The organism is Nocardia sp. NPDC004711, assembly GCF_053601595.1.
In genome coordinates this window covers 1-53,404 of sequence record NZ_JBSGCB010000062.1, presented here as the reverse complement: position 1 = coordinate 53,404, position 53,404 = coordinate 1, and the positions used below count along the sequence as shown (strand labels likewise).

The following is a 53,404-nucleotide window of genomic DNA, read 5'->3' as shown; positions in this document are numbered from 1 at the left end:
CCTTCGAGGATCACGCGGTGACCACCCTCATGTCCGGGATTCGATACTCACCGGACTACTCGGCGAGCTCCTACACCACGCTATTGGACGCAACCCAACATCCATCGATCTCGATCGTGCCCCACTGACATTTGGGGTGGGACACCGAGGAATCGGGATAGGCATGCCAGGACCAGCTCACCACCTCCAGCAAATTATGCTTGATCGTTTGCGCATACGGGCGGTCGCTGGCATGTGGGCGCAGTGCCTCGCGGATCATCTGGAGGAAACGCCAACGATCGACACCGAAGGTGATCATCAGTTCATCAGAGGGGGCGCCACCGAACGGGGCCCATCGGATGGCAAACTCGATCACCGACCTGGCGTGGGCATCCACCGACTTCACGGACTCCAGGAAGTCGCATTGGTTCAGCGAGGACCTGACCCACTCTGGGCTACGGGGACCGTCCACCATCACAGGAGTCCGCGATGCGATCTACTCCGATGAGGCGCACTCATACGCCCAGGCAGCAGGTTGTCCGGGACTCGCCTGCTGGTCGCCGTGGTTGCGAATACGGGGAACCCGCCACTGGAGGGTCCAGGTTCGAACCGCACTCGTACCGGCTTGTCAGATGATGACGGGATCTCCCCTTCGATCGTGGTGTAGACCCAAGGCCCCTCATCGAGCGCGACGATAGCGATCTGCGACGGCACCCATTCCTCGAGACTCCCGTCGGGCAGCACCCGATACACCACCCGCCAGGACACGATTGCCCCCTCACCGCAGGAGGGCACCCATTCCAGCGTCGTCGACCTACACGACGTGCATGTGCCAGCCAGCGGCGACAGGAACGCCGCACAGTTGCTGCACCGCCTGACCATGAAAGTCGTCTCGCCGACCTTCTCGGCAGCGGTGTCGGCGACCCGGTGCGAATTCGGTGAACTCATGAGATCTCCTGCGGATAGCGGCTGCTGTGGTGCCAACAGCCTCTTTTGCGCTCGCGGTACCCGCGACGGCCAAGTGACCCAGGACATACCTGTTTTTGCGCCGCAGCACGTTGGAAGAGGCCAGAGCGGCAGTCGTCCGCCACACGCTCCGCAACGTATGCGTCGGTAGTAGTAGGGCATCGACGGCGCCGGCAGTTCGCGAGAGTTGCCCCTGCCGACACCGAGGCGCCGCTCACCTTCGACGCCTACCGCACATGTCTCATGCGACATGCGGATTCTGGGGAACCGCGGGCCGTCACGATGAACGTCGGCTCCCCCCGTGGGGGGAAGTCTCGTAGCTCACCGGCGTAGTCGGGATCGCCGTGTATCGGCAGCACATCGGTGACGTCGGCGGTCTACATGCCGCGTCGGCGCAATCGCGCGAGCAAGGTGTTGTCGGGTGTGAGGTCCGGGCGAAAGATCTAGGTCCACAGGCGGCCCATCGACGTCCCGTCAGCCTGCGAACTCACACAATTTGTGGTGCCCTCAGGGACTGGGGACCAGTGGAATTGAGGCCGTGATGATCGAAGATTCGGCCGACGTCGCGGAGTGTCGCCCAGACCCGCAAGCTGAAGGGATGGTCGCAGCCCAGGCTGGCGATGGAGGCCCAGGTCCTCAAATGCCCCATCTCGGTCGCCCTGATCAGGCCGTGGAGCAGGGACGACGCGCACAGGGTGCCCATGTGGCAGTTGCTTGCCGACCGAGTCAACGACGGCCAAGCGGTCATGGACAGTTCGCACCGCGGGTAGAGATCGCTGGCACCCAGTCGACTTCGACGGCCTCATCCTTTCCGCGAGACGACGACTACGGTAGATAGTTCGACCACGGCGTACGTGGTGGAACGGTCCAGTGCATTGCCGCGGCGCTGATGCGTGGCCGAATTGAAGTCAATGAAAACGTTGCTCCACGCCAGAAAACCAGCAGGTCAACAAGTATCGGCCCCGCACCCGCGGGGATGGTCCCGGGATGGGGACGCATGGGACTGTACCGATGAGATCGGCCCCGCACCCGCGGGGATGGTCCTTACTTGCGCCGCGAAAAGGGTTGGCGCTGCGAATCGGCCCCGCACCCGCGGGGATGGTCCTCCGGCCTGGTGGGTCAGGCCCATCCAGCCCACATCGGCCCCGCACCCGCGGGGATGGTCCGACGCGCCACTGACCGATCAAGAGATCCGCGACATCGGCCCCGCACCCGCAGGGATGGTCCGCTGCTGACCGACATCACCGAGGACTCCGAGGCGATCGGCCCCGCACCCGCGGGGATGGTCCATGCCCCGGATACAGCTCCTCCAGCTCGGCGAGATCGGCCCCGTACCCGCGGGGATGGTCCTTGCCTCCGGCGTAACTGTTGTCGTCCGGACCGATCGGCCCCGCACCCGCGGGGTCGCCGCACTCGCGGGGATGGTCCGTTTGGCGACGACGGGCCCAAGTCATTACCCTCCGCACCGACACTGACCCCGACCCCGACCAGCGCGCTGCGACCCTACACGCGTGCGCGCTCCGCGACGAACCCGCTTCAATCCCGGCCCTGACCATCGTCCCGGAATCGATGTGGGAACCACGAAGGATCTGCTGTATCGGCAGCTGATAACCACTGACACCGAACTGGTGTCGCGTCTGGGGATCGGTGACGTGTTGGCGGCGGCACCAACGATGTATTGGCGGCGGCGGGCCGTTGAGGGGTCCTTACCGACCCAGGAACTGTTGCAGCCACGTGCGGTGTTCCGGTTCTCTCGTACATCCGTAGTCTGTGGTAGTCTGGGTCGTGGCGATTACGTGGTATTGGGGGTTGGCGCATCTGCTGGCCCAGTCCGGTATCGACATCGACGACGTGTATGACCTGCTCAGCGCGTGGCTTGCTGGAGAACGCCGCGTGTGGTTCATGCCAGCCGTCGATGACGCGGCGGGACTCGAGGCGTCGGTGTTGATGGGGCGGGCGGACGATGGTCAGCCGTTGCTGCTCCTGGCACGCATCGACGGTAAGGACATCTACATCATCAATGCGTTCCGTCCAACCCCGGAACTGGTCGCCGAATTCGAGCAATGGGAGGCCCGCAATGGCTGATTTCGAGAACATGACCCCCGACCAGATCGCTGCCCTCACCAAGCGCCTGGTCCTCGATCCCGCTCAGGCTGAAGAGTTGGTGGTGATTCCTGGTGTTGACACGGGGGAGACGATCGTTCCCCGGTCGGTGAAACTGCCCGCCTCTCTGGATCGCCGATGCAAGGCGCGCGCCACCGAATTGGGGATGAATCAGTCCGCCTACATTCGGTCACTGATCGAGAAGGACCTCGCCGAACCGCAGGGCCGCCCACTGACGACCGCGGATCTGCCGTTAATTCTCGAGTTCATCCGGCACGCCGCGTAGGCAGCTACCGTCGCACATACGACCATCTTTACGACGGCGTGTACGACGTTAGCGACAAAACGGCCGTCCAAGCGGGTAATGGTGTGTCTCAGATTCGCCTCGAGTGAATCTGGGGCTGATCGGGGCGTTAACTCACCTTCTGCAGTCAGCTCACTCGTTGGGGAGAACCCACAGTGATACTCGCGTGGCAGCGACGAGTACAGGATTCGGTCGGCGGATTGCCTGGAACCAACTCGGCGGTGCTGCTGAGCAAAGTCGGTGCGATGGAGTTGCTTTCGGAGAATCCACCGTTCAAGCCGAACGTGGTGATTCGAGGACTGGAGGCGTTGCAGGTGGGTTTCCAGCCCGCCTGATCCGATGACGCGTACCGGCGCGGCGTTCACGGGTGGATGCGTGTGAGCGCCGCGCCGGGCAGCGCAGCGCGGCCTGGAAGCCGATCCATCCGATGCTGCCGCGCAAGAGGATTCGCAGTGTAACCGGCGGGTACCGGGTGTATCGGTGCCCGTCGGGGATTATCGGGCTTTCGGCTCTGGCGCACGTACGGTGGTGTGGTCGGGTCTGGTTGACGGCATGATGCCTCGGTGGTTGAGGTGGATGACGGTGTTGGGCTTACCGCCTCCAGACACGGCTGCGGCTCGTCCGATAGCCAGGCGGTCCGCCGCCCGAGATGCCGCGCCGCGCATGGACGTAAGCCAGATCGGTTTGGACTTGCAGGTATTCGACGAGCACCCCCACTGCACGCGCTGGCGGGCGTACCCCTCCGGGCCGCCGATCGGCTCGAGGGCGCGCGGTAGCCTCCAGCCGCGGATGTCCCGGCTTGCCGACGTCGTGCGTCTCCGCACGACGTCGGAGTCGGCGACCGGTATTAGGTCAAGGCCGAGGTGGATTTGAGTACCCATTCCCGATAGCCCGGGTGGGCCTCGACGACGGGGAAGGCCAGCACTTGCGGGACCTCATAGGGGTGATACTGGTCCGCGGCCTCGACAATTCGGCCGACCAGGCTGCGCCGGGTGTGAATCCACACCAGCGCCTCGCCCTCGTCCTCCACCGCGCCTTCCCATCGGTAGATGCTGCGAGCTTCGGGCACGATGTTCCCGCAGGCGGCCAACTGGTTCTCGACCAGGTGGCGGACGAACTGCGCCAGTGTGTCTTCGTCTGGCCCGGCAATGGATACGGTTACGAGCTCTTCATCTTGTCCCACGACAGCAAGTCTGGCTCATTGTCGGCGGTCCGCGACATCAGAGCGTGGACCTGTTCCTCGGTCCGGGCGATCGCGCCCCAGCCGCGAACCACGGGGGCCGCGTACGACAGGCCGACCCATCCGCCGATCATGATCTGCCCGTGAGGGTGCAGGGCGAAGTAGAGCACGCCCTTGCTTCGGATAGCTCCCTCACTGGCGTTGTACCAGCCCATCAGGGACGAGTTGTCGTAGAGCCGAAGCTCTCCGGTCCACTCGTACGCCCCGGACTCGATGGCGTCCACGCGCTCTCCGAACAGCTCCAGAATGTTCCCATCCTGAACGATCCGGAGCGGATGCACATCCACCCGGTGAACACCGTCCTTCTGGGTCTGCCACCCGGCCCACCACACCCCGGTGAAGTCCAGGCCGCGAGCAGTCTTGCCGGCCAGTTCGGTCAGCGTGATGCCCATGTAGTCGGCGATCCGGGATGCGACCTGAAGCGGCGGATCAGCCTCGCCGGATATGTATCGGCCTATCTGCCGCTGGTCCACATCCACCTCACGCGCGAAGGCACGCTCATGTCGTGCCGTTTGAGGTACGCGCCGATTACCTCTCCGGTGGTGGTCATGGTCGGTCCCTACAGCTCGCAATTCGATTCTCTAGGCACAGGGTAGCCACCCGGCGTACGGTGAGGCGAGTATGTCACATTGAGTCAATTACGAATCATCGTAGATGACGGGGGAGTCATGGCTCACACGTCAGAAGATTCGGCTTCCGAGCCCGGTACTGTCCGCCCCGCGCGGCTCTTCGAATTCAGTGGGGGCGTGTTGGAGCTCCAGAGCTACCGAGACGAGACCGGCGACTACTCGGGGTTCCATCTGGAATGCCACAGACGTATCGAGATCGATGGACACGCAGATAGCGGGGCAGTGATGAAGTACAAGCCGGTAGCCGTGGGGTATCTCCGCACCGATGTGTCCGGCGCGGGCCTGCTCTGGGACCAAACCCAAATCCGCAGGCTCGCCGAGCGTCTTGGGTACGACTTCGCCGACATGGTCATCTACGACCCGAAATTCGGACGGCCACCACTGGCCAGGCTCAAAGCGCAGGCAACCCGACTCGACGCCGAGGCGGTCATCGTGGCGGGCCCGAAACACTTCGAGGCCGCGGAGATACCGGCCGCACTGGTCCACCAACTCGACGTCATCACAGCGAATCCCGAACAGACCTACGCCCGCCGGGCAATGTCACCACTTCGGGACCTGCCACCCGCGAACGCGGATGGCGCATAACCAGGGAAGGCCCTCGGGCGGGTGCTTCGGTTTCGCCGTAAACCTACTGGAGTCCCACGTCGGCACCGGGAGCCTTTCCGCGTCCAACCAGCGTGACCACGGTCAGTGACGATTCGTGCCCATTCTCTGACGGTTTGCTGACATGGAGCGGCGCGCCGGGAAGGATCGGTGCGACGCTCCCATTGCCGCGAGGGGGTGTCAATCGGAATCATGCGACACGAAAGACACTGGCGGGGCCACCTGACGTGCCGTTCGAGAACATGGCGGAGTTCGGGAAGCCGCAACCGTGGCCGGGACTGCCGGTGCACGCGTGCCCGTACCGCATCGGCGACAAGACCGGCTATGCAGTAGAAGTACTGCAGTCCGCGGTGCAGACCGCGGCGGAGATCGTTCAACATCAGAGCTGAATGAAAGGACGAGGCTTCATGCCCATCGGACCGATGACACCCTCGAGGCTGGACCCGGCCACGGCGCGCGAGCTGTGCGACCGAATCCAGTCCATCGGCGAAGTACTCGACGCGATCGCCGGGCAGCCAGAACACCCTGCGATTGTCGCGTTGGCGCAGGCGGCGAACGAGATCACCGCCAGCGCGATGATCGACTCTCCGCGCCGCTACGCCGACTACGCCGCGGCGCGGGAGTGACCTCGACGCGACGCGCAAATGACGAAACCACCCCAGCCAGGAAAACAGCTGGGGTGGTTTCGTTTTGGCGCTATGCCCGTTCGTGCCGTGCGCTGGCGTGTCGCCGAGTTGATCGTGAAGCATGACGGGACATCGATGTGGACCTGGGCGACCGTCACCGCCATCACATGAGGGGAATCCATGAAGACTGCGAAGACTGCCGCTCTGCTCACCGCCACTGTGCTCGCTGTCACTCTGCTCTCCGTGGCGCTGCTGCCCGCCTGCGGATCGAATTCATCCGGGCCTTCGACCTACGAGATCACGACCACCGCGAAGGTTGCGCCAGCAGCGGCGCAGACATCTGCGGCCACTTCAGTCGATAACCGGTACTTCGCAGATCTCGACAAGGCTGGGGTCCCGTATGCGCAGGCCCGGAAGGATCTTGTGATCGAGAAGGGCCAATACGTCTGCAACTTGCTCAAGGACGGCACTTCTTGGCGTGACGTTATTACCAAATGGGGCCCAGAGAACGACTTGAGCTGGATCGACCAGGCCGCGGCGGCGGTCGACGCCTATTGCCCCGAGTTCAAGGCGCAGTTGAAGTGACGTCGTTGATCACGTCCACGAGCCGCTGGCAGTATCCGCCGGTGATGTAGTCGCGGATGTGGATTTGTCCGGAGAGGCAGCCGAACATCTGCATGGCCGCGGTGCTGTAGAGCTGCCAGGTGGTGATGGAGTGGCGCCACCATCAGAAATTGGCCGACAAAGTCCGCCGACGCAGCGGCTTCCGCGACCAAGAGCGCGGCGCCCTCGTCGGCCTGTCCTGCAGCCCGGGCGGCCAAGGGATCCGACACGGATCAGGCGCACGTCGATGCCCTCCGTGCCGTGGGAATCAGTAGCTCGAAGGCCACCGACGACCAGCTGAAAACCGATGGGCTCGCGACCTGCATGGAACTGCGGACGACCAGCGATTCGGTCATCACGATCGCCGTGGGGATGACGCGCAGTCCCTTCAACCTCACTCAGCACGAGACCGACATGGTCGTGATCAATGCAGTGAAGGACATCTGTCCGGAATTCCAGTCGCGCGTCGACAACCCGTAGCGGTCAGACGGGCCCGGTCCAGACCGGCAGCCGCGGTATGGCCTTGATCAGCCGCGCGGGCACGCCTTCGCCGGAGTGCCGGCTGTGATTGTTCTCGATGGTGGTGGCGGTTCCGACTGCCTTCGTGGTGAGCGTGGCCGACTCGACCGCGGTGGCCCTGCCGGATGACGTGATGGTAACAAGCACGACCTCACCACCTCAGCCGCGTAAATGGCTGGGGCGGTTTCGCTTCGGCGCTATGACCGCTCGTGCCAGTTATCCAGCCGATAGCTGACATAGACCGCCGCACCGAGAAGGATCGGCGCGAGACTCGCAGCTGGAAATATCGCAGCGTGGCGATGCCACGGGGGACCGTCAATCAGAGTCACGCGACACAAAAGACGCTGGGTACGAAGCATTTTGTACGGGCTGGCCTGTTGGGCCGGCGTCGCTGTGGTGGCCATGGATGTGGGCGTGGGGCCGGCGAATGATGGTGAGACGCCGACGATCATCGGCCGGAAGACGTGCGAGTGACCGGACCCCGTGATTCGGTCCAGCTGATCGAACTCATGGGGTCAGGTCGCGAGGACACGGCGAAGATGTATCGCGACATGGATATACGGCGCGCTGCAACCACATTCAGGGCGACCGGTATTACTTCAACAAGCCGTCTGGTGGTCTACTCGCGAAAGATGGAGCCGGGCAAATGGATCGGCAAGTCGCTGCTGCGCCCGTCCTACACGCACTGGCTACTGAAGGACGAGTTCCTGCGCATCGAGGCCGTCGCCGCCCGTCGCAACGGCGTCGGCGTGCCGGTCGCGACCGCCGCCGAGGGCGCGACACAGGGGTAGGCGGGCGACCGCATCACGATTCGCGGCGACGACGAGCCCGCGGTGGCCCTGGTGTATGTCGACGAGGGCGGCCAGGGTCGGGCTCAGCGTGGACCGTAGCTGAGTACGGCGAGGATGTCCGCCCACCACATGAGAGGCGAGACGAGGATCGGGTACTTCAGCAGCATTGGCCGGGCCCTTGTCAGCTCGGAGGATGTGCGCGAGCAATCGGCGTTGCCATGGCACGAGTCTGGTTGCGGAGGTACGGGTTTCGTAGGTCACGGTCAGAAAATGGCACCGACAACGTTGATGGTGGCGCGGGCGACGCGGTCCCAGTCTATGGCGTGGGCGGCGGCGGACAGGGTTTCGGGCATGGCGTGTCCTTTGGGGGTGAGGCCGGAGTACCGCGCGGCCTCGTCGCGGTGCCAGCCTCGCGCACCCGCAGCACTATCGCATGAACACAATTGGCCCCGACACCGCCGACCAGCTTGCCGCTCGCGCCAAGGCTGCTGGCGTCAACACTGCCGCCCTGGCCACAATCCTCGAGATGCCCGAAGTCTCGCAGCTCGACCCGGGTCCGGGCCGCCGCAAGATGGCCGAGGCCAGTCCCGAAGCAGCCGCCCGACTCGGAGCGATCTTGACAGAGCGCGAGCAGCTGTTCGACCGCCTTGTCGCTGCCTATCGCCGCCTTCTGGTCTCCAACCCCGAGGGTTACCTTCGCGTCCACCGCCGCGAATCGATCGAGTAACTGCGTGCGACGGCCGAGCAGCTCGAGGCCAAAGCCGCTCCGCAGCGCGGGCAGTGAGGCCGCGATGACAGACATGGACTCAGCTGCGGCGCGCCGGATCGCAGCAGCGAAAGCCACCGCCGACGCGGCTGAGGCCGCGTTCGAGGAGATCGTGCGAGCCGATGTCCCGGGCGGCATGGAGATCAAAGCCGTCGCCAGCGCTCGGTGTGAACAACCGCCAACGCGTCTACGCCATCCTTGGCCGCGACCCCGAGGGCGGCGCACTCACCAACCCAGCCCTGCCACGGTGTATCTGCGCGGACGCCACATGCCACAGACCGCGTGGGAATGTCTCGAACAGGCGATGTGGGCGCGCGGATGGGCCACCGTCAGGGACCGCGCCAGCGCCTGGCATCTCGCGCGCGGCGGGGCCCCGGTCGTGTTCTGCGACTTCTCGGCACACCCGGATTTCGAGATGCGGACCGTGCACGTGGGGCGGGTGCGTGCCCGATGGGAGACAATCGTCACCACCGGCGTCGTCGCAGATCTGCTCAACTCCGCTGATCGCATCAAATGGATCAACGCCGACTGGGCGCAACGGCCGGCCGAGCGGCCGACAGCCTTCGACAACTGAAGCGAGCACCAATTGAGCCCCGGACCGCGTGCGTCGGTCCGGGGCTCGTTCGGGGGTAATCGCCCTCGCTGGGTGCACCAGTTTTGGTTGACGGGTGCACCGTACAAGATCACGCGCCCGAGCCGGCGTCGACCGGCCGTCAAACCCTCGGATCGTTGACGAGCCGGAAGTCGTGCAGGCTGGTCCGGTCGCCGGTCGTGGTGAACTCGCGGCCGGCCACCTCCGAGGGCGGTATATCGCTGTTGCGGGTGATCTCGGCCGTGTCGAGGTCCATCGGCTCGCGGCCGGTGTGCCGAGGCGTGACGGCTTTGGCCTGGTCGCCGCGGGTCAGGATCACAGGCAGCATCGCGCGCCCGTCCGGCTGTACCTCGTAGGTGCGCGCGGGTTTGCTCCAATCCCATGGTTCGCTCACGCTTCCGATCCCCCAGTGCGGCCCACTCGGGCCGGTAGTCCTCGTGCTCTGCCCAGATAGCGGCGATCGGGGCGAGGTCGGCCTCGATCAGATGGTCGGTGTCGTGATGTCCCCAACCCTGCGTGATCCGTCGGGTCGTCGAGCCGATGAGCGCACGCCAGGCGGCGCACTCGCGCAGCACTTCGCGCGGGCTCGGTGCGCCGGGCGCGAAGTTGGACGAGTGCGCTTGATCGCCGCCGGGCCGCCGGACGAATCGGACGCGGCGCCGGACGAATCGGACCCACTGGTATTCGAGGTCGAATTCACCCGATGGGAAGAACTTTTCGAGATCGAGCGCCTGGTGCGCGACCGCCTCTCGCTCGGTGAGGCGGGCCTCCTCTCCTGCTGGTCACGACCGTGACGATCGGCTGATCATCGGTGAAAAGCATGGTGGCACAACGGACCTGCCGTTGTCGTCGTGATTTTCCGCGACCCCTGCCAGGATGGCGACGACCGAGGTCGCGTGATTGTTCCAGGGAGAGCAGAATCACATCGCGGATTCACTGGCAGGTAACCGTACCGGCGGTGGTTGTGCGGGTGCGATTCATCACCGGTTACCTGCCGGGTCTATCGTGGCGAGTGCTCGGGAGGAGCCGCGTCATGGAATTCCGACATCTGGTTTCGTTCATCATGATTGCCGAGGAGTTGCACTTCGGCCGCGCAGCGCAGCGCCTTCATCTCACCCAGCCAAGTTTGAGCGCTCAGCTCCAGAAATTGGAGAAGTCGCTCGGAGTCCAATTGGTCGCCCGCAGTTCGCACGAGGTCCGGTTGACCGCCGCTGGGCGCGAGTTCGAGTTGCAGGCCCGTCAGATAGTCGCCCAGATGGACCGGGCCGCGCGGGCGGCCAAGGCCACTGCCGAAGGCCGTGCGGGCACCGTCAATATCGGATACAACCTGCCGGCCAGCCGGTATGTGCTGCCGGAGACCTTGCTGCGCATGACTGAGCGCTATCCCGACATCGTGGTCTCGCTGTGGGAGAAGCGCACGGGACCGCAGCTGGCCGCGCTGTCGGACGGATCCCTCGACATCGCCCTGGTGTACGGCCACCCCAGCACGGTGGAGTTCCGCTACCGGCGGCTGTTGCACCGGGTACCGCTGGTCGCGGTCGTGGGCCGGCGGCATCGCTGGGCCGACCGGCCGGGGGTGCCGTTCTCGGAACTGCAGGGACAGGGCTGTGTGCTGTTCACCCGCGAGCAGTGTCCGGCCATGTACGACATCATCTTCCGGTGCGCCGCCCAGAGCCGGATCTCGCTCGATGTGGTCCATCACGCCGACGATCCGGGTGCGACGGCGCACATGGTGTCGGTGCGGCCGCTGGTCGGGTTCGCCTCGCTGCCGCGCGCGATCTCCATGGGAATGGGTGCGCCGGGCAGCAATTCGGTGGCGGTCAAATTATTGGATCCCGTGCCCACTCTGGATTTGTACGCGGTGTGGCGGGCTGAGGAAACGAATCCGGCGGTGGAGGCATTTCTCGATTCCGTGGAATCCGCAGAACCGGCACCACTCGATGATCCCCGCCCGGTTTCCGTGGCGGCGATTCGATAGGCAATGACTTTCGCGCGTTAGGAAAGCCGGTCGGGCGGCGTCGAGAATGATTGCCGCCCACCAGAATTCGTTTCGTGAACACTGCGCCTGTCACGAAGACCACGCCTGTCACGAACGCCGCATCCGGTGCCCCCGCGACGCGGGTCGCCGCCCGATCCGATACCGGAAACGGTGTCGAACCGGCCGTTACGGCCGGCCTGTACGAGATGGTCGCCACGGCCGCAGCCCGGCATCCCGATCGGGAAACCCTCGCCGACGGTGAGGGCACGCCCCTGACCTGCGCCGAACTGGACCGGCAGGTGCGCGCGGTGGCCTCCGCGCTGCTCGACCGGCGGGTGGCCGCCGGGGATCGGGTGGCGGTGCTGGGCCGGACCGGCCTGGCCTGGGCACTGCTGGATTGCGCGGTGCTGGCGATCGGCGCCGTGGTGGTGCCGGTGTATCCGACCTCCTCACCCGCCCAGATCGAGCACATCCTGACCGACAGCGGCAGTGCGTATTCCGCGGCGGAGACCGCGGACGACGCGGAGCGGCTCCGTGCCGCGTGCGCCGGCGAGGTCTGGACCTTCGAGGACATCTCCACCTGGGCGCGGGGGCCGGTGCGGGCCGACCTGGAGGAGTACGTCGCGCCGGTGCGGGCCGACGACCTCGCCATGATCGTCTACACCAGCGGCACCACCGGAGTGTCCAAGGGCTGCATGATCACCCACCGCAACATGTACGTGTCGTCGGCCAACACGGTTCGCCAGACCGGTGAGCTCTTCGACGGGGTCACCGCGCTGGCGCTGCCGCTGTCGCACGTGTTCGGGCAGACCATGCTGTTCGCCTGCCTGTTCGGCGGCGCCAGAACCCATCTGCTGCCGGGCATTCCGGAGCTGGTGGCGGCGCTGGCGCGGCTGCGGCCCACGTTCCTGTCGCTGATTCCCTACGCGCTGGAGAAGATTCGCAAGCACTGCCGCTCGCTGCTGACCCCGGATGCCGAGCAGGAAGCCGTGGTCACGGGCCTGCTCCGGTTGCAGAACGGCGACGTGCCGGTGGCCTCGGAGGATCTGGTGGCCGCCGCGCTGGGCGGCAGGTTGCGGTATGTGATCTGCGGCGGTGCGTCCCTGGACGATTCGACCGCCGGGTTCTACGCGGGCTTCGGCACCGTCATCCTGAACTGCTACGGCCTGACCGAGGCGGCCACCGCGGTGACGGTCAGCGCCCCGGCGACCAACCGGCTCGGCACCGTCGGCAAGCCGATTCCCGGGACCTCCGTGGGGATCGCGACCGACGGTGAGGTACTGGTCAGCGGCCCGCATGTGTCGCCCGGCTACTGGGGCGCCGCCGGTGAGCAGCGTGCGGTGGACGATGAGGGCTGGTTGCACACCGGGGACATCGGCGTCCTCGAGGACGGGTATCTGCGCATCACGGGCCGCAAGAAGGAGATCCTGGTGACCTCCGGCGGCAAGAATGTCGCGCCCGCCCCGCTCGAGGATCGGGTGCGGCTGCATCCGCTGGTCAGCAATTGCATGGTGGTGGGGGAGGGGCGGGCCTTCGTCGCCGCGCTGGTGACCCTGGACGCCGAGCGTGCGCAGACCTGGCGGCTCGAGCACCCCGACCAGGATCCGGCGACCGCCGTTCAGGTCGCCGTGGACGACGCGAATTCTCTCGTGTCCCGCCCGGAATCAATTCGCGAGTTCCGGATTGTGGCAGGCGATTTCACCGTTGCCAACGGATTGTTGACCTCGTCACTGAAATTGCGCCGCGCGGCCATCGCGGAAACCTATTCGGCCGATATCGATCTCCTCTACTCGACGAAGCGAAAGTGAATTGAGCATGCACGACGTCATCGTTGTCGGTACCCGGGTGTCGGGTTCCCCGCTGGCCATGCTGCTGGCGCGCAAGGGTTATCGGGTACTCGCGGTGGACCGCGCGCAATTCCCCAGCGACACCCCCTCCACGCACTACATCCACCAGGCCGGGCTGAGCCTGCTCCAGACCTGGGGTCTGCTCGACCGGGTGGTGGCCACCGGCTGCCCGCCGGTGCGGCACCTGAACTTCACCTACACCGACATCGACATCCGCGGCATGGCCGATCCGTCGGCCGACGGCATCGACGCCGTGTACTGCCCGCGCCGCACCGTGCTGGACAAGATCCTGGTCGACGCCGCCGGTGAGGCGGGCGCCGAGCTGATCGAGGGCTTCACCGTCACCGGCCTGCTGCGCGACGGCGACCGGGTGGCCGGTATCCGCGGTCGGGCGGGCGACGGGCCGGAGCAGGAGTTCCGGGCGCGCTTGGTGGTCGGCGCGGACGGCGCCAACTCGATCGTGGCCAAGCAGGTGGGCGCGCAGGTCTACGAGGGTTCCGCGGCCGCGTGCTTCGTCTACTACTCCTACTACGAGGGCCTGGACTGGGGCATGAACCACCGCACCGGTTTCGGTGAGCAGCAGTTCGCGGCCTGGCCGACCAACGACGAGCTGTACCTGGTCGCGGTCATGCGCAAGCGGGACCGGTTCCGCGAGTTCCGCGCCGACCCCGATGCCGGCGTGCAGGAGATCGTGGACCAGATCGACCCGGAACTCGGTGCGCGCCTGCGGGATACGGGCAAGCGCGTGGAGCCGTTCCGGCCCATGCTGTACCCCGACAACTACCGCCGTCAGTCCTTCGGCCCGGGCTGGGCGCTGGTCGGCGACGCCGGCTACCACAAGGACCCGTTCACCGGCTGGGGCATTACCGACTCCTTCAAGTACGCCCAGCTGCTGGCCGACCTGGCCGATGAGAGCCTGTCGGGCGCACGGCCTTTCGAGCAGACCCTGCCCGAGTACCAGCGCGAGCGCGACGCCCAGAGCGCCAGCACCTACGAGCTGACCCTGAGCATCTCGGAGCTGACCCTGACCCCGTACTACGACTCGGTGTTCCGGGCGACCAGTATGAGCCCGGACTACTCCAAGAAGTTCTTCGGCCTGATCGCCGGGCTCTACCCGCCGGAGAAGTTCTTCGGTGAGCAGGAACTGGCCGAGCTGTACGAGCTGGTCGGCTTCCCGGAGGCGGCGCGCCACGTCTCCAAGGCCGAGGCGTCGTTATGAGCACCCCGGGTCTGATCGCCCTGGGCGACAGCTTCACCGAAGGTCGCGGCGACCCGGCCGCGGCCGGCGGGTACCGCGGCTGGGTGACGCGGCTGGGCGGCCAGCTCGGGTTGCGTCCCGGCGCGATCCGCAATCTGGGCGTGCACGGCGCGACCACCGGTGACGTCCTGCGGCAGCAGCTGCCGCAGGCCGGGCGCACCGAGCTGTACGGCGTGGTCGCCGGGGTGAACGATCTGGTGAGCGCCTTCGATCCGGACGCGTTCGAGGACAACCTGAATGCCCTGTTCAGCACGCTGTGTGGCACGGGCGCCACGGTTTTCACCGCCGACTACCCCGATATCCCCGCGCGCCTGCCGGTTCCGGAGAACTTCCGGGGCCTGCTGCGCGAGCGGTTCGCCTTCGCCAACGCGGTCATGGCCCGGGTCACGGCCGCCCACGGCGTCCTGCTGCTGGATCTGTCGGCCCGCCCCGAATGGGAGCTGGCCGGCACCTGGACCGAGGACGGGCTGCATCCGAGCCCGTCCGGTCATCGCCTGTTCGCCGCCGCCGCGGCCGAACTCATCGCGTCCACCACCGCCACCATCGTCGCCGCCTGAGCGACACGGCTCACCACACTATGGTTCGAGAGGATTTTCCGTGACGGATGACAGACGCCTGGCGCGCGACCCGATTGCCATTGTCGGGATGTCGGGCCTGCTGCCCAAGGCGCGTAACCATCGAGAGTACTGGCAGAACATTGTCGACGGTGTGGACTGCACCGAGGATGTGCCGGCCTCGCGATGGAGCCTGGACGACTACTACGACGCCGACCCGGCGACGCCCGACAAGACCTACTCGCGACGTGGGGCGTTCCTGCCCGATGTCGACTTCGATCCGCTCGAGTTCGGGCTGCCGCCCAACCAGCTCGAGGTGACGAGCACCATGCAGACGCTCAGCCTCGGAGTGGCGCGCGATCTGCTGGCCGACGCGGGCGCGACCGGGTCGTCGTGGTACGACCCGGCGCGCACCGGCGTGGTGCTGGGCACCACCGGCCCGGTCCCGCTCATGCATCCCCTCGCGGCCCGGCTCTCGACGCCGGTGCTGAAGCAGGCCGCCCGTTCGGTGGGCCTGTCCGACGGTGACGCCGACGCCATCGCGGACCGCTTCGTCGCGGCTTTCGCTCCGTGGGAAGAGAATTCGTTCCCGGGCCTGCTCGCCAACGTGGTCGCGGGCCGGGTCGCCAACCGGCTCGGGCTGGGCGGCATGAACTGCACCGTCGACGCGGCCTGCGCGGCCTCGCTCGCGGCGATCCGTACCGCGATCGCGGAATTGCGCGACGGCCGTGCTGATCTGATGATCACCGGTGGCGTGGACACCGAGAACACCATCTTCATCTACATGTGCTTCAGCAAGGTCGGCGCGCTCTCGCACGGCGGGCGGATCAGCCCGTTCGGTGCCGGCGCCGACGGAACGCTGCTGGGCGAGGGCATTTCGATGCTGGCGCTGCGCCGGCTCGAGGACGCCCGTCGTGACGGGAACCGCATCTACGCGGTGATCCGCGGCCTGGGTTCGTCCAGCGACGGGCGGGCCAAGAGCATCTACGCGCCGGTGGCCGCGGGCCAGCGGGTGGCGCTGGACCGCGCCTACGCCGACGCCGACTGCTCGCCGGCCGACGTCGAGCTCATCGAGGCGCACGCCACCGGCACCGCGGTCGGTGACAAGACCGAGCTGACCGCGCTCAAAGGGCTGCTGTCCGAGGCGACTCCGGAGACCCGGTTCGCGGCGCTGGGCAGCGTGAAGTCCCAGATCGGGCACACCAAGGGCGCGGCGGGCACCGCCAGCGTCATGAAGCTGGCGCTGGCGCTGCACCAGAAGGTGCTGCCGGGCACGATCAATGTCGACGCACCCAATGCCGAGATCGCTTCCGGCACCGCGCCGTTCTACGTGAACTCGCGCACCCGCCCGTGGATCCTGGACCCGCAGCGTCCCGTGCGCCGGGCCGCGGCCTCGGCCATGGGCTTCGGCGGCACCAATTTCCACCTGGTGCTCGAGGAAGCCGACGGCGAGCGCACCCCGCTGCTGCATCGCACGCCGCGCGCGCACCTGTGGCACGCGCCGGACGTGGCGGGCCTGATCGACGCGGTGCGCGGGAGCGAGGGCAGCGACGGCGGCGACATTCCCGAGCAGCACGCGCGCGTCGGCTTCGTCTCCCTCGACGACGACGCGGCCGCGGATCTGCGGGTGCTGGTGGTCGACGAGTTGGTGCGCAATCCCAAAGCGCCGCAGTGGGATCACCCCGAGGGCGTGTACTTCCGCGCCGTCGCGCTGGCCGACCGCAAGGTGGGCGCGCTGTTCGCCGGGCAGGGCAGCCAGTACGTCGACATGGGCGCCGATGCGGCACTGAACAACCCGCTGGTGGGCGCGGCGTTCGACGCCGCCAACGCTGCCTTCGCGCAGGCGCCGGTGCGGTTGGGCGCGGTGGTCTTCCCGCCGCCGGCCTTCGACGACGAGACCCGGGCCGAGCAGGACGATGTGCTGCGCCGTACGGAATTCGCGCAGCCGGCCATCGGCGCGCTGTCGGCCGGTCAGTTCCAGGTGCTCGCCGAGTTCGGTTTCCGGGCCGACGGCTACCTGGGGCACAGCTTCGGTGAGCTCACCGCGCTGTGGGCGTCCGGTGCGGTCGGCACCGAGGACTTCTTCACCCTGGCGCGGGCACGCGGCGCGGCCATGACGGTCCCCGAGGGCGTCGAGGCGGGCACCATGGTGGCCGTCGGCGCCGCCCGCGAGGAGGTCGAGCAGGTCATCGCCGAGGTCGAGGACGTGTGGATCTGCAACCACAACGCCCCCGATCAGGTGGTGGTGGGCGGCGGCACCGACGCGGTCGCCGCGGCCACAGCGCTGTTCACCGCGAAGGGCTGGATCACCAGGGCGCTGCCGGTATCCGGCGCGTTCCACACCCCGTACGTGGGGCACGCGGTGGAGGCGTTCGGCGCGGCGGTGGCCGAGGTGGAGATCGGGACGCCCGACGCCACCGTCTACGCCGACACCCGCGGCGCGTCCTACGGTGCGGACCTCGAGGCCAACCGGGCCACGCTGACCGCGCAGCTGAGCAATCCGGTCGAGTTCTACGACGCGCTCACCGCCATGCGGGCCGACGGCTGCACGGTGTTCGTCGAATTCGGTCCCAAGCAGGTGCTGACCTCATTGGCGCGGCGCACCTTCGGCGACGAGATCATCGCCATCGCCACGGATTCCGGTCCGATCGGCAACGGCGACCTGGCGCTCAAGCGGGCTGCGGTGCGCCTGGCCGTGCTCGGCTTCGACCTGCGCGGCATCAACCGCCACGGCGCCGCCGAGCCCGCCGCCGCGGCCGCCAAACCCGCTATGGCGGTGAGCATCTCGGCGCCCGAGTATGTGCCCGAGGCCCGGCGCAAGGCCTACGCGGCCGCACTGTCGGACAGCTACCAGCTCTCGGTCGCGGCCCCGGCCGCCGCCGCTCCGGCCCCCGCTCCCGTCGCCCTGGCGGCCCCTGTGGCTCCGGCCGCGGCCGCCCCGACCGGCAACGGTCACCACGCCAACGGCACCCATGCCCCCAGTACCCTGGAGAACCCCGTGACCGCGGAACCGCAGTACCGCATTCCCACGCCGGGCGCGCTGGACAGCGCGCTCGTGCAGCACCTGCACACCCACCGCCACTACCTCGACGGCCAGCTCGAGCTGGCCCGCGATCTGGCGGGCGCGCTGTACCACGGCCAGGTCGACGAACTGCTGGTCCGCGCCATCGAGGCGGTCAAGGACCACGGCGTCGCCATCAGCGAAAGCCATTCCCGCGCCGGTGATGTGGTGACGCGGCTGGCCGAGCTGGAGGGCGGGTCCGGAGTGACCCGCGCCCAGTCGATCCCGGTCTACGCCGAATCCGCCGCGAGCACCCCTGCGCTGACGCCGACCTCTCCGGCCGCCCTGGCGGCGCCCGCGCCCGTCCTGGCGGCTCCGGTCGCGGTGGCCCCGGTGGCCGCTCCGGTCGCCCCGGCACAGCCGGAACCGGTTGCACCCGTCAGTGTTCCGGTGCAGCAGGCGGCTCCGGTCGAGCAGGCCGCCGCGGCGCTGTCCGCGGACGCGGTGCGTCAGGCGCTACGTGAGGTGGTTGCCGACAAAACCGGCTATCCGGTCGAGATGGTCGACACCACCATGGATCTGGAGGCGGATCTGGGGGTGGATTCGATCAAGCGGGTCCAGGTGATCGGCGCTCTGCAGGAACGCTTCCCGGAGCTGCCGGTGCTCGGCCCGGAACAACTCGGCACGCTGCGCACACTCGACCAGGTCGTGGACGAGCTGGTCGCCGGTGAGACCGCCGCGCCCGCCCCCGTCGCCCCGGCTGCCGATACCACTCCGGCCGCGGAGGTCGCGTCCTCCGCTGACGGCATCTCCGCCGACGCGCTGCGCCAGGCGCTGCGCGAAGTGGTCGCCGACAAAACCGGTTACCCGGTCGAGATGGTCGACACCACCATGGATCTGGAGGCGGATCTGGGGGTGGATTCGATCAAGCGGGTCCAGGTGATCGGCGCTCTGCAGGAACGCTTCCCGGAGCTGCCGGTGCTCGGCCCGGAACAACTCGGCACGCTGCGCACACTCGACCAGATCGTGGGCGAGCTGGCCGGGGGTGATGTCCACCCAAAAGCTGAGGCCGCGGCCGAAACGCCGCGGCACGTCGTCGAACTCGTCGAGCTGGCGGCGGTGGATCCGGCCGTGGATCCCTACCGCCCGGCCGGGCACGCCGTGCTGGTGTGCCTGGACGAGTCGGCCGAAACCGACTGTGAGGCCATCGAGGAACTGCTGCGGGCCCGCAGCTGGTCGGTGCGCCGGGTGTCCGGCCCCGACGCGGTCACCGGCACCGGTCCGGTCGACGCCTGCGTCGTGGTCGCCGGTGTGGCGACCGAATGGGTACGGGCACAGGCCATTCTGACCGACGCCATTCTGGTGGCCGGTCAGGTGCTGCCCCGGTTGCGGGCGGCGACCGGCCGGGCCGGGTTCGCGACCATCACCCGGCTCGACGGCCACCTCGGCTTCCGCGGTGACGCGGAGCCGGTGGCGGCCCTGCTGGGTGGCCTGGGCGGTCTGGTGAAAACCCTGGCCGCGGAACAGCCCGCGCTGTTCTGCCGGGCCCTGGACATCGACCCGCGGATACTGCCGCACCGGCTGGCCGAGGTCGTGCTCGAGGAGCTCTGCGATGCCGCGGTCGACACCACCGAGGTCGGCGTGGATGCCGCCGGCGTGCGCCGCACCCCGGTGCCGAGCCGGCACGGTGCCGCCCGGACCGTCGAGATCGTCCGTGCCGGAACCGATTTCGGTCCCTCCCTGCTGACCGAGGCGGACACCCTGGTGGTGACCGGCGGTGCGCGCGGCGTCACCGCGACGTGCGTGCTCGAACTGGCCCGCACCAGCGCCTGCCGCTTCGTGCTGCTGGGCCGCACCGAGCTGGCCGAGGACCCGGAGTGGGCGGCCGGTGTCGCCGACGCCGACCTCAAGCCGGCCGCGGTACGTGCCCTGGCGGGAGCGGGTGTCAAGCCGCGCGACATCGACCGCGCCTGCGGTCAGATCCAGGCGGTGCGCGAAATCCGGTCCACCCTGGCAGAACTCGGTGACCGGGCAACCTATCTGGCGGTGGACGCGACCGACACCGAGGCGCTCGAGGCCGCGCTCGCCCCTTGGCGCGCCGCGGATCCCGACGGCTCCGACCGCGCCCGTCCCGGCGTCATCACTGGTGTCGTGCACGGTGCGGGCGTGCTGGCCGACTCGCTGATCCCGGACAAGACGGCCGAATCCATCGGCCGGGTGCTCGGACCCAAGCTGGCCGGGCTGGCCGCCGTCCTCGACGCCGCAGGCGACCCGCGCCACCTGGTGCTGTTCACCTCGGTGGCCGGACTGTTCGGCAACACCGGGCAGGCCGACTACGCGGCGGCCAACGAGGCGCTGGGCCGGTTCGCGGTCAGCTGGGGCGCCCAGGATCCGGACCGCCGGGTCACTGCCCTGGACTGGGGTGCCTGGGACGGCGGCATGGTGACTCCCGCACTGCGGGAACACTTCCGGTCCCGGGGCGTACCGCTGCTGGCCCCGGCCGCCGGCGCCGCCGCGTTCACCGCGCAGTTCTCCGCCGCCCGCCGTCGCGAACCGGTGCTGCTCATCGGTTCCGCCACCGCCCTGTCGGCGGCGAGCGTGGAGCCGGCACGGGTGCGGGCCCGACGCGGGATCGTGGAGCTGGTGACGGAGCCGGTGATCGAGGCGCACCGCATCGGTGAGCACATCGTGCTGCCGGCCACCTTCGGGCTGGGCGCCATGGTGAACCTCGCCGAACGCACCGGGCCGGGCCGGATCGTGGTGGGGGTGCGCGGCTTCCAGGTGCTCAAGGGCCTGGTGTTCGATCACCCGATCCCGGGTATCGAGGTGGAACTCGAGCCCGCCGATCCGGTGGAGGGCCGGATGGCGGTGCGGGCCACCGTCTTCGGTGACGGTGCCGCCCGGTTCCGGGCCGTCCTGCTGCTCGGCGGGGAGCCCGAAGCCGCTGCCCGGCAGCAGGTTCCGGCCGGTCCCGGCAGCGACGCGAGCTACGTCTACCGCGACGGCATCCAGTTCCACGCGCCCGCCCTGCAGGGGCTGCGCGCGGTGCGCTCGGCGAGCGAGGAGGCCATCGTCCTGGAATGCGCGTTGAGCGCGGATCCGGTGGCGCACGGCAGCTTCGCGAGCCGCCTGCACGATCCGGTCCAGGCCGATCTGATCCTGCAGTCCCCGCTGGTGCTGGGACACCGGTTGCTCGGTGCGGCCTGCCTGCCGCTGGGCGTCGGCCGGATCGACTACCACCGAGCGCTGCCGGCGGGCGAGCCCTTCCTGGTGGTCGTCGACAATCCCCGGGCGAGCCGGATGGAAGCCCTGATCGACTCGACCGCACTGGCCCTCGACGGCACGGTGCTGCAACGGTTCTCGGATGTCGCCGTGCTCACGACACCGGATCTGACGGAGAAGTTCCAGACCTCGGTGAGGGGGTGGACGGCATGACAGTTCTCGACTTCGACGGCATCGCCTTCGATCCGTCGGGCACCCGGCCGCAGGCCGTGGCGGCGCCCACTGCGGCGGCGCCCGCCGTGCCGGAGCAGGTGACACTGGTTGCGGCGCAGGCGAGCTCGGCGCTCGCCCCGGTGCACGCGCCGCAGTCCGATGCCGGGCCGGTGCATCCGGTCGCGGCGGACGCGATCGCCGCCATCCGGGCCGGCGTCATCGAGGCGCACCGCGCGGCGCTGACCGCGCAGACGGCGCTGCAGCGGGAAGTGTGGCGGCGGGCCCGCGCGGCGGCAGTGGGCGACCAGGACGCCGTCCACGCTGTCTCGGCGGCTGTGGCGGTTCCGGCCGGCGCGCAGCAGGTTCCGGTCGCGGCGAGCACTCCGGTGTTCCTCGCCCCCGAGGGCGGCTTCAAGCCCCTGGCCCGCACCGCGGTGTCGCGGCTGGACCGGGCCGCGCTCGAACGGCTGGCCGCCGGTGAGATGAGCGCGGTGTTCGGCCGCACGCATCAGCGCACCGGGGTCGTGGTGACCGCCCGGCTGGCGGCCACCACGCCGCTCACCCTCACCGAGGTCGAGTCGATCGAGGTGTACGGCGGCACCGGCAACGGTCGCGTGGTGGCGCGGTTCGACGGTGATCCGCGGGCCGCCGCTCTGCAGGCGGCGGAGGTGTTCGCCGTGTACACCGGGATGCCGCTGTGCCTGTCGGGCAGCACGCTCACCGGCGGCGTCGGGGAGACCGAGGCCGGATTCGGCAGCGGCATCGTGGATCTGGTGGTGGACCGGCTCGATCTGGTGCCCCGCCCGTTCCTGCAGGCGACCGCCACCCTCGACGGCTGCGCGTCGCTGGGCGTCACCGTGATGGTGGCCGAGCGGCTCGGCGCAGAAGTCGGCCCGGGCCAGGCGGTGCCGCGGGTGCTGCTCAACGAGTTCCACATGGCGCACCTGGCGCGCGGCGACCAGGCCATCGCCCTGGGGCCGGAATTCGCCGAGTACACCGGGGTGCGGGCGACCCGCCTGCCCACCGGCGGCCTGCTGCTGGTGGATCGGGTGGTGCGTTTCGACGGTGAACGCGGCAATCTCGAATCCGCTTCGTACGACACCGAATACGATTCGCCAGCCGATTCCTGGTACTACGGAGACACCGCCAACGACTCCATGCCGCACTTCGTCTACATGGAGACCTCGCTGCAGGCGGCGCTGCTCATGGGCTACTATACGGGGCCGACGCTGACCCAGCCGGGTACCACCCTGAGCCTGCGCAACCTGGGCGGCACCGCGACCGTGCTGCGGCAGATCGATTTGCGTGGCCAGACGATTCAGCAGTCCTCGCGGCTGCTGTCGACCACCATCCTGCCAGGCTCCTCGCTGCAGACCTTCGACTACACCCTCAGCGTCGACGGTGAGCCGTTCTATCGCGGCGAGACCATGTTCGGTTACTTCAGCGATCAGGCGCTGGGCAACCAGACCGGTCTCGATGCCGGACGGTACGTGCCGAGCTGGCTGTCGGAGCATCCCGAGACCGCCCCGCGTGTCATCGACGTGGCCGCGCGCCGCGCCGATCCCGCGTCGCCGGCCTGCTCGCGTCGCAAGCTGGCGCTCATCGACCGGGTCGAGGTGGTCGACGAGGGCGGCAACTACGGTGCGGGCTACCTGCGTTCGCTGCGCACCATCGATCCGCAGGACTGGTTCTTCGCCCGGCACTTCCACCTGGACCCGGTGATCCCGGGTTCGCTGGGTGTCGAGTCGGTGATCCACGCCGTGCAGGAGTGGATGCTCGACGCCGGATTCGCCGACGGCCTGGCCGATCCGATGTTCCGGATTCCCCGCGACATCGCCTTCAGCTGGCGCTACCGCGGCCAGTTCCTGCCCACCGACGGCACCGTCGAACTCGAGGCGCACATCAAGTCGGTGCACCGCGGGCCGCACGGCGCGACCGTGGTGGTGGACGGCTCGCTGTGGAAGCCGGGCCTGCGCATCTACGAGCTGATCGACCTGGCCATCGAACTCGCCGACCGAAAGGCGCTGTCGTGACCACCCTCCAGAATCCGGCCGCCGACACCGCCGAGGAGATCGCCGCACTGCTCGGCGACCTGGACCGCCCGTGCTGGATCATCCGGCACGACGGCCGGGTCGCCGCCACCGCCGACGAGGGACTGGCCGCCCGCGGCCGGATTCTCGCGGCGGTGGGGCCGCTGCCCCCGGAACGCCTGGGTGACAGCGCCTTCCGTGCCGCGCACGGGGTCCGGGCCGCCTACGCGGCCGGGGCCATGGCCAACGGCATCGCCTCGCCCGAAATGGTGATCGCCATGGCCGAGGCAGGCTACCTGGCCAGCTACGGCGCGGCCGGGGTGCCGCCGGCCGGGGTGGAGACCGCCCTGGCCGAGCTGTCCACCCGGCTGCGCGGAAAGCCCTACGCCGTCAACCTGATCCACAGCCCGTCCGAGCCCGCCCTGGAACGTGCCATCGTCGATGCCTGCCTGCGCCACGACGTGCGCTGCGTGGAGGCCTCGGCGTTCATGGACCTCACCGCCGAGGTGGTGCGCTATCGGGCGGCCGGGCTCGCGGTGAATCCGCAGGGGGGCATCGAGATCGGGCACCGGATCATCGCCAAGGTGTCGCGTGTCGAGGTGGCCGAGCTGTTCCTGCGACCCGCACCGCAGCGACTGGTGACGCAGTTGGTCGAGAGCGGCCGCATCACCGCCGCCCAGGGTGATCTGGTCACCCGGGTGCCGATGGCCGACGACATCACCGCGGAAGCCGATTCCGGCGGTCACACCGACCGCCGCCCGCTGGTGGTGCTGCTGCCCGAGCTCATCGCCGCGCGCGACCGCGTCGCGGTCACCGTGCCGGCCGCCGCGACGGTCCGCATCGGCGCGGCCGGCGGCATCGGCACCCCCGACGCCGCCGCGACCGCCTTCGCCATGGGCGCGGCCTACATCGTCACCGGTTCGGTGAATCAGGCCGCACGCGAGGCGCATCAGTGCGAGGCCACCAAGCGGCTGCTGGCCACCGCGCAGTTCGCGGACTGCGTGATGGCGCCGTCCTCGGACATGTTCGAACTCGGCGTGCAGGTGCAGGTGTTGCGGCGCGGCACCATGTTCGCCACCCGCGCGCAGCGCCTCTACGACCTGTACCGCGCCTACGACGGCATCGACGCCATCCCGGCCGAGGTCCGCGCCGACCTCGAGGCCACCCTGTTCCGCCGTCCGCTGCAGACGGTGTGGCAGGACTGCGTGGCCTTCTTCACCGAACGCGATCCCGCGCAGCTGGTTTCGGCCGAACGTGATCCGAAGGCGCGGATGGCGTTGATCTTCCGCTGGTACCTCGGCCTGTCCTCGGGCTGGAGCATTCGTGGTGACGCCGAGCGGGTGGCGGACTACCAGATCTGGTGCGGCCCGGCCATGGGCGGGTTCAACACCTGGGCGGCGGGCAGCTATCTGGCCGCGCCCGCCAACCGCGTGGTGGCCGATATCGCCGATAAGCTCATGACCGGGGCGGCCTACCTGACTCGCGTCGCGCAGTTGCGCACCGCCGGGGTGCGGCTTCCGGCTGCGGTCGCCCGGTACCTGCCTCGTCCGATGGAGGATCGATGACACTCGACACCGGCACCTCGGCCGCCACCACCTGGATGGTGTGCCCCGGGTGCGCGGCCATGATCTACGTCAAACGCTACGAACGCGGCAACCGGGTGTGCCCGGAATGCGAGTGCCACGGCATGCTCACCGCCCCGCAGCGGATCGAGCTGCTGCTGGATCAGGACAGCGCCGAGCCCCTCGCCTACGCGGCGACCGTGCCGGATCCGCTGGTATTCACCGACTCCCGCCCCTACCCGGACCGGCTGGCCGACGCCCGCCGCCGGACCGGGCTCGACGAGGCCGTGGCATGCGTGCGCGGCACGCTCGGCGGGGTGGCGGTCGTGATGGCCGCCATGGACTTCCGGTTCCTGGGCGGCAGCCTCGGCAGCGCGGTCGGCGAGGCGGTGACCACGGCCGCGGAAGTCGCACGGACCGAACGCCGTCCGCTGATCCTGGTCACCGCCTCGGGCGGGGCGCGGATGCAGGAGGGCATCGTCGCCCTCATGCAGATGGCCAAGACCAGCGACGCGCTGCGCCGCCTCGACGACACCGGTGTGCTGACCGTCTCGGTCATCACCGATCCCACCTACGGCGGCGTCGCGGCCTCGTATGCCACCTCCACCGACGTGATCATCGCCGAACCCGGTGCGCGCCTGGGGTTCGCGGGTCCCCGCGTCATCCGCCAGACCATCGGCCAGACGCTGCCCGCCGGGTTCCAGACCGCGGAATTCCTGCTCGAGCACGGCGTCGTCGACATGATCTGCCACCGGTCGGCGCTGCGCGAGCGACTGATCCGGCTGGTGGGCATGACCGTGCGCCCGGCGCGACCATACGTCAACGACGCCGAGGCGGTGTTCACCGATCCGGTCGCGCTGGCACCCGCCGACCCCTGGGAGCGGGTGCGGGCGGCCAGGCGCCTCGGCCGGCCCACCACCTTCGACCACATCGCCGGGGCCTTCGAGGAGTTCGTCGAGCTGCACGGTGACCGCCTCGCCGCCGACTGCCCGGCCATGGTGGCCGGACTCGCCCGCCTCGACGGGGTGCCTGTTGCGGTGATCGGCACTCAGAAGGGCCATACCGCAGCCGAACTGGCCGCGCACAACTTCGGCATGCCGACGCCGCCGGGCTACCGCAAGGCCGCGCGCGTGCTGCGGCTGGCGGCCAAGCTCGGCCTGCCGGTCGTCACCCTCATCGATACCGCCGGCGCCTACCCGGGCATCACCGCCGAGGAGCAGGGGCAGGCGGTGGCCATCGCCGAGAACCTGAAGCTGCTTGCCGGCCTGCCGGTTCCGGTGGTCGCGGTGATCACCGGTGAGGGCGGCAGCGGGGGAGCGCTGGCGCTGGCGGTCGCCGACCGGGTCCTGGTGTGCGAGAACGCCGTCTACTCGGTGATCAGCCCCGAGGGGTGCGCGTCGATCCTCTGGCAGGATGCCGCCGCCGCGCCCCGTGCCGCGCAGGCGCTGCGGGTGGACGCCGCCGCCCTGCTCGAACTCGGCATCGCCGACGCCGTCATCCCCGAACCCGAGGGTGGTGCGGATCGGCAACCGGCCGCCGCCACCGCGCTGCTGCGCCGCGCGGTGCGGCAGGCGGTGCACGAACTGCGGGCCTGGTCCGCGTCCGACCTGCGCGCCCACCGGCACGCACGCTTCCGAGCCTTCGGCGTCGCCCGAAACGCTTTGCAGGAGAACCGATGACCGACAACGGCAGCATCCTCGTCCGTCCCGACAGCACCTCGTCCGCGTCCGGCGCGGGCGCGGTGAGCGCCGCCGAGGCCGACCACAGCCTGGCGGTCCTGGCCCGGCACACCCTGGCCGTGCGAGCGGGCATCGTGCCCGCTCCGACCACGGTGATGGTGGCCAACGGGCCCGTGGTCCTGCACGTGAGCTGGGACGGCGGCCGCACCGACGATGCGGTGGTGGCCCAGCCCGCCGGGCCCGTCCAGCCCGCGGTGGCCGCCGCTGCGCCGGAGGCCGGCGTGACCGCTGCGCAGCCGGAAAACGGTTCGCAGACAGTGACATTCACCCTGGACGCTGAGACCGTCGGCGTCTTCTACCGGTCGCCCGAGCCCGGTGCCGCGCCCTTCGTCGCCGAGGGCGACCCGGTGCGCGCCGGTCAGCAGGTGGCGATCGTCGAGGCCATGAAGCTGATGATCCCGGTGACCGCGGATCGCGAGGGCGTGGTGGCCGAATTCCTGGTCGAGGACGGCGAATCCGTGGAGCACGGCCAGCCGCTGATCGTCTTCGAGGTGCTGCGGTGAGCCCGGTCGCCGGGGTGACGCGGCCCATCCGCAAGCTGCTGGTGGCCAATCGGGGCGAGATCGCGGTGCGGATCATCCGCACTTGCGCCGAGCTCGGAATCGCCACCGTGGCAGTGCATTCGGCCGCCGACCGGGACTCGCTCGTGGTGCGTATGGCCGACGAGTCGGTGCAGATCGGTCCCGGCCCGGCCAAGCGCAGCTACCTGTACGTGCCGGCGATCATCGAGGCCGCCCGCGCCACCGGCGCCGATGGCATCCACCCGGGCTACGGATTCCTGTCGGAAAACCCCGATTTCGCCGAGGTCTGCGAGGCCGAGGGCCTGGTGTTCGTCGGCGCCCCGGCCGCGGTGATGGCCCGGCTGGGCGACAAGTCCACCGCTCGCGCCCTGATGGCCGACGCGGGCCTGCCGCTGTTGCCCGGTAGCCGCGACCCGGTCGACACCGTCGACGAGGCCCGGGACCTGGCCGGTGACATCGGCTACCCGGTGATCCTCAAGGCGGTGGCCGGTGGCGGCGGCCGCGGCATGCGGGTGGTCCGCGATCCGGGCGACTTCGCGGCCGCCTGGCAGCAGACCCGCGCCAACGCGACCGCCGTCTTCGGCGACGGCCGCCTCTACGTGGAGCGCTACCTCGAACCGGCCCGCCACGTGGAGGCCCAGATTCTGGCCGACACGCACGGCCGGGTGGTGCATTTGGGCCTGCGCGACTGCTCGCTGCAGCGTCGGCACCAGAAGCTGGTGGAGGAGGCGCCCGCTCCCGGACTGTCGGACGAGCTGGCCGAGCGGATCGGCGCGGCGGCCGTGCGCGGCGCGGCGGCGGCCGGATACGTCGGGGCGGGCACGGTGGAGTTCCTGCTCGACGGCGATGGGCAGTTCTACTTCATGGAGGTGAACTGCCGTCTGCAGGTGGAACATCCGGTCACCGAGATGATCACCGGCATCGACCTGGTGGCCGAGCAGTTGCAGATCGCGGCGGGACAGCGGCTGACCGTCGAGTCCGGCGGGAATCCGCGCGGCGTGGCCATCGAGTGCCGCGTCAATGCCGAGGATCCGGACCGGGAATTCGCCCCGGCCCCGGGCACTCTGACCGAATGCGTGCTGCCGGGCGGCCAGTTCGTCCGGGTCGACAGCCACATCTCGCAGGGCTATTCCATTCCGCCGCACTATGATTCGCTGCTGGCGAAAGTTGTGGTGTGGGCTCCGGACCGGGCCGCGGCCATCGACCGCATGCGGCGCGCGCTCGCGGAGACCCGGATTCGCGGCGCCGGTGTCGCCACCACGGCGGAGTTCCTGCACGATGTGCTCGATCATCCCCGCTTCCGGGCCGCCGCCCACGACACAGCCTTGATCGGTTCACTCACCGGCGCGGTGAGGGCGCGGGCATGATGGAAGGCGGCCGCCTGCAACGCGAAGGAGCCCGCGCAGATGACCGTCGGCGCCTGGGCGCAGCACCCCACCGCCCGCTTTCTCGCCCATGACATGTTCGACTCACTGCGGCGGTGGACCGATGCCATCCCCGCCGGCGAGATCCCGCTGAAGTCGACGCTCACCGCCATGGACGCGGCGGGCGTCGACCACGCCCTGCTGTCTGCTTGGTGCGCCCCGGAGGGCGTCCTGATCTCCAATGACGAGGTCGCCGCCTGGGTTGCCGAGGCGCCCGACCGGTTCTCCGGTATCGCCTCGGTCGACCTACGCCGGCCGATGACCGCGGTCCGCGAACTGCGCCACCGGGTCCAGGACCAAGGTTTCAAAGCCCTGCGCGTGCTGCCCTGGCTGTGGGAGGTCCCGCCCACCGACGCCCGCTTCTACCCGCTGTACGCCGCCTGCGTCGACCTCCGCATCCCGTTCTGCACCCAGGTCGGCCACACCGGCCCTCTGCGCTCCTCGGAGACGGGCCGCCCGATCCCCTACATCGACCGCATCGCCCTGGACTTCCCCGAACTCACCATCGTGTGCGGCCACGTCGGCTACCCATGGACCGAGGAGATGATCGCAGTCGCCCGCAAACACCCGGGCGTAGTAATCGACACCTCCGCCTACACCACCAAACGCTTACCCCCAGAACTGATCTCGTACATGAAGACCCGCAGCGGCCGCCGAAAGGTGCTGTTCGGCACCAACTTCCCGATGATCTTCCCCGACCATGCCCTGGCCAGCCTCGACGACCTGGCCCTGGAGGACGAAACCCGCACCCTCTACCTGGACGGCAACGCCCGCCGCATCTTCGGACTGTGACGACTCTCGGTACCGCACCACCGCACCCGCATCAATGCCCCCCGGAATTCAGGGCAGTCCACACTTGTGAAATCAGACCGTTTCGCCGTTTCGGGCATCGAACTTCAATCGACCTGACTGAAAACGATTGGGGTTATCCATGAATGTGACGACCGGGACATGGCACCGGACCAGCTGGGCGGCGACGGTTTCCGTTCTGGCCGCGGCCTCGACCGTGGTGGCTGTGCCGGTGGTGTCGGCGTAGGTGATCCATCCCGCCGCCCGCGTCGAGCGGCTCGGCCGACGCAGGCACCGTCGAGATCGACGGCGGACCGCAGGCCTATTTCGTGGGGTCGACCTATAACCTCGATGCCAATATGGGCGCGTCGAATATGTAGGGCACCCCGACGATCAGCTTCTACGACAACGGCACGTGTGTCAGCAGCACCATGCTGGTGCCGACAGGCGGCCTGTTTCCGAGGTTCACGAGAATGCCCTGGGTTCCGGCCACCGCCGGCACTCACACGCTCCAGGCAAAGACGGATTTCATCCCGAAGGAACTCGTCGTGACGATCCAAGCCGCCTCCGCGGGAACCACGCCCGACCCACAGCCAACCCACGACCCCTGCGGAGGCCTCGGCTCCGGCTGCGCGGGACTCTGAGCCGCGAGAACGACTGGGGCTGTCCGGGATTGATGTGCGCCATGACGATCCGCGCAACGCAACCGCCGGATTCATAGGATCCGACTGTTGTTCAATGTGATGCGTCTGCACCACGACCGTTCACAGCACGGGTGAAAGACACCGATAGTGGTCGACAGACTCGGGCCCGCCGGAACGCGCGATGCCCTGTGCCTGGCCCTTCACATCGGCGACCGGCTCTACGGCACACGGGCATCGCGACATGGATTGAGCCCTGACGGTCTCGCGATGCATAGTCACGCTCCGGCCAGCGCCGATGCCTGCGCTTCCCGCAGCGACCGCACCGCCGCCAGCATCCAACCCGTGTTCACCGTGGATGAAGGCCCGTCACCGCGACCGCGATATCACCGCGCAGACCGACGTACGTTCATTCGTCGACACGACGCTCACCGATGGGCCGAAGAGGTTGGGGCACAGTGCCGCAACCATGTCCGGAGTCACCCGGAGCATCGTCGAACTCGAGGAGCTATTGGATTGGTGGAGAAGCCGTGATCAGCCGAGATGGTGCACGACCGCAGTGGTACGAGCGCAAGTCTGGTTGGCTGGGATGCCTGGCGTGTGTGACGTGGAAAGCTGGAGCTCGACGGCGATCCACACTGCGCCGACGGCCACCAACGCTCCCCAGCCGATGCGGGCCGTGTGCGGCAGTAAGAAGTGTGGAAAGTACAACACCATCGCCGTAGCCAGCGGGACGCCACTCCACCGGCGCAGTGTGCCCGATCGCCAGATGGCGACGGCTGCAAGTATCGCCGCTGCGGCGATGAGGATCAGTCCGAGGGCGAAGATGGTCAACGCGATCGGACTCATCCGGAAGTCCTGGCCGATCGTCATCAGTGAGGCGTCACCATCGGCGACGGCACGGGCACCGATGGCACGAAGCCCGTAGACCTCCGCGCCGTAGTACGAGATGGAAAGCGCCGATCCGATGAAGCCCAGTGTTGTTGCGAGGTAGGCCAGGCGCTCGGTCGTATTGTCCGCCAGGCTGTTTCGCAGAGCGTCCCAGCCAAGCGGAATCAAGACCAAGCCGACGATGGCGGCAACATGGCCGATCGACCAGCCCGGCGAAGCCCAGGCTGCCGCGCCCTCGAGAGTGTCCTCCGCAGTACGCGGAGCAACGATCTCGTAGACCAGGAACAGGACACCGGCCAGGGCAAGACCCCAAGCGCCGATGCGAGCGCGTGATTCGTGGACAGGCACGACTAACCCCCGCGAGGATCCGAACAGAAGAGAGAGCGTTGATCTCTCTCGAGAGAAAGAGTCCCACACGTCGTCATCCAAAACAAGAGCGCCGCTCTCGCTCATACGCGGAGACCGACCGAGATTGATGGCACGGTAGGACGTGCTCGGCCAGCACGATACGAAACCGCCGGTCGCCGCGATAGAGGAACTGCTGACGTTCCATGCGTTTCGCGACGTCGGCGACTGCCTTGGGTCACCATCGGAGTCGTCCCAGCCGTCGCTGAGATTCCGCAGCAGACAACCAATTTCGTCATGTTCGACGACCGCATGGCCACCGTCGAGACCATCACGGCCGAGCTGACGATCACCCAGCCGCGCGAAATCACGGTGTACGGACGGACATTCGACATGCTCACCGGCCTGTCCACCACCGCTGACCCCGCCCGCACACTCATCATCGCTCGCAGCCGGCCGGCGACACGCGGGCACTCAGTAACGGTCGTCGAGTTCGTCGTCGTCCACCTGGCACACCGAGTCGGCGAGCCGCGCCAGCCCGCGCCTGTAAGCGTCGCCGGTGTGACCGCGGCTGTAGGCTATCGTGCGCCCTGGAGTCGGTCGGCGGTGCGGTTGAGTAGGTGCGCCAGCGCGCGCAGTTCGACAGCGGTCAGTTCGGTGTCGTTGTCCGCGATGTTGAGGTCGGCCCACTCTTCGAAGAGCCCCTCGGGGGTGTATGCCCCTTCGATCCGGATCCGGACCATCGCCGCCTGTGCCAGGTTCGTGCCCGAGATGGCCAGCTCCTCGGGGGCGCTGCGGTGCAGTGGCTCAGCGTCGGGGTCTGCGGCGTTGAGTAGATGTGTTCGAAACACCTTCACTAGTCAACCCTGTTGTCGAAATTGATGTTGTCGACTTCAGGCGAGGGTCTACATCGTCCGGCCCGCCGCGGGGCTACATCGGCGAAGCCTGACGCGGTTGATGGATGAATCCTGACGTCACGGTTCAGCTTGACATCCGGGAGTAGCCGGGTCGGTCAGCGCCCTATGCGGCTAGTAAGTGACTGGTGTCAGGACCTGATCCCGGCCTGGATTCGGTCCAGGTGCCCGGGTGGGGCCGGCTGCCCCAACTACCGGTTCTGGTCGACACCGCGCAGCGCTATCGCAGCGAGCAGGCCGCCCTGCTCAAGGCCGCCACGGATACCGCGGCGGGCCAGAGTTTCACCCACGGCGGCCGCGAGTACCGGCGGCCGCTGCCGGGGGCTTCCCAGGACCCGAGCCGCCTGGCCAGTCGAGCGCCCGATCTCATCGAGGACCTCGTTGCCGGCGCGGTCGTCGATATCGCCAGATCCGAACACGAGGCATTCTGGTCTTGGGCGATCATCGAGGTATTGCGCCACACGGGAATCCGCGTCGAGGAACTGCTCGAGATCACCCATCTCGCGCTGGTCGCCTACACCCTGCCCGCGACCGGCGAGATCGTCCCGATGCTCCAGATCGTACCGTCGAAGAACAACGACGAACGCCTACTGCTGGTCAGCCCCGAACTGGCCAGCGTGCTGGCATCGATCATCTCGCGCCTGCGCGCCGACAACGACGGCGCCCTGCCGCTGACCGCGCGTTACGACGGGCACGAAAAGGTCACCGGGCCGCCGCTGCCGCACCTGTTCCAGCACCGCACCGCGAACGGCTGTGGAAGACCTTCAACTATTCCACGGTCCAGAAGTTCCTGTCCGACACCCTGGCGCGGACCGGCCTCACCGACGCCGCGGGCGCGCCGCTCTGCTACACACCCCACGACTTCCGGCGGCTGTGGGCCACCGCCGCGGTCAGCAACGGCCTGCCGGTCCATATCGCAGCGAAACTGTTGGGGCACAAAAACACCAACACCACCCAAACCTACGTGGCGGTCTTCGACGAGCACCTCGTACGCTCCTACCGGTCCTTCCTCGACACCCGGCGAGCACTACGCCCCCAAGCCGAATACCGCGAACCCACCGAGCAGGAATGGCGCGAATTCCAACAACACTTCGAACTACGCAAACTCGAACTGGGAACCTGCGCGCGCCCCTACGGCAGTCCATGCCGCCACGAGCAATGGTGCATCCGATGCCCGAGCCTGCAACTCGACCCCCGCGCCCGCCCGCGCCTGACCGAGATCATCGCCAACCTGGGCGACCGCATCACCGAGGCGAAAACCAACGGATGGACCGGAGAAGTCGAAGGCCTGCGCGTCAGCGTCAATGCCGCCGCCACCAAACTCGCCAGCCTCGATCAACTCCACGAAAGAAGCTCCTGCACAACACATCTCACAGAACTCGGCATGCCCGTCATCGAGAGCGAACCGCCACCCTGACCCGCGCGACGTCAGTATTGGCCGATTCGGACAACGCACAATACGGCTACCAACCGTGCACGACTGACGAGCCCAGTCGGGCGAGATGATCTCAGCCCGTTGATTTTCAATGGGGATGTCAAGTTGTGGTCGGTGGGTTGGCTGTGGTGTCAGGCTGTCGGTGGTGTGGGGTGTAGCAGCGGTTGTTGCGTAGTAGTGTCCAGACGACGTTGACGCGGCGGCGGGCCAGGGCGAGGACCTTGGCTTGCCCATACGGTGCTGGCCAACCTGCTTCCCGCCCGCCGCCTGCGCATCAGCGCCCGGAAGGTCAAGGTCCCATGTCGCCAATGGCTGGCACCGGAACCGCCCCTACCGGACAACGACTCGACAGGTGACCTCGCCACTTATAAGTACGCGGCCTTGCTTGAACAACCCGATGGTCGACTCCGCCAGAGCGTTGTCATAGGGCATCTCTGACCGAGTCTATCGACGCTGAGAGTCACTGCAGAGCAAGATATTCGGTGAACTTCACCGACGTGTATTGCGGGCCATCCGCGGAACGCAACAGCGACGACGGGACTGGACGACCATTCCGAGCAGCTCTCGCACCCGCGCTTACGGCGTGGGTTATGGCGGAACGGCCACCACGCCCCACCTCGGCGATGCGTTTGGATCGCAATTGCTGTACCGAAAGTACGGCCCCAATTTGCGCAGTAGCCGTGTGACGTTCACCTTCGATGCTTACATTCCTCGACGAAAGAGGGAAGTAGGCGCCTTGCCCTAGACCAACGGTTGCAGCTTGGGAACAGCGGGTAGCCCTGCCCTAGACCAACGAATACGAATCGGACACAAATGGTTGAGACGACGCTGATGTTTGTAGGGGAGCCATGATGTCCGCCATTGAAGTCTCACTGCCGGAGCTGGCGAAGGCAGGCCGCGCAGAGTTGACGCCGGATGTTCTCGAGTCGGCGCGCGAAACGCTGTCGGCTTCGTTGCCGGGCGCGCGGGGCCGGTTCCGTATCCGTGCCTGGGTCGCGCCGTATGTCCTGATCGCGCCAGGCTTCGCACTCATCGGCGTGTTCGTAATCGTTCCGATGCTGGCGGCGATCCCGCTGTCGCTGGTCAAGTGGAACCTGCTGTCGGGCTCGGTGAGATTCGTCGGCTCGGCGAACTACGCGACCGCGCTGTCCAACGGTGAACTGTTGGGTGGTCTCAGGAGAACGTTGCTTTATGTCGCGATGACGGTGCCGGTGTCGGTGGCGTTGGGGCTGCTGATCGCGTTGGCGATCAACGCGGTGGCGCACGGCCGGTGGTTGTGGCGGATGGTGTTCTTCCTGCCGACTGCGTCGATGTTGGCAGTGATGTCGATCGTGTGGCGGTGGCTGTTCTACCCGCAGACAGGCCTGGTCGCAGCGCTGCTGAGCCCGATCGCTGGGGATACGGCATGGCTGTCGTCGCGGTCGCTGGCGCTGCCGGCGCTAGCGATCGTCGGGAACTGGCACAGCACGGCGTTCACCGTGATGATCTTCCTGGCCGGGCTGGCCAGCGTGCCGACTCGTCTGCATGATGCTGCCGCGATCGACGGCGCGAGTTCCTGGTCCCGATTCTGGCACGTGACCTGGCCCGCGCTGGGACCGACAACGCTGTTCGCGGTCGTGGTGAGCACCATCGCGGGCCTGCGGGTGTTCGACCAGGTTTCGGTGATGACCCAAGGCGGCCCGAACGAGGCCAGCGCCACTCTCGCTTATGAAATCTGGCGCCGGGGTGTGCAGTTCCTCGATATCGGTGGCGCATCGGCGCTGACCGTGACACTGGTGGTGCTGGTCATCGGCGCTGCCATGATCCAACTGGTGGGATTGCGGCGATCCCTCGAGAGCCGAGGTCGGCGATGACGCGAAAAACACTCGGCCAGTTGACATTACAGCTTGCTTTGGCCTGCGGCGGGATTGTCGTGCTGCTGCCGTTCGCGTGGATGGTGCTGGCTTCGTTCAAAACACCGGACGAGGTGTTGTCGACCTCGCTGCTGCCAACGCATTGGACGATCGCGAACTACCGTGTCGCGTTCGGGCAGGTGCCGTGGGCCCGCTATTACATAAACACATTCACCGTCACCGCGGCGATCGTAATCGGCCAGGTGCTGGTGGCCGTGCCGGCGGGTTACGCGCTGGCACGGTTGCGGTTCCGGGGCGCTCACCTGGGACTGTGGACGATCGTGGCGGCGATCTCGGTTCCACCCCAGGCGATCGCGATCCCGGTCTACCTCGGACTTTCGCGGGCAGGACTGATCGACACTCGGTGGGCGTTGGTTCTGCCGTTCGTCGGCTCGGCCCTGGGGATCTTCCTGTTCCGGCAATTTCTGCTCTCGGTGCCGCAGAGCCTGTTCGATGCTGCGCGGATCGACGGGGTCGGCGAGATCGCCATGGCTTTCCGGCTCGCACTTCCGTTGCTGCGCCCCGCTATCGGCGCGTTCGCGGCGCTGGCGACGATCAGCCATTGGAACGAGTTCTTCTGGCCGACGCTCGTGTTGAATTCCGACCGCGCGGCGCCGGTGTCGTATGGCGTGGCCCGCTTCGCCGATCAGCAGTTCGGCAACAACTACGGGGTCGAGATGGCCTCGGGAGTCGTCGCAGTGGTGCCGCTGATCGTGCTGTTCCTCCTGGTCCAACGACCATTCGCCCGCGGCATGGCCTTACATGCCAGCTACCAGTGACCATGACCGAAAGGCCCACCCATGGCTGACCATCGACAGACCCTGACCCGCCGTCAACTGTTCTACAGAACCGGCGCAGCCGGCGTGTCGGTCGCGCTAGGAGGCGCGCTGCTGGCCGCGTGCGGCAGCGACGACGGCAGCGACGACACCGTGACGTTCGCGATACCGGGAAACTGGAAATACACCGATCCCCTGAAACAGACCTTCGACGCCGACTTCACCACGCGGACCGGGCTCACGGTGCAGCAGCAGGTGCACGGCACCTGGCCCATCGATGTCGTGTCGGCTGTGCAGAACCAGGCCGCCAGCGGTAACCCGCCGAGTCTGGCGTTCGTGGGCCTCAACGAGGTCGTTTCCCTCAAAGACGTGGTCGTGCCTCTGGATGGGTTCATCAACGGCGATGAGTACGTCGCCCAACTCGACCCGCAGTTCGTGAATCTGGGCCGCATCGACGGTCAGACCTATCTGCTGCCGCTGGGCTGTGTGGTGCTGCACATGTACTACAACGCTGATGCTTTCGCGAAGGCGGGGCTGGACCCCAACAACCCACCTGCCACCATGTCCGAAGTCGCGGCGGCCGCGAAACAGATCGTCGAGCGCGGTGCGGCGCGCTCGGGTGTCATCTATGGCTGGGATCTCGACAGCGTGTGGGGCTTCGAGTCGCTGGTGCGCAGCAACGCGGGCACGATGCTCAGCGCCGACGGAAAACACGCGACGTTTCATCAACCACCGGGTGTGGCGATCTTGCAGCAGTGGCGCGACCTGGTCGCGGCCAACCTCATGCCGGTCGTCGCGCTCGCTGACGGCCAGACGATGTTCACCAGGGGCGACGTGGGCATGTATATCGCGTCGGGCTCGGTGATCCCCGCTGTCGAGAGTGCCGCGAAGTTTCAGGTGCGCGTGGCGCCGTTCCCTCTGCCCGACGGCGGCCACCGAGTGTCGGTCGTGGCCGGCAATGTCGTGGTGATGCTCGCCCGATCGGACGCGGCCCGCAAAAAAGCGTGGACGGTGATGCGGGAGATCGTGAGCCCTCGGGGCAACGCGATCCAGCTCGAGGCCGCGGCATACCTGCCGATGAACCGGCTCGTAACCCAGGATCCGAAGATCGCGACGATCATGGCCGACCCGAACCGCCAAGTTGGCATCGGCGCGATCCCCAGCCTCGTCCCGCAGACGGTGTATCCCGGTTCCCACGTAGTGGAGATCAGCACGACGCTGCAGAACGCGCTCAACGCCGGAATGACGGGCCAGAAGACCCCGCAGCAGGCGCTGGCCGACGCCGCCGCCAAGACCGATCAACTTCTGGCCGAGGGGTGATCATGACCGAGACGACCAGCACCCTCACCCCGCCCCAGCTCACCTCGCGGCCCGGCACCGAGGACACACCGCCGGAGCCTGGCGTGCGGTGTCACCGGATCAGCAAGTGCTTCGCCGACCAGACGCTGGCGCTCGACGATGTCGAACTCGACTGCCCAGCCGGAGAACTTGTCGTTCTGCTGGGACCCTCCGGCTGCGGCAAGACGACTCTGCTGCGCACAATCGCCGGCTTGGAACGGGCGACCAGTGGCCAGATCTTCATCGCCGGCCAGGACATGACCTCGGTGGAACCGCAGCGGCGAGGGGTAGGGATGGTCTTCCAAGACTATGCGCTCTACCCCGACAAGACCGTGGCCGAGAACATCGGGTTCCCGCTACGCATGGCGAAGCTGGCGAAATCAGCACGCCGGGTGCGCGTTGCCGCGGTGGCGAAACTGCTCGAGATCGACCACCTGCTCGACCGCCGCCCCAACGAGCTGTCCGGTGGCCAGCGCCAACGCGTGGGTATCGGCCGCGCGATCGTACGCAACCCGCAGGTGTTGCTCATGGACGAGCCGCTGTCCAATCTGGACGCGCAGCTGCGCGTGCAGCTGCGCGCCGAGATCCTCCGCGTGCAGCGGGCACTCGGTTCGACCACGGTCTATGTCACTCACGACCAAACCGAAGCGCTCACCCTCGGTGACCGTATTGCCGTGATGCGCGATGGCCGCATCGAGCAATACGGGACACCATCACAGGTGTTCGGTCACCCACAGACAACGTTCGTCGCACGCTTCCTGGGCGATATGAACCTCATCGACGGCGACGGCCACGGCTGTCGTGACGTCGTGATCGGTGTGCGCCCGGAAAAGCTGCGTCTGGGCGAGCCCTCGGCAGACGAGCTCGCCGTGTCCGGGCACGTCGTACTCAGCGAGCTGCTGGGCGTCGAACGCCTTGTGCACGTCGACACCGGCCGCGGTACGACGATCCGGGCACGCGTACCCGCCGACGTGCCGCTACCCGAGCAACTGACCCTGTGCGCGCGTCCCGGCGATCTGCACCACTTCGACGCGGCAAGCGGACACCGGCGGGCAGCGTGACAGCGATGACCTCACATCCGGCTGGCGAGGGAGGAAATGCGGTGAACGAAGCACCAACAGTGCCGCGATACATGCAAATCGCCGAAGAACTCGAAGCGTCGATCCAACGGGGCGAATACTCCCCGGGCGATCTGCTGCCCACCGAGCAGGCGCTGGGGCGGCAGTGCGGCGTCAACCGCCACACCGCGGCCCGCGCGCTCAACCATCTGCAAGGCAAGGGCATCGCGTTCCGGGTCACCAGACGCGGAACGTTCGTGCGCCCCCAACGAATCGACTACCACACCCAGGACCCGGGAAGCTTCAGCGCCTCGGTACGGCAAGCGGGACTGACACCGTGTCATCGAGTGCTCACCATCACCCATCAACACGCCGACCGGCAGCTCTCCGATGCGATGTGCGTGCGGATCGGCGAGCCGCTGATCGTGTTCGACCGCGTCAGCTACGCGAATGAGGTCCCGCTGGTCTACGCGACGAAATACTTCCGCGAGTCGCTGTTCCCCGGTCTGGCCGAGCGGGTGCGCTCCGCGGACTCCCTGCGCACGCTGCTGGCGCAACGCTACGACGTCGGGCTGCATCGAGCCCGTCTGATTCAGAGTGTCGTGCCGGCAATGGGCGAGGTCGCAGAGCACCTCGCGGTGCGCAGCGGGATCTACCTGATGAAGAACTCGACCTTGCTGGCTCTGACCGACGGCACTCCCGCCGGCTGGAACGACGCGTTCATGGTGGCTGACGCACTGACGATGACTCATGAATTCATGGAGGTGAACGATGAGCGCGACCGCCACTGACCCACGTGATGCGATCACCGTCGCCGCCTTCCACCAGCAGTCCCTGCTCGACACGCTGCCCCGTCGCGTGTTCGTGCTCGAGAGCCGACATCTGCACAGCAACCAAGGAAGGGCATGGGCATGACCGAACGGCGCGCCATCAACCACGCGCGAGTGGTGACCTCCGACAAGGTCCTCGACGACGCCTCGATCCTCATCGAGGACGGCCGCATCGTCGGCATCTCGTCGAAGCCCCATCAAGCAGACATCACCCTGGACGCAGGCGGACGCTACGTCCTGCCCGGTCTGGTCGACCTGCACTCCGACGGAATCGAACGACAACTCGTGCCACGCCCGCGAGCCGAGTTCCCACCCACGCTCGCGTTCTCCGAAATGGATCGGTACTTCACCGCAGCCGGCATCACCACCGGCTTCCACAGCCTCGTCTATATGGACGGTGGCGCACGCAGCATCGCCCAAGCGCAGAGCCTGTTCGACCTGATCACCCAGCTACGACCCTCAGCACGGGTGCGTCACGAGATACACCTGCGCTGCGAAATAGCCCAGCCCGCCGCGGTCGACGCCATCGAAGACACGATCCTGAGCCACGGACAGGCCCAGCTCGTGTCGGTGATGGACCACTCGCCCGGCCAGGGAAAATACCGCAACCTCGACTGGTTTGCCAGCACCTACCTCAAAGAACATCCCGACGCCGCTCCCGCCGACATCGAGGCAGCGTTCCACCGCTCGGCCACCACGCCCGCAACGATCCATGACTCGGCGATCGAACGCGTCGTCGCCGCAGCGCGAGCTCGCGGTCTGCTGGTCTGCTCCCACGACGACGACTCACCCGAGCGCGTCGATGCCTTCGTGCGGCATGGGATCGGCCTGGCCGAATTCCCGATCGACCTCGCGACGGCGCGGCGCGTGAAGGAACTCGGCCTGCCGGTGTGCATGGGCGCTCCGAATGTCGTTCGCGGCCGCTCCTACGGTGGCAGCGTGTCCGCACGCGACGCGGTGGGCGCTGGCCTCGTGGACATCCTGTGCTCGGACTATCACCCGCCTAGCCTGCTCGCGGCCGCGTTCACCCTGGCCAGCGAACGCATCCTCACCCTGCCGGCCGCAGTCGCGCTGGTGTCGCGCACTCCCGCGCACACGGTCTGGGCAGATGACCGTGGCACGATCACCGAGGGCGCCCCAGCCGACCTGATCGTCGTCGGCCTGCGTTTCGGTCTGCCGGCGGTAACGCACACCCTGGTCGGCGGACGACTGGTCGCCGCCGCGGACGCCGACGACGCCTCCGACGTCATCACATGGAACCGGTACAACGATGCACCCCCGACCGACACCGCAGCCGCTGCGCCTGTAGCTCCTCAGCCGCCGACTCGCCGCGAGCACGCCCCGTCCTCGGCCGCCCACATGTCCCTCGCGGCCGACTGGCAGCACAGGCCGCTGCGGTGACCGGCACGCGCTGGTGAACCGGGGTGGTCGCCAACGCAGCGATCGGTGCGGCAACACACATTCATAGAAATGGCTTATTGAGGAGCTAGAAAATTATGCGCGGCACGATAGATCTGAACGGAGCATCGCACGCCTATCAGGAAGTAGGAAACCCGGACGCGCCGCCCATCATCGTCATCCACGGGGGACGCGGCGCCTCCTGTTTCGGCGGCGACTTTTCCGCGTTCGAACCGCTCGGTGACCACTACCGCGTCACCGCGTTCGAGCGGCGGGGCCTGGGTGAGTCCGAGGTCAAGGAGCCGCTGACGGTGGACCAACTGGTCGACGACGTCGAGGCCTTCCGCGCATCGCTGTTCGGCTCGTCGCCTGCGACGGTGATCGGGCTGTCCTTCGGCGGTCAGATAGCCCTGATGCATGCGCTGCGCTATCAAGACAGCCTCTCGCGACTGATTCTCATCGGCGCCACCGCTTCTCACGAATTCACAGAAAGGCAGCTCGTCGAGTTCGACAAGCGGGCGGATCGCGTTCCGATGGCCACCAGAGACATGGTCCGGCGGTACATGAGCGGGGATATGGAAAGCGAGACCGAGATGAGGCTGATCAAGTTCGCGATCAGCCGCCTTTACGACGAGAAGAACTTCTCGGCCGATGCGGCTCTGAAAAGCGCCTTGACCAGTCCCTGCAATCTAGAAGTGCATCGGCGCTACTACATGGGAACGGCCTATGACGTACGCGACCAGCTGCCATCGCTACACGTCCCGACGCTGATCATGTGCGGCGCAGACGACTGGGTGACACCCGTGTCGTGCTCGGTCGAAATCCACGAGTTGATCCCGGGCTCGACGCTGAATGTGGTCGAGAACAACGGGCATTCCATCCAGCACTCTGCCGCCGAAGAAACTCTGGCCACGATCAGATCATTCCTGAGCAGCTGAGCGGCCCAGCCGACAGCCAGCGCCCGCCACCAGCAGCGTTGGGTGTCCTCGGCGCCATCCCCGACAGCCTCATGCCGCCCAGGGCCACGTCAGGCCAGCCTCGCTGTCCTCCGCCAACCGGCCGGACCGGCGCCCACGCACCGCGTGGCCGCCATCCACAACCATCCAGGAATTCAGATGACAGAACACTCCACGACGACTGACGGGACAGCCTCCCCGTCACAGTCCAGCGCAGACCCCGGGCGGGACGCCCGTGTCGGCCTGCTCGCCCGCGCCGACCGCGACACACTTATCCGGCTGGCCGATGACTGCCTGCAGTACATGGACGTCGAGCTGCGCAGCGGTCCCCAGCTGGGCACCGTCCTGTTCCAGGTACGCGAGCCGATCGAACGGCGCCGCTTCTATCTGGGCGATGTACTCGTCACCGAAGCGCGGGTGCGCTTGGGCGAGCACGAGGGGTGGGCGATGCGCCTCGGTGACGACCCCGAAGCCACCGTGGCAGCCGCGGTCTGCGACGCCGCGCTGCAGTCAGCGACCGATCATCGCGCCGACATTCTGGCGTTGTGCGCCTCCACACAAACCTTGCTGAGGGCACAGCGGCTGGCCGAGATGGCCGAGATAGCGGCCACCGCTGTCGAATTCGAGGAGCTGGGCGGATGAGCATCCCCGACGTGTCGACCGCACCACGACAGTCACCCGCGCAAGCATGGAGCGGGCACACATTCCGCACGCTGCTGGCGACGCTGTCGCGTCCTGGCCACATCGAGCTGCTCGCCGCCCCGGCTTTCCTGGACCACCCGGTTCCGGTCGCCTGCTGGGTGCCGCTCGCGCTCGCCTCCCGCGACACGACGATCGCATTGGTCGGACTATCCGCGGCCACCGCCGACGAGATCGTCGAACGCACGGGCGCACGGCTCACCGACACCGAGACAGCCGAACTCATCGCCTTCACCCGAGCACCCCGTACGGGTGAACTCACGAGCCTGGCGCGCGGCACCGCGACCCGGCCCGAAGCAGGTGCGTCCGCGGCCGTCGAGGTCGCGTCCCTCGCATCCGAGCAGCACCCCGAGACACCGGCGCTGCGGCTCGACATCAGCGGGCCCGGCGTGGCCGGCACCATCACTGTCCTGGTCGCGCCGGGCGACACGGACCTCGACATGGTTCTCGGTGAGCGCCAGCGCGCGTGCGGCCAGCCGCCCACCGGCATCGATCTGTGGCTACTCGACGGCGACGGCCGAGTTCTGGGACTTCCGCGCAGTAGCACCATCACCTGGAAGGACAACCACTGACATGGCCCACCCGTCACCCGGGCTCGTCGCGGTAGAGGCCGCCGCCGCCCTGGTCGCCCGCCGCCATCACAGCGACCCCAGTCGTCCACTGGAGCTGGACCAGATCACCGGACGATTGCGGATCGTGGTCGACCAGATCATGTCCGAGGGAGGGCTGTGGGATGAAGACACCGCCGCGCGAGCGTTCCGCCAAGCCGAAGGCGACAGCGGGGAGGCCGCTGCCCTGGTGCGGTCCTTCCGGCTCAGCCTGCCCCGGCTGAGCACCACCGCACCGGTCGATGCCGACGAGCTTGTCCCGCTACGCCGTGTCGTCCCGGCCTACCGCACCCCGCCCGGACGCCAGATCCTCGGCCGAACCCGCGACTACATGCCGCGGCTACTGCAGCGTGACCACCCCGAATCCACCTCGGCGGCAGCTGGCCTCGCCGAGCAATCCGACGACCTCACGCCCCCCGGGGAAACCGGCCCTATCGACCACAGCGAGGTGGCAGCCGAGAACACCGCGCGTCCCGGCCGGTTGTACGAGCTGCTCAAGGCCCACGACATGGTCGTGCCCCGGGCGGCCCCCGGCGATCCGGACCCGATCGACATCACCCGCCGGCCCCAAACTCTCGACCAGGACCGCTCAGCCCGCCTCGCGCTGCTGGCCCGCGGCGAAACCGCCGCCCTGGTGCTGCACTGGTACACCGATCTGCTCGACTCCGGCTCCTACGAGCACGGCGTGCTCACCGGTGAACTCCGCACCGGCTACTTGCCGGTACGGGTCACCAACCCGTTGACCGGCGGTGACGTGCAGCTGGGCGATGTGCGCGTCACCGAAGCCGAAGCCGTCGAAGACCTCGACCGCGCCGATGAGGACATCAGCCGTTTCGATGTCGGCTACGGGCTCTCGTTCGGACAGAACGAACGCAAGGCGATGTCGATGGCATGCCTGGACATCATCGTCGAACGCGACCGCGGCCGCACCGGACTCGAACAACGCATCCTGCGCACGGCCGACGGCATGGACGCCAACGGGCTGATCGAGCACCTCAAACTGCCGCACTACGTCACCTTCCGCGCCAAAGCCGACATCAAGGCCGCCCTGCGCGCACGCACCACGAAACCAGCCCCGGGAGCCGCCCAATGACCGACACCATCACCACCACACCCGCTCGGGTCGCGACCGTCGCACAGCTGGCCAGCGCACCGCAGACCGACAGTTTCGCCCTGCTCGACGAGGACACCAAACGCGACATCCGCCGCGTGATTCTCAAAGCCGTGGCCACCCCCGGACACCAGGTTCCCTTCGCCTCACGCGAGATGCCGGTGCCGCGTGGCTGGGGCAGCGGTGGCCTGCAGATCAGCCTGAGCATCATCGAGGCAAGCGATGTCGTCAAGGTCATCGACCAAGGCGACGACGGCGCCGTCAGCGCCGCCAACCTGCGGCGACTGATCACCCAGACCACCGGGGTCGAAAACACCACCAACACCGCCGATGCGACCTTGTTGCAAAGCCGCCACCGCATCCCCGAACAGCCGCTGAACGCCGAACAGCTCCTCGTCCTGCAGGTGCCCGTCCCCGAGCCCCTGCGCACCGTGGAACGACGCCTGGATGAAGCATTGCGGATGCACGCCGAACAGGACTACGCCCTGATGTGGGTCAGCATCTACGAAGAGATCATCCGGTCGGGCTCCACCACCCGCGCCAGCGGCTATCCCGTCGTCGTCAACGACCGCTACATCATGTCCCCGTCCCCGATCCCCAAATGGGACCTGGCCAAACTCGACGACGCCGCCCATCTGACCCTGTTCGGCGCCGGCCGCGAACGCCGCATCTACGCCGTGCCCGCACACACCAAGGTCCGGCCACTGATCTTCGACGACATCGACTTCACCGTCGAATCCCTGCCCGGACACTGCGCCCGCTGCGGCAGCGACACCAGCTACCTCGTCGAAGTCCCCGACCCCACCGGCGCCGGCGGACGCTGGATCTGCAGCGACACCGACTGGTGCGCCCACCACCGCGAACACCACCCCGCAACACCCGCCACCCACTCGACCTGCGCGCCGCCCCCCAACACTCCCGGTAGTCGCGCCCTGCGAGGAAGCGACTCTGCTGGCCCGGTGCCCGCCACACCGCACCCGACGCCAGCCCACACCACGACACCGCACCACAACAGCGGCGGGGCGGCGCTGCAAGCGCGGGACCTGCGTATCCACTACGGGAGCTTCACCGCCGCGCGTGACATCTCGTTCTCGGTCAATCCCGGTGAAGCTCTCGGCATCGTCGGCGAATCGGGGTCGGGCAAGTCCAGCGTGCTGCGCTGCCTCACCGGTGACCTGCCCCCCACCCAAGGCCAGGTCCTGCTCCGCACCCCCGACACGCTCACCGACCTGTATCGCCTGGAACCCGCACAACGACGCGCCCTGCGCATCGGACAGCTCGCCCTCGTACACCAGGACGCGGCGCGCGGACTGGACCTGCGGCTCAGCGCCGGGGGCAACGTCGCCGTCCCGCTGGCCGCTGCCGGAGCCCGCTCCTATCACCCACTGCGCGCCGCAGTACGTGACCTACTGGCGCGGGTGGAGATTCCGGAAAACAGGATCGATGATCCGGTACACACCTTCTCCGGCGGCATGCGCCAACGCGTGCAGATCGCCAAGGCCATCGCCAGCTCCCCGTCGATCCTGCTACTCGACGAGCCCACCACCGGCCTCGACGCATCCGTCGCGGCCGGGGTTCTCGACCTGGTCCGCAGTTTGATCGACGAGTTGCACCTCGCCGCGGTCGTGGTCTCGCACGACTTCGCCGTCGTCGAACTGCTCTGCCGCCGCACCCTGGTCATGCACCAGGGCCGCATCGTGGAATCCACCCTGACCGACCAACTCCTCGAAGACCCCCAACACCCCTACAGCCAGCGGCTCGTCGCCGCGGCGCGAGGCTGACATGACCAACCTCCTGACTGTCCACAACCTCACCAAGACCTTCGTCTTGCACCACACCGGCCGCCGCATCGAAGGCCTGCGTGGCATCGACCTCACCGTGCGCCGCGGCGAACATGTCGCACTCGCCGGCACCAACGGCTCCGGCAAATCGACCCTGCTCAAATGCATCTACCGCACCTACCTGCCCACCAGCGGCTCCATCACCCTGCATACCGACGACGGCCAGGTCGACATCGCAGCTCTGGACCCCAGCCGGGTCGCCGACCTTCGCGAGGGCCACATCGGATACGTCTCACAATTCCTGCGCTCCGAACCACGCCGCAGCGTCCTGGACCTCGTCACCAAAGCCGCCACCCGGCTCGGCCTGGACCCCGGTCAGGCCCGCGACGCCGCGACTGATGCACTGCGCGAGCTCAACCTCGGCGAACGTCTGTGGCACGTCTACCCGACACTGCTGTCCGGCGGCGAAAAGCAACGGGTCAACATTGCCGCCGGCACCATCGCCCCGCCACCGCTGCTGCTGCTCGACGAGCCCATCTCCGCACTCGACCCCGCCAACCGCGACCTCGTTCTCGAGCGCATCGAAGGCCTCACCCGCCACGGCACCGCCGTCGTCTCGGTCTTCCACGACCCCGAGGTCATCGACCGCGTCGCCGACACCGTCGTCACCCTCACCGACGGCCAGGTATCCCACCACCAGATCCACCACCCGGAGACCCCGCAATGAGACCCCTTTCTCTGCACGCCGCCTACATAGACACCACTATCGGCCAATGCGACGGCCCGCCTGTCGCCATGCAAACTTGCATCGCCCCCACGCCCACGTTCGGAGCCCTCGCATGACTCCCGAAGAGAACCTGCACCCAGTGTTGGTCAGCGCTGTGCACGCGGCTCGGTCTGCATATCAGGCAGCGCACGCCACCCACACCAGGGACGAACTCGAAGCCATCGACGGCATCGGCGCCGACGGCACGCCCACCATGGCTATTGACATCCTCGTCGAAACCGCCATCCTCAACGCCGTTGAACCGTATCCCGTGAATGTGCTGTCCGAAGAGGCCGGTCACATCGACAACGGGCACGCACTCACCCTCGTCATGGACCCCCTCGATGGCAGCGCCAACGCCGCCGCTGGAGTCCCGGTCGCCTGTTTCTCCGCTGCCCTCGTCCTCGACGATCGTTTCGAACAGGCCGCTACCTGCTGGCTCGACACCGGACGCATGTGGCACGCCTCCGACAAGGGCGCCTACGGCCCCAACCACAAGCCGCTCACACCGCAACGGAAAGTGGCGCTCGAAGACGCGGCCGTCGACCTCCTGCGGCCCCACACTGACAAGCCCGCCGGCCGCGGATGGTGGGCGGTGGCTTCGGCCGCGAAGCGGGTCCGCATCCTGTCCTGCACCACCCTGGAGACCGCGCTCGTCGCTGACGGCGCCATCCACGCCTTCGCCGACCCCGGCAGCGACACCCACCGCCTCGTGGACCTCGGCTTCGCCGCCACACTCCACCGACTCGGCATCGGCTCCCTCCACGACCTCCACGACCGCCCTATCGAATTCGACACCGACCTCACCCGCCGCTGGAGCGCGATCTTCGCCGCCGACACCCCCCTGGCCAAACGCGTTGTCGCGTGCATCCAACACGGCCTGGGCGACGCGTCAAACAGTCCTACCTCGTCAGCGATCCATTCCAGGTCCCAGACGAGGCCACATACGCGGTCTGGCACGCCGAGCCGAGACAGCGATCACGACACCGGGAAACCTGACTCACCCCAGGTCGACCGCCGCGCCTAGATTGCCCGGCGCAGCCGACACCGCTGGGCCGGGCGGGCCAGCGCGGCTCGCCGTCCAAGCCAGTCGCTGCGCCGAGCGCAGGCCACACACCAGGACAGCCTGCGCGACGTGCTCCTTATATGTTGTCGCAGCGGCGACTGGTACTCGGGCGCACAACCGGCGGGGTGCACGGAAAAATCAAGCCGGACCCTGTCGATCGTCTACCGAACGCTGTTGCCAGCGCCCGCTCCTCTATCGAAATAATTAAGTACCGATTTGTGCAGCGGCGCTCGTCGCCTACACGTCTATTACAGCCTTTATTGAATGGGAAAAGCTTATGTCGTTTTGGTTGGAAGCTCGCACGCATCGGGCCGCACCGGCTGTCATCGGGCATCGGGGCGCACCCGATCTCGCGATCGAGAACAGCGCGCGGTCGTTTGAACTGGCGATGTCCGTCGGTTCCGATATCCTCGAAACCGACGTCCATCTGACCGCCGATGGCCACATCGTTTGCTTTCATGACGACGATTTTCTCCGCCTGTGCGGAAGGCCTGAGCGCGTGGATTCGGTTTCACTGTCCGATGCTCGTGCGATCTTTCCGGATCTACTCGAATTCGATGAATTCCTCGCGTTGACGGAGAATTCCCCGATTATCGTCGACGTAAAGTTCGCTGGAGCTCGCGAGATCGATCGATTTGTCGGCGCGGTCAAAAATCACGATGCCTTGGAGCGCAGCCTGTTTTCGGCGTATACGCCTTCCATCGCGGCGCTGATCCGCGACCGTTCTCCGGACGCCAGCATCGGGACCTTTTTTCCTGATGGCGCCGACAGCATGACGGCCGCGCAGACTGTCGGCGCACGATGGATACGAGTGCTACCGAAGGATTACGAGCCGAACATCCTCGAAAATGTTCGTGCCGAAGGGTTTTCGACGATCGCAGTCGCCGCGCCGTTGTCAAGTTTCGGCACTCCAACCGATCGGCCCGCCCTCGAACAGCTTGTCGTGCTCGGCATCGATGCCGTCATCACTGACAAGCCCGAACTTGCCGTCGAGGTATTCAAAGGTACCGCTCCCGAGCGGTGTGAGGTCGTTGGCGAGTGACACGCCGCAGCCAGTTCCACGGCGCGATCGACCTTCGATTCCAGGCCGGGCCCGGCCGATCACCCCGATGCGAATTCCGCGCGCCCACCGCGACCGACTTGAAGCGCCCGGCCGCGTCCGCGTGACGGTGGCGGGCCAAATCGGGCACCGCGTGGGCTATCGCCGCTCGAACGTGCGATGGATGCGCAATGAGGTGTGGGATTGCTTCAGTGCTTTCGATCCCGGTCTTGTCCGCCTGTGCGGCGCGGCAACCACCGTCGGCGGTGTCCTGCTCACATTGATGGTCCTTGCCGTAATCGGCCCTCCGGCATCGATTCTGGTGGCCGCAGCGTGGAGTTCGATGGTCACGGGCTTCACCGTCAGCGACCCGCGCTCGCGTGATCAGGCGGTGACTCTCGTTGTCGGGGTGCCGGTCAGCGTCGTGGCGCTGATCCTGGGTTCGGTACTGGTGCCCTATCGCATTGCCTCGGATCTCGTTCTGTTGCTGTTCATTTTCTCCGCGATGTACGTGAGACGGTACGGACCGCGCGGCAGCGGCTTGGGCGACTTCGCTTTTCAGCATTTCTTCATGGCTCAGTTCGTCCATGCCACGCTGGCGCAGATACCCAGCATCTGCGTCGTGGTCGTCCTCGCGATCGGTTGCTCCGGGCTCGTTCGTTTCGGCATCGTCCGTGCCACACCGCAGCGCACCCTAAAGCGGCACAGACGCGCCTTCCGCGCCCGGTTGGGAGCGATGATCGACGCAATGATCGACGTGGCTCGTGCGCAGCCCAGCTCACCTGCCGCTGATCGGGCGATATGTGTGTTGCATCGACGATCAGCACGGCTGCACCAGGCTGCTTTGTTGATCCAGCCCTGGTTGGAGATCGGCATCGAAGATCAGCGCACCGCCCGCTTGGTGCAGCGGCGCATCGCCGAAGCGGAGGTCGCTGCTGAACAAACAGCCATCTTATTGCTGCGAGCCCTGTACCCGCAGCCCGACGGTTTCAGCACGCTAGCGCTACATCTGCCCGGCACGCTGCGCTCCGCACCGGTATACGGCGGAAGGGCCGGCCGAGACGAGCCCGCTGACCCGGCAGTCGCCCAGTTGCTTGACGAACTGCGCGATCTGCGTCTGCTGGTCGCCCGAACAACGACTTCCAGCACGGAACCCGCCGCGATGATCAGCGACCGCTTGCTCGGCTACAGCAACGAACAGCACCTGCCGACACAGATCACCGGCACCATGCGCGAGGTCTACCGCGCCCTCGGCGAGCTGGCCCGAGCCATGCTGGGCTTGCGACTCGCCCTGGGAACCCACCAAGACGATGGAGGAGAAGGAGAGCAGACCGCGAGCTGCCGCGCCGAACTCGAAGCCGAAGACGCCGCCACGCAAGCCGACGAAGCCGACAACGATCAGCCGACCGGATTCCGGCGGCCGACAACTCGGGCGGCGTTCCAGGTCACCGTCGGAACGGCGATCGCCATCGTCGGCGGTGAGCTGGTCTCCGCAGATCACTGGTACTGGGCGATGATCACCTGCTGGGTGGTCTTCATCAACACCTCGTCGCTGGGCGAGGTATTGATCAAGGGCTACCGACGCCTGTTCGGGACGATGGCCGGTGTCGCCGCCGGGACCGCACTCGTTGCGCTGGTTGCCGGCCACACCACCGCAACCTTCGCCCTGATGATCATTTGCATGTTCGGCGCTTTCTTCATTGCGTCGGTGTCCTACCTGCTGATGTCGCTGCTGATCACCTCGATGGTCGGCTTGCTGTACGCGCTGCTGGGAACCTACAGCGATGCCGTGCTCATTCTGCGGATCGAGGAAACGGCGCTGGGAATCGCCGCTGGCCTGGTCGCGGCGCTGCTGGTGCTACCGGCGCACACCCGCCGCCGCACGGAGGAGAAGTTGGCGCACGTGCTCGAGCACATGCGCGAGGTGATCACCGAGGTGGTCACACACATCACCGGCGGGCCCAGCGCCAATCCTCTGGACGCCGCGCGGGAACTGGATACCGCTCTAGACGCATACCGCACTGCGGTGCAGCCGCTCATCCACCCAGCCAGCCCGCTGCGTACCCAGCGCAGCCGCGTGCGCTACATCCTGGGGGTGTTGGAAACCTGCGCCTATCATCTGCGAAGTCTCGCGACGGCATCCGAACTCAGGCATCAGAATTCGCAGATCTTTGAACGCCGCCAACTGATGGAGGTAGGAAAACAACTGGACGACAACCTGGCCGCCTTGGCCGAGTTCGTTCAGAACAGGAACGACGGCCATTCCCGCCCCTCTGCACCCGACCCGGTGGCGACCACGATTCGCCCGATCACCCGACCCCCGGATCTCGAGACAGAGCCCGACGCTCAAGCGCTGCGGCACCTGCGACGGATCGAAGCCAGCGTACTCTCGCTCGCCCACCGCTCGGGCTACGCCAGGACCGACGACTCTGGAACTGACGTCAGTTGCCGCCCGGAGCCCTGCGAGTCGCCATCGCCACCGAACTGCTGCTCGAACACCTGGGCCACCACCAGTCGCCACGCCCCGAGTAACTGGTCACTGATACAGGCTCACCGCCGCTGGACACCGACCGCTCTGCAAGCGCGGCGCGTGGCAGGAACTCGGACCGATGCTGAGGTAAACGGTGCCGACGTACCGGCACCGCACACCGACATGATGATCTCCGGCCACACCCAGGACCCTGATGACACCTGCCAGCAACCGCCACACCGAACCGAATAGTGCAGCTGCCAAATACATGCACATCACCAGTAATGCCGTTGATCCGCAACACGTCCGCCATCGCGAGCCTCAGTGGAAGTATCCAGGTTGGTTCGGATAAGAACGAACTCCAAGCGCCACATCACCTCCTCTGCAACGCCGTCCGGCACGATCGTGGTCTACACCCTCGAACGGTTCGGCCGGAATCTGCGCGCAGTGCTCAACCTCGTCCACGACGTCGAAGAAAAGGGAATCGACGTGCGGTCGCTGGCCGACCCCCTGCTGATCAACACCGCGGACGAGGACGTGGGCCGCATCGCCTTCCTGCTTGCCGGGTAGCGAATCCTCAGGGACCCTCACCGCTACCGCTCGCCGGGTGAGGAAGGCGATGAACTTCCTCCGCATCTATCGCGGCCTCGCAGGACAGATCGCCCACCTGCGGCGGCCAGGGCCCGCAGAGCGGTCGAACACCTACAACACTGAAAACACCGAGCTCAAGCACGTGCCACATGTGACACACGCACCTCACTCATCGAGCACCGGCAACAACTACCCCACGTACACCGCTAAGTGTCCAGTTCAATCCACCAGGCCACCGGAAATAAGAATTCTCGATATTCGCGGACCAATCGGTTACTCATTGCGGCTCCCACCGCAAGACCGCCACCGATAACCCTCGACCAAACCCCCGGATCCCGACAAGTCAACTTTGCGCGAAGCGTCGACAGCCAATTTCGACGTTTGTTCGCTCATGCCAGAAAAAAATAACAGAAGCTCCCATGAGTGGAGCATGGAAGAAAGTCGAAACAATGATGAGGAAAACTCTGCTCTGCGCGGCCCTGTCTACCGTGGCCTTGGTGCCCGCCGGCGTGGCGACAGCCGACCCCGCTCCCGCCCCCGAGAACGGGGTGGTGAACTATACGGCCGCCAGGACACCGACCTCGACGATCATCACGACCGATGCCGGTTCGCTGGTGAACGACGACGGTGTGTTCAAGATCGAGGCAGCCGATGGGACGGTGGTCGCGGGCACGCAGTTGTCGTTCCGTGTCGACGATTTCGTGTTCCCGATCGCCGCGGAGATCCATGACCGTACCGCGACGCTGACCCCGCAGTTCGATGTGGCGCACGCGCAATACAAGCCGGTGGCGTTGCCGTATGAGGACACCGCGCCCTGGAAGACCCCCTATGACCGTGAGCAGGCGGCCTGGAACCGTATGGCCTCCACCGTCAGCACCGGTGCCACGATCGGCACCTTCGTCGGTGGCATCGCCGGTGGTGCGGTCGGCTGCGTGCTCGG

Annotated in this window: 48 protein-coding genes, 2 pseudogenes and 1 CRISPR repeat array; of the genes and pseudogenes, 40 read left to right on the top strand and 10 right to left on the bottom strand. The window is 67.4% G+C overall.

Annotated features, from left to right (window positions below; genetic code table 11):
• Positions 1 to 70: 70 nt before the first annotated feature.
• Positions 71 to 385 (bottom strand): hypothetical protein, encoded by a 315-nt coding sequence (locus ACWEKS_RS40765; protein ID WP_452345066.1) that lies wholly within the window; start codon positions 383 to 385, stop codon positions 71 to 73.
• Between the two features lie 68 nt (positions 386 to 453).
• Entirely contained in the window at positions 454 to 861 is a 408-nt protein-coding gene (locus ACWEKS_RS40760) for a Zn-ribbon domain-containing OB-fold protein (protein ID WP_452345067.1), read from the bottom strand.
• Positions 862 to 1,900: 1,039 nt separating this feature from the next.
• A CRISPR array of direct repeats spans positions 1,901 to 2,356; the repeat unit is 28 nt; unit sequence ATCGGCCCCGCACCCGCGGGGATGGTCC.
• 398 nt (positions 2,357 to 2,754) lie between these two features.
• On the opposite strand from ACWEKS_RS40760, the gene ACWEKS_RS40755 reads away from it, so the two are divergent.
• Together ACWEKS_RS40755 and ACWEKS_RS40750 are read left to right on the top strand one after the other, a co-directional pair.
• Positions 2,755 to 3,030: a hypothetical protein gene (locus ACWEKS_RS40755; RefSeq protein WP_452345065.1), complete on the top strand. Its 276-nt coding sequence runs from the start codon at positions 2,755 to 2,757 to the stop codon at positions 3,028 to 3,030.
• 10 nt (positions 3,031 to 3,040) lie between these two features.
• On the top strand, positions 3,041 to 3,334 hold the full coding sequence (locus ACWEKS_RS40750) for a hypothetical protein (RefSeq protein WP_452345064.1): 294 nt from the start codon (positions 3,041 to 3,043) through the stop codon (positions 3,332 to 3,334).
• 865 nt (positions 3,335 to 4,199) lie between these two features.
• On the opposite strand, the gene cutA is transcribed toward ACWEKS_RS40750, so the two are convergent.
• Complete coding sequence (gene cutA / locus ACWEKS_RS40745; protein ID WP_379446491.1) at positions 4,200 to 4,535, bottom strand: divalent-cation tolerance protein CutA; 336 nt, start codon at positions 4,533 to 4,535, stop codon at positions 4,200 to 4,202.
• Entirely contained in the window at positions 4,511 to 5,164 is a 654-nt protein-coding gene (locus ACWEKS_RS40740; protein ID WP_452345063.1) for a helix-turn-helix domain-containing protein, read from the bottom strand. Before ACWEKS_RS40740 ends, cutA begins: the two co-directional genes overlap by 25 nt.
• Before the next feature lie 174 nt (positions 5,165 to 5,338).
• Between ACWEKS_RS40740 and ACWEKS_RS40735 the strand changes: the two genes are divergently transcribed.
• From ACWEKS_RS40735 to ACWEKS_RS40715, 5 genes are all read left to right on the top strand, one after another.
• Positions 5,339 to 5,806 carry a hypothetical protein gene (locus ACWEKS_RS40735; protein WP_452345062.1) on the top strand — a complete coding sequence of 156 codons (468 nt, stop codon included), beginning with the start codon at positions 5,339 to 5,341 and terminating at the stop codon, positions 5,804 to 5,806.
• Between the two features lie 260 nt (positions 5,807 to 6,066).
• The gene (locus ACWEKS_RS40730) at positions 6,067 to 6,213 is read left to right on the top strand and encodes a hypothetical protein (RefSeq protein ID WP_452345061.1); all 147 of its coding nucleotides are present in this window, start codon (positions 6,067 to 6,069) and stop codon (positions 6,211 to 6,213) included.
• Between the two features lie 18 nt (positions 6,214 to 6,231).
• Entirely contained in the window at positions 6,232 to 6,450 is a 219-nt protein-coding gene (locus tag ACWEKS_RS40725) for a hypothetical protein (protein WP_452345060.1), read from the top strand.
• A gap of 180 nt (positions 6,451 to 6,630) precedes the next feature.
• Positions 6,631 to 7,035: a DUF732 domain-containing protein gene (locus ACWEKS_RS40720; protein WP_452345059.1), complete on the top strand. Its 405-nt coding sequence runs from the start codon at positions 6,631 to 6,633 to the stop codon at positions 7,033 to 7,035.
• Positions 7,036 to 7,314: 279 nt separating this feature from the next.
• Positions 7,315 to 7,533, top strand: a complete 219-nt coding sequence (locus ACWEKS_RS40715) for a hypothetical protein (RefSeq protein WP_452345058.1) — start codon at positions 7,315 to 7,317, stop codon at positions 7,531 to 7,533.
• A 3-nt stretch (positions 7,534 to 7,536) separates the two neighbouring features.
• Here ACWEKS_RS40715 and ACWEKS_RS40710 read toward each other — a convergent pair whose 3' ends face one another.
• Positions 7,537 to 7,719 (bottom strand): hypothetical protein, encoded by a 183-nt coding sequence (locus ACWEKS_RS40710; protein WP_452345057.1) that lies wholly within the window; start codon positions 7,717 to 7,719, stop codon positions 7,537 to 7,539.
• Positions 7,720 to 8,123: 404 nt separating this feature from the next.
• Between ACWEKS_RS40710 and ACWEKS_RS40705 the strand changes: the two are divergent.
• The 3 genes and pseudogenes from ACWEKS_RS40705 to ACWEKS_RS40695 all read left to right on the top strand — a co-directional run.
• Positions 8,124 to 8,357 (top strand): annotated as a pseudogene (locus ACWEKS_RS40705) (phage portal protein family protein); the annotation flags it as partial.
• 439 nt (positions 8,358 to 8,796) lie between these two features.
• Entirely contained in the window at positions 8,797 to 9,090 is a 294-nt protein-coding gene (locus ACWEKS_RS40700) for a hypothetical protein (protein WP_452345056.1), read from the top strand.
• Between the two features lie 307 nt (positions 9,091 to 9,397).
• Positions 9,398 to 9,703, top strand: a complete 306-nt coding sequence (locus ACWEKS_RS40695) for a hypothetical protein (protein WP_452345055.1) — start codon at positions 9,398 to 9,400, stop codon at positions 9,701 to 9,703.
• A gap of 139 nt (positions 9,704 to 9,842) precedes the next feature.
• Here the strand turns inward: ACWEKS_RS40695 and ACWEKS_RS40690 are convergent, their stop codons facing one another.
• Positions 9,843 to 10,115: a hypothetical protein gene (locus ACWEKS_RS40690; RefSeq protein WP_452345054.1), complete on the bottom strand. Its 273-nt coding sequence runs from the start codon at positions 10,113 to 10,115 to the stop codon at positions 9,843 to 9,845.
• Positions 10,116 to 10,194: 79 nt separating this feature from the next.
• A pseudogene (locus ACWEKS_RS40685) lies at positions 10,195 to 10,431 on the bottom strand (hypothetical protein); the annotation flags it as partial.
• A 323-nt stretch (positions 10,432 to 10,754) separates the two neighbouring features.
• Here ACWEKS_RS40685 and ACWEKS_RS40680 point away from each other — a divergent pair.
• The 11 genes from ACWEKS_RS40680 (at position 10,755) to ACWEKS_RS40630 (ending at position 29,862) form a co-directional block, all read left to right on the top strand.
• The gene (locus ACWEKS_RS40680; RefSeq protein ID WP_452345053.1) at positions 10,755 to 11,699 is read left to right on the top strand and encodes a LysR family transcriptional regulator; all 945 of its coding nucleotides are present in this window, start codon (positions 10,755 to 10,757) and stop codon (positions 11,697 to 11,699) included.
• Between the two features lie 74 nt (positions 11,700 to 11,773).
• Positions 11,774 to 13,507, top strand: a complete 1,734-nt coding sequence (locus tag ACWEKS_RS40675) for an AMP-dependent synthetase/ligase (protein WP_452345052.1) — start codon at positions 11,774 to 11,776, stop codon at positions 13,505 to 13,507.
• Between the two features lie 7 nt (positions 13,508 to 13,514).
• The gene (locus ACWEKS_RS40670; protein WP_452345051.1) at positions 13,515 to 14,765 is read left to right on the top strand and encodes an NAD(P)/FAD-dependent oxidoreductase; all 1,251 of its coding nucleotides are present in this window, start codon (positions 13,515 to 13,517) and stop codon (positions 14,763 to 14,765) included.
• Positions 14,762 to 15,361: an SGNH/GDSL hydrolase family protein gene (locus ACWEKS_RS40665; protein ID WP_452345050.1), complete on the top strand. Its 600-nt coding sequence runs from the start codon at positions 14,762 to 14,764 to the stop codon at positions 15,359 to 15,361. The genes ACWEKS_RS40670 and ACWEKS_RS40665 overlap by 4 nt, the downstream gene beginning before the upstream one ends.
• A gap of 40 nt (positions 15,362 to 15,401) precedes the next feature.
• On the top strand, positions 15,402 to 21,794 hold the full coding sequence (locus ACWEKS_RS40660; RefSeq protein ID WP_452345049.1) for a beta-ketoacyl synthase N-terminal-like domain-containing protein: 6,393 nt from the start codon (positions 15,402 to 15,404) through the stop codon (positions 21,792 to 21,794).
• Positions 21,791 to 23,827 carry a beta-ketoacyl synthase gene (locus ACWEKS_RS40655; protein ID WP_452345048.1) on the top strand — a complete coding sequence of 679 codons (2,037 nt, stop codon included), beginning with the start codon at positions 21,791 to 21,793 and terminating at the stop codon, positions 23,825 to 23,827. The genes ACWEKS_RS40660 and ACWEKS_RS40655 overlap by 4 nt, the downstream gene beginning before the upstream one ends.
• On the top strand, positions 23,824 to 25,389 hold the full coding sequence (locus tag ACWEKS_RS40650) for a PfaD family polyunsaturated fatty acid/polyketide biosynthesis protein (RefSeq protein WP_452345047.1): 1,566 nt from the start codon (positions 23,824 to 23,826) through the stop codon (positions 25,387 to 25,389). The genes ACWEKS_RS40655 and ACWEKS_RS40650 overlap by 4 nt, the downstream gene beginning before the upstream one ends.
• Positions 25,386 to 27,065 (top strand): acetyl-CoA carboxylase, carboxyltransferase subunit beta, encoded by a 1,680-nt coding sequence (gene accD, locus ACWEKS_RS40645; protein ID WP_452345046.1) that lies wholly within the window; start codon positions 25,386 to 25,388, stop codon positions 27,063 to 27,065. Before ACWEKS_RS40650 ends, accD begins: the two co-directional genes overlap by 4 nt.
• Positions 27,062 to 27,628 (top strand): acetyl-CoA carboxylase biotin carboxyl carrier protein, encoded by a 567-nt coding sequence (locus ACWEKS_RS40640; protein WP_452345045.1) that lies wholly within the window; start codon positions 27,062 to 27,064, stop codon positions 27,626 to 27,628. The genes accD and ACWEKS_RS40640 overlap by 4 nt, the downstream gene beginning before the upstream one ends.
• Positions 27,625 to 29,013 (top strand): acetyl-CoA carboxylase biotin carboxylase subunit, encoded by a 1,389-nt coding sequence (locus ACWEKS_RS40635; protein ID WP_452345044.1) that lies wholly within the window; start codon positions 27,625 to 27,627, stop codon positions 29,011 to 29,013. Before ACWEKS_RS40640 ends, ACWEKS_RS40635 begins: the two co-directional genes overlap by 4 nt.
• Positions 29,014 to 29,052: 39 nt before the next feature.
• Complete coding sequence (locus tag ACWEKS_RS40630) at positions 29,053 to 29,862, top strand: amidohydrolase family protein (protein WP_452345043.1); 810 nt, start codon at positions 29,053 to 29,055, stop codon at positions 29,860 to 29,862.
• Between the two features lie 1,172 nt (positions 29,863 to 31,034).
• On the opposite strand, the gene ACWEKS_RS40625 is transcribed toward ACWEKS_RS40630, so the two are convergent.
• The 3 genes from ACWEKS_RS40625 to ACWEKS_RS40615 all read right to left on the bottom strand — a co-directional run bounded on the left by ACWEKS_RS40625 (position 31,035) and on the right by ACWEKS_RS40615 (position 33,150).
• Positions 31,035 to 32,210 (bottom strand): hypothetical protein, encoded by a 1,176-nt coding sequence (locus tag ACWEKS_RS40625; RefSeq protein ID WP_452345042.1) that lies wholly within the window; start codon positions 32,208 to 32,210, stop codon positions 31,035 to 31,037.
• A gap of 104 nt (positions 32,211 to 32,314) precedes the next feature.
• Entirely contained in the window at positions 32,315 to 32,593 is a 279-nt protein-coding gene (locus ACWEKS_RS40620; RefSeq protein ID WP_452345041.1) for a hypothetical protein, read from the bottom strand.
• Between the two features lie 248 nt (positions 32,594 to 32,841).
• Entirely contained in the window at positions 32,842 to 33,150 is a 309-nt protein-coding gene (locus ACWEKS_RS40615; protein WP_452345068.1) for a hypothetical protein, read from the bottom strand.
• Here ACWEKS_RS40615 and ACWEKS_RS40610 point away from each other — a divergent pair.
• From ACWEKS_RS40610 to ACWEKS_RS40520, 19 genes are all read left to right on the top strand, one after another.
• Positions 33,084 to 34,067, top strand: a complete 984-nt coding sequence (locus ACWEKS_RS40610; protein ID WP_452345040.1) for a tyrosine-type recombinase/integrase — start codon at positions 33,084 to 33,086, stop codon at positions 34,065 to 34,067. The genes ACWEKS_RS40615 and ACWEKS_RS40610 overlap by 67 nt on opposite strands.
• 866 nt (positions 34,068 to 34,933) lie before the next feature.
• Entirely contained in the window at positions 34,934 to 35,938 is a 1,005-nt protein-coding gene (locus ACWEKS_RS40605) for a carbohydrate ABC transporter permease (RefSeq protein WP_452345039.1), read from the top strand.
• Complete coding sequence (locus tag ACWEKS_RS40600; RefSeq protein ID WP_452345038.1) at positions 35,935 to 36,756, top strand: carbohydrate ABC transporter permease; 822 nt, start codon at positions 35,935 to 35,937, stop codon at positions 36,754 to 36,756. The genes ACWEKS_RS40605 and ACWEKS_RS40600 overlap by 4 nt, the downstream gene beginning before the upstream one ends.
• A gap of 21 nt (positions 36,757 to 36,777) precedes the next feature.
• Positions 36,778 to 38,073 (top strand): extracellular solute-binding protein, encoded by a 1,296-nt coding sequence (locus ACWEKS_RS40595; protein WP_452345037.1) that lies wholly within the window; start codon positions 36,778 to 36,780, stop codon positions 38,071 to 38,073.
• Between the two features lie 2 nt (positions 38,074 to 38,075).
• Positions 38,076 to 39,152, top strand: a complete 1,077-nt coding sequence (locus ACWEKS_RS40590; RefSeq protein ID WP_452345036.1) for an ABC transporter ATP-binding protein — start codon at positions 38,076 to 38,078, stop codon at positions 39,150 to 39,152.
• Between the two features lie 41 nt (positions 39,153 to 39,193).
• Positions 39,194 to 39,940 (top strand): GntR family transcriptional regulator, encoded by a 747-nt coding sequence (locus tag ACWEKS_RS40585; protein WP_452345035.1) that lies wholly within the window; start codon positions 39,194 to 39,196, stop codon positions 39,938 to 39,940.
• A complete protein-coding gene (locus ACWEKS_RS40580; RefSeq protein ID WP_452345034.1) occupies positions 39,921 to 40,064 on the top strand; it encodes a hypothetical protein in 144 nt (47 codons plus the stop codon). The genes ACWEKS_RS40585 and ACWEKS_RS40580 overlap by 20 nt, the downstream gene beginning before the upstream one ends.
• A complete protein-coding gene (locus ACWEKS_RS40575; protein WP_452345033.1) occupies positions 40,061 to 41,380 on the top strand; it encodes an alpha-D-ribose 1-methylphosphonate 5-triphosphate diphosphatase in 1,320 nt (439 codons plus the stop codon). The genes ACWEKS_RS40580 and ACWEKS_RS40575 overlap by 4 nt, the downstream gene beginning before the upstream one ends.
• A 95-nt stretch (positions 41,381 to 41,475) precedes the next feature.
• Complete coding sequence (locus ACWEKS_RS40570; protein WP_452345032.1) at positions 41,476 to 42,315, top strand: alpha/beta fold hydrolase; 840 nt, start codon at positions 41,476 to 41,478, stop codon at positions 42,313 to 42,315.
• A gap of 177 nt (positions 42,316 to 42,492) precedes the next feature.
• A complete protein-coding gene (phnG, locus tag ACWEKS_RS40565) occupies positions 42,493 to 42,975 on the top strand; it encodes a phosphonate C-P lyase system protein PhnG (protein ID WP_452345031.1) in 483 nt (160 codons plus the stop codon).
• Positions 42,972 to 43,604 carry a phosphonate C-P lyase system protein PhnH gene (locus tag ACWEKS_RS40560; protein ID WP_452345030.1) on the top strand — a complete coding sequence of 211 codons (633 nt, stop codon included), beginning with the start codon at positions 42,972 to 42,974 and terminating at the stop codon, positions 43,602 to 43,604. Before phnG ends, ACWEKS_RS40560 begins: the two co-directional genes overlap by 4 nt.
• Position 43,605: 1 nt before the next feature.
• Positions 43,606 to 44,733 carry a carbon-phosphorus lyase complex subunit PhnI gene (locus ACWEKS_RS40555; protein WP_452345029.1) on the top strand — a complete coding sequence of 376 codons (1,128 nt, stop codon included), beginning with the start codon at positions 43,606 to 43,608 and terminating at the stop codon, positions 44,731 to 44,733.
• Entirely contained in the window at positions 44,730 to 46,532 is a 1,803-nt protein-coding gene (locus ACWEKS_RS40550) for an alpha-D-ribose 1-methylphosphonate 5-phosphate C-P-lyase PhnJ (protein WP_452345028.1), read from the top strand. The genes ACWEKS_RS40555 and ACWEKS_RS40550 overlap by 4 nt, the downstream gene beginning before the upstream one ends.
• Before the next feature lies 1 nt (position 46,533).
• On the top strand, positions 46,534 to 47,259 hold the full coding sequence (locus tag ACWEKS_RS40545) for a phosphonate C-P lyase system protein PhnL (RefSeq protein ID WP_452345027.1): 726 nt from the start codon (positions 46,534 to 46,536) through the stop codon (positions 47,257 to 47,259).
• A gap of 112 nt (positions 47,260 to 47,371) precedes the next feature.
• On the top strand, positions 47,372 to 48,325 hold the full coding sequence (locus tag ACWEKS_RS40540) for an inositol monophosphatase family protein (RefSeq protein ID WP_452345026.1): 954 nt from the start codon (positions 47,372 to 47,374) through the stop codon (positions 48,323 to 48,325).
• 316 nt (positions 48,326 to 48,641) lie between these two features.
• Entirely contained in the window at positions 48,642 to 49,406 is a 765-nt protein-coding gene (locus ACWEKS_RS40535; protein WP_452345025.1) for a glycerophosphodiester phosphodiesterase, read from the top strand.
• 67 nt (positions 49,407 to 49,473) lie between these two features.
• Positions 49,474 to 52,125 carry an FUSC family protein gene (locus ACWEKS_RS40530; protein ID WP_452345024.1) on the top strand — a complete coding sequence of 884 codons (2,652 nt, stop codon included), beginning with the start codon at positions 49,474 to 49,476 and terminating at the stop codon, positions 52,123 to 52,125.
• A gap of 87 nt (positions 52,126 to 52,212) precedes the next feature.
• The gene (locus tag ACWEKS_RS40525; protein WP_452345023.1) at positions 52,213 to 52,443 is read left to right on the top strand and encodes a recombinase family protein; all 231 of its coding nucleotides are present in this window, start codon (positions 52,213 to 52,215) and stop codon (positions 52,441 to 52,443) included.
• Positions 52,444 to 52,916: 473 nt separating this feature from the next.
• Positions 52,917 to 53,404, top strand: a 488-nt coding sequence (locus ACWEKS_RS40520; RefSeq protein ID WP_452345022.1) for a hypothetical protein, incomplete at its 3' end; no start/stop codon positions are given.

Excerpts from the sequence above, each read along its gene's own strand:
- ACWEKS_RS40760 (WP_452345067.1), bottom strand. The coding sequence starts at position 861 with ATGGTCAGGCGGTGCAGCAACTGTGCGGCGTTCCTGTCGCCGCTGGCT.
- ACWEKS_RS40750 (WP_452345064.1), top strand. The coding sequence starts at position 3,041 with ATGACCCCCGACCAGATCGCTGCCCTCACCAAGCGCCTGGTCCTCGAT.
- ACWEKS_RS40730 (WP_452345061.1), top strand. The coding sequence starts at position 6,067 with ATGGCGGAGTTCGGGAAGCCGCAACCGTGGCCGGGACTGCCGGTGCAC.
- ACWEKS_RS40725 (WP_452345060.1), top strand. The coding sequence starts at position 6,232 with ATGCCCATCGGACCGATGACACCCTCGAGGCTGGACCCGGCCACGGCG.
- ACWEKS_RS40720 (WP_452345059.1), top strand. The coding sequence starts at position 6,631 with ATGAAGACTGCGAAGACTGCCGCTCTGCTCACCGCCACTGTGCTCGCT.
- ACWEKS_RS40700 (WP_452345056.1), top strand. The coding sequence starts at position 8,797 with ATGAACACAATTGGCCCCGACACCGCCGACCAGCTTGCCGCTCGCGCC.
- ACWEKS_RS40695 (WP_452345055.1), top strand. The coding sequence starts at position 9,398 with ATGCCACAGACCGCGTGGGAATGTCTCGAACAGGCGATGTGGGCGCGC.
- ACWEKS_RS40680 (WP_452345053.1), top strand. The coding sequence starts at position 10,755 with ATGGAATTCCGACATCTGGTTTCGTTCATCATGATTGCCGAGGAGTTG.
- ACWEKS_RS40670 (WP_452345051.1), top strand. The coding sequence starts at position 13,515 with ATGCACGACGTCATCGTTGTCGGTACCCGGGTGTCGGGTTCCCCGCTG.
- ACWEKS_RS40665 (WP_452345050.1), top strand. The coding sequence starts at position 14,762 with ATGAGCACCCCGGGTCTGATCGCCCTGGGCGACAGCTTCACCGAAGGT.
- ACWEKS_RS40655 (WP_452345048.1), top strand. The coding sequence starts at position 21,791 with ATGACAGTTCTCGACTTCGACGGCATCGCCTTCGATCCGTCGGGCACC.
- accD (WP_452345046.1), top strand. The coding sequence starts at position 25,386 with ATGACACTCGACACCGGCACCTCGGCCGCCACCACCTGGATGGTGTGC.
- ACWEKS_RS40640 (WP_452345045.1), top strand. The coding sequence starts at position 27,062 with ATGACCGACAACGGCAGCATCCTCGTCCGTCCCGACAGCACCTCGTCC.
- ACWEKS_RS40630 (WP_452345043.1), top strand. The coding sequence starts at position 29,053 with ATGACCGTCGGCGCCTGGGCGCAGCACCCCACCGCCCGCTTTCTCGCC.
- ACWEKS_RS40615 (WP_452345068.1), bottom strand. The coding sequence starts at position 33,150 with ATGGGTGATCTCGAGCAGTTCCTCGACGCGGATTCCCGTGTGGCGCAA.
- ACWEKS_RS40605 (WP_452345039.1), top strand. The coding sequence starts at position 34,934 with ATGATGTCCGCCATTGAAGTCTCACTGCCGGAGCTGGCGAAGGCAGGC.
- ACWEKS_RS40600 (WP_452345038.1), top strand. The coding sequence starts at position 35,935 with ATGACGCGAAAAACACTCGGCCAGTTGACATTACAGCTTGCTTTGGCC.
- ACWEKS_RS40595 (WP_452345037.1), top strand. The coding sequence starts at position 36,778 with ATGGCTGACCATCGACAGACCCTGACCCGCCGTCAACTGTTCTACAGA.
- ACWEKS_RS40590 (WP_452345036.1), top strand. The coding sequence starts at position 38,076 with ATGACCGAGACGACCAGCACCCTCACCCCGCCCCAGCTCACCTCGCGG.
- ACWEKS_RS40580 (WP_452345034.1), top strand. The coding sequence starts at position 39,921 with ATGAGCGCGACCGCCACTGACCCACGTGATGCGATCACCGTCGCCGCC.
- ACWEKS_RS40575 (WP_452345033.1), top strand. The coding sequence starts at position 40,061 with ATGACCGAACGGCGCGCCATCAACCACGCGCGAGTGGTGACCTCCGAC.
- ACWEKS_RS40570 (WP_452345032.1), top strand. The coding sequence starts at position 41,476 with ATGCGCGGCACGATAGATCTGAACGGAGCATCGCACGCCTATCAGGAA.
- phnG (WP_452345031.1), top strand. The coding sequence starts at position 42,493 with ATGACAGAACACTCCACGACGACTGACGGGACAGCCTCCCCGTCACAG.
- ACWEKS_RS40560 (WP_452345030.1), top strand. The coding sequence starts at position 42,972 with ATGAGCATCCCCGACGTGTCGACCGCACCACGACAGTCACCCGCGCAA.
- ACWEKS_RS40555 (WP_452345029.1), top strand. The coding sequence starts at position 43,606 with ATGGCCCACCCGTCACCCGGGCTCGTCGCGGTAGAGGCCGCCGCCGCC.
- ACWEKS_RS40550 (WP_452345028.1), top strand. The coding sequence starts at position 44,730 with ATGACCGACACCATCACCACCACACCCGCTCGGGTCGCGACCGTCGCA.
- ACWEKS_RS40545 (WP_452345027.1), top strand. The coding sequence starts at position 46,534 with ATGACCAACCTCCTGACTGTCCACAACCTCACCAAGACCTTCGTCTTG.
- ACWEKS_RS40540 (WP_452345026.1), top strand. The coding sequence starts at position 47,372 with ATGACTCCCGAAGAGAACCTGCACCCAGTGTTGGTCAGCGCTGTGCAC.
- ACWEKS_RS40535 (WP_452345025.1), top strand. The coding sequence starts at position 48,642 with ATGTCGTTTTGGTTGGAAGCTCGCACGCATCGGGCCGCACCGGCTGTC.
- ACWEKS_RS40530 (WP_452345024.1), top strand. The coding sequence starts at position 49,474 with ATGCGAATTCCGCGCGCCCACCGCGACCGACTTGAAGCGCCCGGCCGC.